General features: G+C 72.5%; 58 protein-coding genes and 2 tRNA genes (2 of these 60 cut by a window edge). 20 read left to right on the forward strand and 40 right to left on the reverse strand.

Annotated elements, in window-relative coordinates; translation table 11 throughout:
• Positions 1–636 carry the 5' portion of a carbon-nitrogen hydrolase family protein gene (locus tag CLT75_RS17690; protein WP_135241626.1) on the reverse strand. It extends 162 nt beyond the left edge of the window, so only the first 636 of its 798 coding nucleotides appear in the window; its start codon is at positions 634–636; the stop codon falls past the left edge of the window.
• Positions 637–675: 39 nt separating this feature from the next.
• Positions 676–1509, reverse strand: coding sequence for an EamA family transporter (locus tag CLT75_RS17695; RefSeq protein WP_135241627.1), 834 nt, complete (start codon positions 1507–1509; stop codon positions 676–678).
• A 41-nt stretch (positions 1510–1550) separates the two neighbouring features.
• On the opposite strand from CLT75_RS17695, the gene CLT75_RS17700 reads away from it, so the two are divergent.
• On the forward strand, positions 1551–2174 hold the full coding sequence (locus CLT75_RS17700; protein WP_135241628.1) for a helix-turn-helix domain-containing protein: 624 nt from the start codon (positions 1551–1553) through the stop codon (positions 2172–2174).
• A gap of 24 nt (positions 2175–2198) precedes the next feature.
• Here the strand turns inward: CLT75_RS17700 and clpX are convergent, their stop codons facing one another.
• From clpX to CLT75_RS17725, 5 genes are all read right to left on the reverse strand, one after another.
• Positions 2199–3491, reverse strand: coding sequence for an ATP-dependent Clp protease ATP-binding subunit ClpX (gene clpX, locus CLT75_RS17705; RefSeq protein WP_091423211.1), 1293 nt, complete (start codon positions 3489–3491; stop codon positions 2199–2201).
• Between the two features lie 227 nt (positions 3492–3718).
• Positions 3719–4381: an ATP-dependent Clp protease proteolytic subunit gene (locus CLT75_RS17710; RefSeq protein WP_013288034.1), complete on the reverse strand. Its 663-nt coding sequence runs from the start codon at positions 4379–4381 to the stop codon at positions 3719–3721.
• A gap of 14 nt (positions 4382–4395) precedes the next feature.
• On the reverse strand, positions 4396–5037 hold the full coding sequence (locus CLT75_RS17715) for an ATP-dependent Clp protease proteolytic subunit (RefSeq protein WP_013288035.1): 642 nt from the start codon (positions 5035–5037) through the stop codon (positions 4396–4398).
• 175 nt (positions 5038–5212) lie between these two features.
• On the reverse strand, positions 5213–6559 hold the full coding sequence (tig, locus tag CLT75_RS17720; RefSeq protein ID WP_167796927.1) for a trigger factor: 1347 nt from the start codon (positions 6557–6559) through the stop codon (positions 5213–5215).
• 149 nt (positions 6560–6708) lie between these two features.
• Positions 6709–6782 (reverse strand) — tRNA-Pro (locus CLT75_RS17725).
• A 268-nt stretch (positions 6783–7050) separates the two neighbouring features.
• On the opposite strand from CLT75_RS17725, the gene CLT75_RS17730 reads away from it, so the two are divergent.
• Positions 7051–7124: transfer RNA gene (locus CLT75_RS17730), tRNA-Gly, on the forward strand.
• Between the two features lie 203 nt (positions 7125–7327).
• Here CLT75_RS17730 and CLT75_RS17735 read toward each other — a convergent pair.
• The gene (locus CLT75_RS17735) at positions 7328–7939 is read right to left on the reverse strand and encodes a hypothetical protein (protein WP_135241630.1); all 612 of its coding nucleotides are present in this window, start codon (positions 7937–7939) and stop codon (positions 7328–7330) included.
• 152 nt (positions 7940–8091) lie between these two features.
• On the opposite strand from CLT75_RS17735, the gene CLT75_RS17740 reads away from it, so the two are divergent.
• Positions 8092–8751, forward strand: a complete 660-nt coding sequence (locus CLT75_RS17740) for a Type 1 glutamine amidotransferase-like domain-containing protein (protein ID WP_135241631.1) — start codon at positions 8092–8094, stop codon at positions 8749–8751.
• 19 nt (positions 8752–8770) lie between these two features.
• On the opposite strand, the gene CLT75_RS17745 is transcribed toward CLT75_RS17740, so the two are convergent.
• Both CLT75_RS17745 and CLT75_RS17750 read right to left on the reverse strand, forming a co-directional pair.
• Positions 8771–9745, reverse strand: a complete 975-nt coding sequence (locus CLT75_RS17745) for an alpha/beta fold hydrolase (RefSeq protein WP_167796928.1) — start codon at positions 9743–9745, stop codon at positions 8771–8773.
• A 101-nt stretch (positions 9746–9846) separates the two neighbouring features.
• Complete coding sequence (locus CLT75_RS17750) at positions 9847–10293, reverse strand: SRPBCC family protein (RefSeq protein WP_135241633.1); 447 nt, start codon at positions 10291–10293, stop codon at positions 9847–9849.
• Between the two features lie 65 nt (positions 10294–10358).
• On the opposite strand from CLT75_RS17750, the gene CLT75_RS17755 reads away from it, so the two are divergent.
• Complete coding sequence (locus CLT75_RS17755) at positions 10359–10796, forward strand: hypothetical protein (RefSeq protein WP_135241634.1); 438 nt, start codon at positions 10359–10361, stop codon at positions 10794–10796.
• 35 nt (positions 10797–10831) lie between these two features.
• On the opposite strand, the gene CLT75_RS17760 is transcribed toward CLT75_RS17755, so the two are convergent.
• Positions 10832–11278, reverse strand: a complete 447-nt coding sequence (locus CLT75_RS17760; RefSeq protein WP_135241635.1) for a contact-dependent growth inhibition system immunity protein — start codon at positions 11276–11278, stop codon at positions 10832–10834.
• Positions 11279–11458: 180 nt separating this feature from the next.
• On the opposite strand from CLT75_RS17760, the gene CLT75_RS17765 reads away from it, so the two are divergent.
• The gene (locus CLT75_RS17765) at positions 11459–12004 is read left to right on the forward strand and encodes a hypothetical protein (RefSeq protein WP_135241636.1); all 546 of its coding nucleotides are present in this window, start codon (positions 11459–11461) and stop codon (positions 12002–12004) included.
• Positions 12005–12096: 92 nt separating this feature from the next.
• Here CLT75_RS17765 and CLT75_RS17770 read toward each other — a convergent pair whose 3' ends face one another.
• From CLT75_RS17770 to CLT75_RS17785, 4 genes are read right to left on the reverse strand one after another with little or no spacing between them, the layout of a single operon-like run.
• Complete coding sequence (locus tag CLT75_RS17770) at positions 12097–12327, reverse strand: YrhB domain-containing protein (protein WP_135241637.1); 231 nt, start codon at positions 12325–12327, stop codon at positions 12097–12099.
• A 12-nt stretch (positions 12328–12339) separates the two neighbouring features.
• On the reverse strand, positions 12340–12765 hold the full coding sequence (locus CLT75_RS17775; RefSeq protein WP_135241638.1) for a nucleoside deaminase: 426 nt from the start codon (positions 12763–12765) through the stop codon (positions 12340–12342).
• Positions 12766–12780: 15 nt separating this feature from the next.
• Complete coding sequence (locus CLT75_RS17780) at positions 12781–13812, reverse strand: questin oxidase family protein (RefSeq protein ID WP_135241639.1); 1032 nt, start codon at positions 13810–13812, stop codon at positions 12781–12783.
• A 28-nt stretch (positions 13813–13840) separates the two neighbouring features.
• Complete coding sequence (locus CLT75_RS17785; RefSeq protein ID WP_013288040.1) at positions 13841–14488, reverse strand: MOSC domain-containing protein; 648 nt, start codon at positions 14486–14488, stop codon at positions 13841–13843.
• Between the two features lie 130 nt (positions 14489–14618).
• Here CLT75_RS17785 and CLT75_RS17790 point away from each other — a divergent pair, with 130 nt between their 5' ends.
• Positions 14619–17552, forward strand: coding sequence for an Hsp70 family protein (locus tag CLT75_RS17790; RefSeq protein ID WP_135241640.1), 2934 nt, complete (start codon positions 14619–14621; stop codon positions 17550–17552).
• 77 nt (positions 17553–17629) lie between these two features.
• On the forward strand, positions 17630–19750 hold the full coding sequence (locus tag CLT75_RS17795) for a M14 family zinc carboxypeptidase (protein WP_135241641.1): 2121 nt from the start codon (positions 17630–17632) through the stop codon (positions 19748–19750).
• A gap of 58 nt (positions 19751–19808) precedes the next feature.
• Here the strand turns inward: CLT75_RS17795 and CLT75_RS17800 are convergent, their stop codons facing one another.
• A complete protein-coding gene (locus CLT75_RS17800) occupies positions 19809–21689 on the reverse strand; it encodes a propionyl-CoA synthetase (RefSeq protein ID WP_135241642.1) in 1881 nt (626 codons plus the stop codon).
• A gap of 270 nt (positions 21690–21959) precedes the next feature.
• Between CLT75_RS17800 and CLT75_RS17805 the strand changes: the two genes are divergently transcribed.
• On the forward strand, positions 21960–22565 hold the full coding sequence (locus tag CLT75_RS17805) for a hypothetical protein (protein ID WP_486485210.1): 606 nt from the start codon (positions 21960–21962) through the stop codon (positions 22563–22565).
• Positions 22566–22619: 54 nt separating this feature from the next.
• Here CLT75_RS17805 and CLT75_RS17810 read toward each other — a convergent pair whose 3' ends face one another.
• Positions 22620–23159, reverse strand: a complete 540-nt coding sequence (locus CLT75_RS17810; RefSeq protein ID WP_135241643.1) for a hypothetical protein — start codon at positions 23157–23159, stop codon at positions 22620–22622.
• Positions 23160–23257: 98 nt separating this feature from the next.
• Between CLT75_RS17810 and CLT75_RS17815 the strand changes: the two genes are divergently transcribed.
• Both CLT75_RS17815 and CLT75_RS17820 read left to right on the forward strand, forming a co-directional pair.
• The gene (locus CLT75_RS17815; RefSeq protein ID WP_486485211.1) at positions 23258–24478 is read left to right on the forward strand and encodes a GNAT family N-acetyltransferase; all 1221 of its coding nucleotides are present in this window, start codon (positions 23258–23260) and stop codon (positions 24476–24478) included.
• A 335-nt stretch (positions 24479–24813) separates the two neighbouring features.
• A complete protein-coding gene (locus CLT75_RS17820; RefSeq protein WP_135241645.1) occupies positions 24814–25215 on the forward strand; it encodes a hypothetical protein in 402 nt (133 codons plus the stop codon).
• A 16-nt stretch (positions 25216–25231) separates the two neighbouring features.
• On the opposite strand, the gene CLT75_RS17825 is transcribed toward CLT75_RS17820, so the two are convergent.
• The 4 genes from CLT75_RS17825 to CLT75_RS17840 all read right to left on the reverse strand — a co-directional run bounded on the left by CLT75_RS17825 (position 25232) and on the right by CLT75_RS17840 (position 28224).
• Positions 25232–25702, reverse strand: coding sequence for a ribose-5-phosphate isomerase (locus tag CLT75_RS17825; protein ID WP_013288048.1), 471 nt, complete (start codon positions 25700–25702; stop codon positions 25232–25234).
• 72 nt (positions 25703–25774) lie between these two features.
• A complete protein-coding gene (locus CLT75_RS17830; RefSeq protein WP_135241646.1) occupies positions 25775–26974 on the reverse strand; it encodes a DUF1015 family protein in 1200 nt (399 codons plus the stop codon).
• Positions 26975–27107: 133 nt separating this feature from the next.
• On the reverse strand, positions 27108–27452 hold the full coding sequence (locus CLT75_RS17835) for a hypothetical protein (RefSeq protein WP_135241647.1): 345 nt from the start codon (positions 27450–27452) through the stop codon (positions 27108–27110).
• A gap of 148 nt (positions 27453–27600) precedes the next feature.
• Positions 27601–28224 carry a mycothiol-dependent nitroreductase Rv2466c family protein gene (locus CLT75_RS17840; RefSeq protein ID WP_135241648.1) on the reverse strand — a complete coding sequence of 208 codons (624 nt, stop codon included), beginning with the start codon at positions 28222–28224 and terminating at the stop codon, positions 27601–27603.
• A 227-nt stretch (positions 28225–28451) separates the two neighbouring features.
• Here CLT75_RS17840 and pepN point away from each other — a divergent pair, with 227 nt between their 5' ends.
• The gene (pepN, locus tag CLT75_RS17845; protein ID WP_167796930.1) at positions 28452–30998 is read left to right on the forward strand and encodes an aminopeptidase N; all 2547 of its coding nucleotides are present in this window, start codon (positions 28452–28454) and stop codon (positions 30996–30998) included.
• Positions 30999–31116: 118 nt separating this feature from the next.
• On the opposite strand, the gene CLT75_RS17850 is transcribed toward pepN, so the two are convergent.
• The 14 genes from CLT75_RS17850 to CLT75_RS17915 form a co-directional block, all read right to left on the reverse strand.
• Complete coding sequence (locus tag CLT75_RS17850) at positions 31117–31530, reverse strand: DUF5130 family protein (protein WP_091423148.1); 414 nt, start codon at positions 31528–31530, stop codon at positions 31117–31119.
• Positions 31517–31825 carry an aa3-type cytochrome oxidase subunit CtaJ gene (ctaJ, locus tag CLT75_RS17855; RefSeq protein ID WP_013288054.1) on the reverse strand — a complete coding sequence of 103 codons (309 nt, stop codon included), beginning with the start codon at positions 31823–31825 and terminating at the stop codon, positions 31517–31519. Before ctaJ ends, CLT75_RS17850 begins: the two co-directional genes overlap by 14 nt.
• A gap of 46 nt (positions 31826–31871) precedes the next feature.
• The gene (locus tag CLT75_RS17860) at positions 31872–33344 is read right to left on the reverse strand and encodes an amidase (protein WP_135241650.1); all 1473 of its coding nucleotides are present in this window, start codon (positions 33342–33344) and stop codon (positions 31872–31874) included.
• 139 nt (positions 33345–33483) lie between these two features.
• The gene (locus tag CLT75_RS17865) at positions 33484–34479 is read right to left on the reverse strand and encodes an amidohydrolase family protein (RefSeq protein WP_135241651.1); all 996 of its coding nucleotides are present in this window, start codon (positions 34477–34479) and stop codon (positions 33484–33486) included.
• 3 nt (positions 34480–34482) lie between these two features.
• On the reverse strand, positions 34483–35007 hold the full coding sequence (locus CLT75_RS17870; RefSeq protein ID WP_013288058.1) for a 3-hydroxyanthranilate 3,4-dioxygenase: 525 nt from the start codon (positions 35005–35007) through the stop codon (positions 34483–34485).
• Positions 35000–35425 carry a RidA family protein gene (locus CLT75_RS17875; protein ID WP_135241652.1) on the reverse strand — a complete coding sequence of 142 codons (426 nt, stop codon included), beginning with the start codon at positions 35423–35425 and terminating at the stop codon, positions 35000–35002. The genes CLT75_RS17870 and CLT75_RS17875 overlap by 8 nt, the downstream gene beginning before the upstream one ends.
• On the reverse strand, positions 35422–36195 hold the full coding sequence (locus CLT75_RS17880; RefSeq protein ID WP_091423125.1) for a 2-keto-4-pentenoate hydratase: 774 nt from the start codon (positions 36193–36195) through the stop codon (positions 35422–35424). The genes CLT75_RS17875 and CLT75_RS17880 overlap by 4 nt, the downstream gene beginning before the upstream one ends.
• Positions 36192–37247 (reverse strand): 4-hydroxy-2-oxovalerate aldolase, encoded by a 1056-nt coding sequence (gene dmpG / locus CLT75_RS17885; RefSeq protein WP_135241653.1) that lies wholly within the window; start codon positions 37245–37247, stop codon positions 36192–36194. The genes CLT75_RS17880 and dmpG overlap by 4 nt, the downstream gene beginning before the upstream one ends.
• On the reverse strand, positions 37244–38179 hold the full coding sequence (locus CLT75_RS17890; RefSeq protein WP_135241654.1) for an acetaldehyde dehydrogenase (acetylating): 936 nt from the start codon (positions 38177–38179) through the stop codon (positions 37244–37246). The genes dmpG and CLT75_RS17890 overlap by 4 nt, the downstream gene beginning before the upstream one ends.
• Entirely contained in the window at positions 38176–38973 is a 798-nt protein-coding gene (locus CLT75_RS17895; protein ID WP_135241655.1) for a fumarylacetoacetate hydrolase family protein, read from the reverse strand. Before CLT75_RS17895 ends, CLT75_RS17890 begins: the two co-directional genes overlap by 4 nt.
• Before the next feature lie 74 nt (positions 38974–39047).
• Complete coding sequence (locus CLT75_RS17900) at positions 39048–40529, reverse strand: 2-hydroxymuconic semialdehyde dehydrogenase (RefSeq protein ID WP_135244050.1); 1482 nt, start codon at positions 40527–40529, stop codon at positions 39048–39050.
• A 20-nt stretch (positions 40530–40549) separates the two neighbouring features.
• Positions 40550–41878 carry an FAD-dependent oxidoreductase gene (locus tag CLT75_RS17905; protein ID WP_135241656.1) on the reverse strand — a complete coding sequence of 443 codons (1329 nt, stop codon included), beginning with the start codon at positions 41876–41878 and terminating at the stop codon, positions 40550–40552.
• The gene (kynU, locus tag CLT75_RS17910; RefSeq protein ID WP_135241657.1) at positions 41875–43155 is read right to left on the reverse strand and encodes a kynureninase; all 1281 of its coding nucleotides are present in this window, start codon (positions 43153–43155) and stop codon (positions 41875–41877) included. Before kynU ends, CLT75_RS17905 begins: the two co-directional genes overlap by 4 nt.
• 14 nt (positions 43156–43169) lie before the next feature.
• A complete protein-coding gene (locus CLT75_RS17915; protein WP_135241658.1) occupies positions 43170–44054 on the reverse strand; it encodes a tryptophan 2,3-dioxygenase in 885 nt (294 codons plus the stop codon).
• Between the two features lie 142 nt (positions 44055–44196).
• On the opposite strand from CLT75_RS17915, the gene CLT75_RS17920 reads away from it, so the two are divergent.
• From CLT75_RS17920 to CLT75_RS17930, 3 genes are all read left to right on the forward strand, one after another.
• A complete protein-coding gene (locus CLT75_RS17920; RefSeq protein WP_013288068.1) occupies positions 44197–44637 on the forward strand; it encodes an Lrp/AsnC family transcriptional regulator in 441 nt (146 codons plus the stop codon).
• A 78-nt stretch (positions 44638–44715) separates the two neighbouring features.
• Positions 44716–45225 carry a hypothetical protein gene (locus CLT75_RS17925; protein WP_135241659.1) on the forward strand — a complete coding sequence of 170 codons (510 nt, stop codon included), beginning with the start codon at positions 44716–44718 and terminating at the stop codon, positions 45223–45225.
• A 14-nt stretch (positions 45226–45239) separates the two neighbouring features.
• Positions 45240–46109, forward strand: coding sequence for a class F sortase (locus CLT75_RS17930; RefSeq protein ID WP_135241660.1), 870 nt, complete (start codon positions 45240–45242; stop codon positions 46107–46109).
• Between the two features lie 9 nt (positions 46110–46118).
• On the opposite strand, the gene CLT75_RS17935 is transcribed toward CLT75_RS17930, so the two are convergent.
• Positions 46119–46658: an HNH endonuclease gene (locus tag CLT75_RS17935; RefSeq protein WP_091423083.1), complete on the reverse strand. Its 540-nt coding sequence runs from the start codon at positions 46656–46658 to the stop codon at positions 46119–46121.
• 255 nt (positions 46659–46913) lie between these two features.
• On the opposite strand from CLT75_RS17935, the gene CLT75_RS17940 reads away from it, so the two are divergent.
• The 3 genes from CLT75_RS17940 to CLT75_RS17950 all read left to right on the forward strand — a co-directional run bounded on the left by CLT75_RS17940 (position 46914) and on the right by CLT75_RS17950 (position 50014).
• Complete coding sequence (locus tag CLT75_RS17940) at positions 46914–47942, forward strand: mechanosensitive ion channel family protein (protein WP_256486828.1); 1029 nt, start codon at positions 46914–46916, stop codon at positions 47940–47942.
• Positions 47943–48175: 233 nt separating this feature from the next.
• Positions 48176–49549, forward strand: coding sequence for an MFS transporter (locus CLT75_RS17945; protein ID WP_209310342.1), 1374 nt, complete (start codon positions 48176–48178; stop codon positions 49547–49549).
• Positions 49550–49627: 78 nt separating this feature from the next.
• Entirely contained in the window at positions 49628–50014 is a 387-nt protein-coding gene (locus CLT75_RS17950) for a globin (RefSeq protein ID WP_209310467.1), read from the forward strand.
• Positions 50015–50021: 7 nt separating this feature from the next.
• Here the strand turns inward: CLT75_RS17950 and CLT75_RS17955 are convergent, their stop codons facing one another.
• From CLT75_RS17955 to ettA, 4 genes are all read right to left on the reverse strand, one after another.
• Positions 50022–50606, reverse strand: coding sequence for a type III secretion system chaperone family protein (locus CLT75_RS17955; RefSeq protein ID WP_120573571.1), 585 nt, complete (start codon positions 50604–50606; stop codon positions 50022–50024).
• 131 nt (positions 50607–50737) lie between these two features.
• The gene (locus CLT75_RS17960; protein WP_135241664.1) at positions 50738–51400 is read right to left on the reverse strand and encodes a DUF8185 domain-containing protein; all 663 of its coding nucleotides are present in this window, start codon (positions 51398–51400) and stop codon (positions 50738–50740) included.
• On the reverse strand, positions 51397–51840 hold the full coding sequence (locus CLT75_RS17965) for an acyl-CoA thioesterase (protein ID WP_135241665.1): 444 nt from the start codon (positions 51838–51840) through the stop codon (positions 51397–51399). Before CLT75_RS17965 ends, CLT75_RS17960 begins: the two co-directional genes overlap by 4 nt.
• Positions 51833–53509 carry an energy-dependent translational throttle protein EttA gene (gene ettA, locus CLT75_RS17970; protein ID WP_135241666.1) on the reverse strand — a complete coding sequence of 559 codons (1677 nt, stop codon included), beginning with the start codon at positions 53507–53509 and terminating at the stop codon, positions 51833–51835. The genes CLT75_RS17965 and ettA overlap by 8 nt, the downstream gene beginning before the upstream one ends.
• 213 nt (positions 53510–53722) lie before the next feature.
• Between ettA and CLT75_RS17975 the strand changes: the two genes are divergently transcribed.
• The 3 genes from CLT75_RS17975 to CLT75_RS17985 form a co-directional block, all read left to right on the forward strand.
• Positions 53723–54007, forward strand: coding sequence for a hypothetical protein (locus CLT75_RS17975; RefSeq protein ID WP_135241667.1), 285 nt, complete (start codon positions 53723–53725; stop codon positions 54005–54007).
• Entirely contained in the window at positions 54004–54396 is a 393-nt protein-coding gene (locus CLT75_RS17980) for a hypothetical protein (RefSeq protein ID WP_135241668.1), read from the forward strand. Before CLT75_RS17975 ends, CLT75_RS17980 begins: the two co-directional genes overlap by 4 nt.
• Positions 54397–54537: 141 nt before the next feature.
• Positions 54538–55501: the 5' portion of an alpha,alpha-trehalose-phosphate synthase (UDP-forming) gene (locus tag CLT75_RS17985; RefSeq protein ID WP_013288079.1), read on the forward strand. Its footprint extends 437 nt past the window's final position; 964 of the gene's 1401 nt are visible here — the first part of the coding sequence; it begins with the start codon at positions 54538–54540; the stop codon falls past the right edge of the window.

The raw sequence follows: 55501 nt of genomic DNA on the forward strand, positions 1-55501 counted from the left end.
GTCGTGGTCGCCTGTCTGTCCGGCCGCCGCCACGAAGCACTGGTTCTCGATCGCCCGGGCCCGCAGCAGCACCTCCCAGTGGTCCCGCCCGGTGTGCATCATGAACGCCGCCGGCACCACGAGCAGTTCGGCGCCACCGTCGGTCGCGAGCTGCCGGTACAACTCCGGGAACCGCAGGTCGTAGCAGATGGACAGACCGACCCGCAGACCCTCGACGTCGACCACCACGGGTTTCTCGCCCGGCGCGACGGTTGCCGACTCGAGGTAGGAGACGCGGCCGGGGATCTCCACGTCGTACAGATGGATCTTGCGGTAGGTGGCGGCGAGCGCGCCCTCGCGGTCGAAGACCAGCGAGGTGTTCCAGGTGTGCGCCGGGTCCGGACCGGCCTCGTGGAACGAGCCGGCGATCACCCACATGCCCAGCCGCCGGGCGGTCTCCGCGAAGAACCGCCCCACAGTCCCGTCGACCGGCTCGGCCGGCGGCATCCCGTCAGCGTGACCGAGGTAGTCGACGTACTCCGGAAGGAGGGCGAGATCCGCGCCGGCCGCCGCGGCCCTGACCAGCAGGGCCTCGGCGGCGGCGAGGTTCGCCGCCCGGTCGTCGCGGGCGTTGAGCTGGCAGACGGCGACGCGCATGACCCGAGGGTACGGGCGGAAGCGGGCGCGCGACAGGGCTCAGACGCTGGACAGGACGAGCGCCGCCGCGGCGAAGCCGAGCCCGGCCACCTGTGCCGGCCGGAGCCGTTCCCGGTCGACGGCGAGCGCGAGCAGGACGGTGCTCGCCGGGTAGAGCGAGGCGATGGCGGCCACCACGCTCAGGTGCCCCCGGCCCGCCGCGGCGAGGAACAGAGCGTTCGCGGCGGAGTCGAGCAGACCGGCGGTCGCGGCCCAGCCGAGGACGCGCCGCCCCAGTCGCAGGCGTGCACCGGTACGGACGGCGAGCGCGAGGCCGAACGCGATCGAGCTGACCCGTACCGCGAGAACCGGCCACATGCCGGCGGCCTCGTCGGCCTGGCCGAGCAGCGCGAAGAAGACGCCGAAGAGCAGCCCGGCGGCCAGTGCCATACCGATCACGCGGCCGGAGACGCGGCGTGCCGCACCGCGCTCCCCCAGGCTGACCAGGCCGATGGCGACCACGGCGAGCCCGGCGCCGCCGAGCGCTACGGCACCCGGCGAGTGCGCGAGGACCAGGCCGGCGACGATCGGCACGATCGCGGCGGTGATCGCGGTGACCGGCGCGACGACGGCCATCACGCCGGTGGCGAGCGCGCGGTAGAGCAGCATGACGCCGCCCGCGCCTGCCACCCCGGCGAGCAGTCCCCAGCCCAGGTCGAGCGGGCTCGGCGTGCCGGGCACCACGAGGACGAGGGCGAGCAGCAGCGGAACGCTGAGGATCTGTGACACCACGGTCACGGCGATCGGGTCGGCGCGCCGGGACGCCTTGCCGCCGGCGAAGTCGGCGGTGCCGAAGGCGAGCGCGGACACGGCGGCGAGGACAATGGGGAGCACCCCGCAGTCGTACCACAATAGTGACCGTGAAGGACAGTGTGATGACCGATACCGGTGGACGGGTCGGCGCGGTGACCTCAGCCGTCGCCCGCCAGGTACGTGAGCTGCGAGCGGCACGTGGCTGGTCGTTCGAGGAACTGGCCGGCCGGTCCGGGGTCAGCAAGGGCATGCTGGTGCAGATCGAGGGGGCGCGCACCAACCCGAGCATCGGCACGCTCTGCCGGGTCGCCGACGCGTTCGGCGTCAGCATCGCCCGGCTGCTGGAGCCGGCCGAACAGAGCACGGTGCGGGTCAGTGCGGCGGACGAGGCGCCGGTGCTGTGGCGCGGCCCGCACGGCGGTCTGGCGCGTCTGCTCAGCGGACTCGGCGAACCCGACCTGGTCGAGCTGTGGGACTGGCGGATGGAACCCGGAGAGGCGTTGCGGTCCCCCGACCACGCCCTCGGCACCCGGGAGATCCTGCACGTCCTCGACGGCGCCGCGACGGTCACCGTCGACGGTGTCGACCACGAGGTACGCGCCGGCGAGACGGTCGAGTTCCACGCCGACCGGGAGCACGGCTACCGCACGGCCGGTGACGGGCCGGTGCGCCTGATGATGGTGGTGGTCACCCCGTCGGGCGAGTGGGACCGGCGGACCCGCTCACGCGGACCGCGCCCGAGCTGACCCGGGCGCGGTCGCGAACGGCGGTCAGGCCGACTTCTCCTCGCGGTCCCGCCGGCGCCGGCCGGTGAACTCGCGGGGCACGATCGTCGGGTTGACGTTCTCCAGGACGACCTCGCGGGTGATCAGCACCCGGGCGGCGTCGGGGTTGCTCGGCACCTCGTACATCACGGAGAGGAGCACCTCTTCCATGATCGCCCTCAGGCCGCGGGCGCCGGTGCCGCGGAGCATGGCCTGGTCGGCGATGGCCTCCAGCGCGGGCGGCTCGAACTCCAGCTCGACGCCGTCCAGCTCGAACAGGCGCTGGTACTGGCGGACCAGCGCGTTACGCGGCTCGGTGAGGATCCGCACCAGCGCGGAACGGTCGAGGCTGCGCACGTTGGTGATCACCGGAAGCCGGCCGATGAACTCGGGGATGAGCCCGAACTTCAGCATGTCCTCCGGCATGACCTGGCTGAAGATGTCGTCGGTCGACCGCTCGGACACCGACCGGAGCCGGGCGCCGAAGCCGGTGCCGCCGGAGCCGGTGCGGGCCTCGATGATCTGGTCGAGCCCGGCGAACGCGCCACCGCAGATGAACAGCACGTTCGTGGTGTCGATCTGGATGAACTCCTGGTGCGGGTGCTTACGCCCGCCCTGCGGCGGCACGTTGGCGACGGTGCCTTCGAGCATCTTCAGCAGCGCCTGCTGCACGCCCTCGCCGGAGACGTCACGGGTGATCGACGGGTTCTCCGACTTGCGGGCGATCTTGTCGACCTCGTCGATGTAGATGATGCCGGTCTCGGCGCGCTTGATGTCGTAGTCGGCGGCCTGGATCAGCTTCAGCAGGATGTTCTCGACGTCCTCACCGACGTAGCCCGCCTCGGTGAGCGCGGTGGCGTCGGCGATCGCGAACGGGACGTTGAGCATCCGGGCGAGCGTCTGCGCCAGGTGCGTCTTGCCGCAACCCGTCGGGCCGAGCAGCAGGATGTTCGACTTGGCCAGCTCGACGCCGTCGGTGCCGGAGCCCGGCGCGCCCGCGGCCTCGGCCTGGATCCGCTTGTAGTGGTTGTAGACCGCGACGGCGAGCGCCTTCTTGGCCTGCTCCTGACCGACGACGTAGTTGTCGAGGAACTGGCAGATCTCCATCGGCTTGGGAAGCTCTTCCCACTTCACCTCGCCGGACTCGGCCAGCTCCTCTTCGATGATCTCGTTGCAGAGGTCGATGCACTCGTCGCAGATGTAGACACCAGGGCCCGCGATGAGCTTCTTGACCTGCTTCTGCGACTTGCCGCAGAACGAGCATTTCAGTAGGTCGCCGCCGTCACCGATCCGTGCCACCTACGTTCTCCCTGCACTCGTCGGCCGGAACGCCGGCCCTGACCTGCGAGCGCCGGGGCGCCCGTCCGTCCTGTCGTCCCACCATGCTGTCGGCTCCACCTGATCCGACCGGCGGAGCGGTACAGACCCGACGTTACCCGGTGGCCGGGTTTTCTCCGACCCCCAAAACGGGTGTGTCAGAGGTCGACCGGGAACGATACCCCGACCGACCTCCGACCACACGTTGCTCAGCCCGCAGCGTGCGACGCCAGCAGACCCTTCTTGCGGCTGGTCAGGATCGTGTCGACCAGCCCGTACTCCTTGGACTCCTCGGCCGTCATGATCTTGTCACGGTCGATGTCCTTGCGGACCTGCTCGATCGGGCGGTTGCAGTGCCGGGAGAGCATGTCCTCCAGCTGCGTCCGCATCCGCAGGATCTCCCGCGCCTGGATCTCGATGTCCGAGCCCTGACCGTAACCGCCCTCGGTGGCCGGCTGGTGGATGATGATCCGGGAGTTGGGCAGCGCCATCCGCTTACCCGGGGTGCCCGCGGAGAGCAGCACCGCCGCCGCGCTCGCCGCCTGCCCGAGGCAGACGGTCTGGATGTCCGGGCGGACGTACTGCATGGTGTCGTAGATCGCCGTCATGGCGGTGAAGGAGCCACCGGGCGAGTTGATGTACATGATGATGTCGCGGTCCGGGTCGGTGCCCTCCAGCGTCAGCAGCTGGGCCATCACGTCGTTCGCCGACGCGTCGTCCACCTGGACGCCGAGGAAGATGATCCGGTCCTCGAAGAGCTTGTTGTACGGGTTGGACTCCTTCATCCCGTACGACGTGCGCTCGACGAACGACGGCAGGACATAACGGTTGTGCACAGCCGCGAACTGGGGCGGCAGGCTCAGGTCGGTCATCGTCAGCTCCTCGGTCAGCTCAGGGTCCCGGCGCCATCCGGAACCTGCGCGGCCCCGATGATCACCTTGTCGATGAAGCCGTAGTCCATGGCCTCCTGGGCGGTGAACCAGCGGTCACGGTCCGAGTCCGCCTCGATCTGCGCCTGGGACTGGCCGGTGTGGAACGCGACCCGCTCCTGGAACATCCGCTTGGTGTAGAGCATCTGCTCGGCCTGGATCGCGATGTCCGACGCGGTGCCGCCGAGGCCACCCGAGGGCTGGTGCATCATGATCCGTGCGTGCGGCAGGGCGTAGCGCTTGCCCTTGGTGCCCGCGCAGAGCAGAAGCTGGCCCATGGAGGCCGCCATGCCCATCGCCACGGTCGAGACGTCGTTGTCGATGTACTGCATGGTGTCGTAGATCGCCATGCCGGAGTAGACCGAGCCACCCGGCGAGTTGATCCAGAGGAAGATGTCGCGGTCCGGGTCCTCCGCGGCGAGCAGCAGGAGCTGCGCGCAGATGCGGTTGGCCACCTGGTCGTTCACCTCGCTGCCGAGGAAGATGATCCGTTCCTTGAGCAACCGGTTGTAGACCGAGTCGTCGAGGTTGCCAATGGAGTCGCCACCGCGGGCCTCGTTCACCCGGAGCGACTTCTTGGGGATGTGCATGTCGGTCATGGCAGCCCTTCGCTCTCCGTACCGTCCTACCCGACACTAACCGCTCAGCCGGGAGGCGTACTCCCGGTCGGGGCACTGTTCGCTCTCAGCGCAGTCACCCGCACGGCGTACCCCGGAAAGGGTTTCGGCCGCCTCCCGGCGCGCAGCGCGGGACGGCGGCCGACACCCCCGATGATCAGTGCTGGTGGTCGTGCTCGGCCTCGTTCTGGGCCCGCAGCGCGTCGAGGGAGACCTCGTTGCCCGCCGAGTCCTTGATCTTGATCTTCTCCATCACCGCGGCGAGCGCCTTGCCCCGGCGGACGTCGCCGAAGACGGCCGCGGCGGCACCGGAGCGGACCAGCTGGTCGTAGTACTGCTGCGGGGCCATGCCGGCGCGCTGCGCCCGGTGCACGATCTCGTGACCGAACTCGTCGTCGGAGACCTGCACGTCCTCGGCGTCGGCCAGCGTGTCGAGCAGGAGCTGGATCTTGACGCCGTCGGTCGCCGCCTCGGTCAGCTCGGTGTCGATCTGCTCCTCGGTCTTCTCCTCCGCCGCGAGGTATTCCTCCAGGGAGGCGCCGATGCGCTCGAGCTGGTCGACCATCGCGGCCTTGCGGCTCTCGACCTCCTCCTTGACGACGCCCTCGGGCGCCGGCACCTCGGCGGCGGCCACCATCTGCTCCAGGGCCTTGTCACGGGCGGCGTAGATCTGCTCGACCTGCTTGCCCCGGGTGACTCGCTCCCGCAGGTCGCCGCGCAGCTCGTCGATGGTGTCGAACTCGCTGGCCATCTGCGCGAAATCGTCGTTGAGCTCGGGGAGCTCCTTCTCCTTGACCGTGCGGACGGTCACCGCCACGTCGGCGTCGCGGCCGGCGTAGTCGCCGCCGACGAGCTGCGTGGTGAAGGTGGTGCTGTCGCCGGCGGCCAGGCCGACCAGCGCCTCGTCCAGACCCGGCAGGAGCTGCTTGCTGCCCACCTCGTGCGAGATGTTGCTCGCCGAGCCGCCCGGGACCTCCTCGCCGTCGACAGTGGCGTTCAGGTCGATCTGCACGAAGTCGCCCTCCTGGGCGGCCCGCTCGACGGTCTTCAGCGTGGCGAAGCGCTCGCGCAGGCTGTTGATCTGCTCGTCGATCTCGCTGTCGGCGATCTGGATCTCGTCGACGGTCACCTCGATGGTGGCCGGGTCCGGCAGGGTGATCTCCGGCCGGACGTCCACCTCGGCGGTGAAGTTGAGGGTGTCACCGTCGTTGAACTCCGTGATGTCGACCTCGGGACGGCCCAGCGTCTTCAGGTCGTGCTCCCGGACCGCGGCGAGGATGTTCTGCGGGATGGCCTCCTGGATCGCCTCGTTGAGGACGGTCCCCCGGCCCACCCGCTGGTCGATCACCGCGCTGGGAACCTTGCCCCGGCGGAAGCCGGGAACCTGGACCTGCTGGCCGATCTCCCGGTACGCCTTCTTGAGGCTCGGCTCGAGCTCGACGAACGGCACCTCGATGGCGAGCCGCACGCGCGTCGGGCTCAGAGTCTCGACGGTGCTCTTCACAGGCGTACTCCTTGACGGATCTGGGTGTTGATTCTGGGGCGTGATTGCGCGCATCGAGTGTAGGCGAGCCGGCCGACGGCATCGGCAGGGCCCGGGCACCGCGCGGAAAAAACCGGCGGTTCCCGGGACGATCCGGTCGCGAACGACAGTCGGGGTGGCGGGATTTGAACCCACGGCCCCTCGCTCCCAAAGCGAGTGCGCTACCAAGCTGCGCCACACCCCGGTGGCGACGAAGAGTGTATGCCGTCCGGCCCCCCACGCGGGTGACCGGGGCACGGTACGGCGGCCGCCGGGCGCGGCCGGGCGCCGCCGGGCGGGCGGCCGCCAGGCACCAGTTCGGGGAAGTGGCTGGGTCCGAGGGCCCGGGAAGGCGCCACCTCGCCGAAGTGGCGTGGATCTTGAAGGTCGGCGGAAACCTCCGGGTACGCGCTGCGCGGTGGCCGTGGTTCATTGGGTACGCTGTTGGCGCGCCCTGCTGTGGTGGGGCGCTCGCGGGCGTAGCTCAATGGCAGAGCTTCAGTCTTCCAAACTGACGGTGCGGGTTCGATTCCCGTCGCCCGCTCCACCCACGAAGGCCCAGGCAGACCGCATGATCGCGGCACCTGGGCCATCGCATTCCTCCCCCATTTTCAGATCTTGCGCCGTTCACCGGCGGTGTCAGCCTGCCCCGGCGATCCGGTGATGCAGCGCCGAAGCGATCTCATGGTCGCGCTCGCCGATGGCGTGCTGATGGAGCAGGGCCGCCCGCATGGTGCTGTGACCCCTGCGCTAGCCGCCGCGTCTCCCCGAGTAACCGAGGTACGCGCACGGCATCTCCGCCTCCCGCTCCCAGGCGCTTCCTTTCACGGCGATGGGGTAGCTGACCTCTCTGACCTGCCGGTCGGCGGTCTCGACCGAGAACCGTATCGACAACGGCTCGCTCTCGAACGCGGTGGAACCAGAGCACTCGACGCGCACCTCGACATCGATCCAGCCGGTACCGCCAGGTCGTAGCAGCTTCGACTGGCCGGTGTCACGGACCTGGATGCCCGGTCGTTGACCGACAGCCGCACCGACAGTGATCGGCGCGGGACCGGCGTTGATCACTGCCAACTGCCCGTCCATCTGGATGACGCCCAGGACTTCGGTACCCGAACCCCCGCTGACGCGGTCTTGAGGCAAGGCCACGAGCGCGACCGAGGCATTCCGCTCCCGCTCGTACCGCGAGACGAGCAGCTCGCTCACACCGACACCGCCGAGCACAGCGCCGATCACGAAGGCAGCAACGAGCCGTACGTTCATCGTTCGTCGGGACACGCGGCGACCAGGAACAGCGCCGTCCGAATCCGCCGGCCGGTGATCGCGTTCGTCCAGGTCGATCAGTTCGTGGTCCGCCGACATGGCGTCAGCCTAGGGCTCTCCCCGGCCACGCATCGACCGGCCGTACAGCCGAGATCGCGATGAGTTTCGTTACCGCGTCCGGTCAGCATTCCTGTGCACCGATCTCCGGACACCGGGCAGAGCGTCATGACCGCTACGCGCAGGAGGCAAGCGTGAAACTTCTCCTCACATCCGCAGGCGTCCAGAACCCGAGCATCAACGATGCGCTGGTCGACCTGCTGGGCAAGCCGATCGCCGAATCGAGCGCCCTCTGCATCCCCACCGCGGCGTACCCGATGGGCGGACCGGCCTCGGCCTGGCGCTTCATCACCGGTCAGACGCCGCTGCCCATGAGCGGTCTCGGCTGGAAGTCGCTGGGCGTACTCGAACTGACAGCGCTACCCAGCATCGGCCAGGAGCACTGGGTCCCCTGGGTCCGGGAGGCCGACGTCCTGCTCGTGCACGGTGGCGACGCGACGTACCTGTGCCACTGGATGCGGCAGTCGGGGCTGGCGGACCTCCTGCCGTCGCTGCGGGACACCGTCTGGGTGGGGCTGAGCGCCGGCAGCATGGTGCTCACCCCCCGGATCGGCACGGAATTCGTCGAGTGGCAGTCCGCACCCGACGACCGCACGCTCGGGCTCGTCGACTTCTCGATCTTCCCGCACCTGGGCCTCGAACCGGACAACACCATGGCGGCCGCCGAGAAGTGGGCGGCCGAGATCGCCGGTCCGGCGTACGCGATCGACGACCAGACGGCCGTCAAGGTGACCGACGGCAGCGTCGAGGTCATCTCCGAGGGGCACTGGAAGCGGTTCCCCGCACAGGCGTGAGCACCGGCCCACGCCGCGATCAGCGCGCCGCGTACCGCGGGCCGGTCGCCGGCAGGCGGCGCCGCAGCCAGGTGACGACGAGTTCGTTGAAGCCCGGCGCTCTCTCGGCAGGGGTGTAGCGACCCTCCCTGACCTGCGCGGGCCCCTCCCCTGTGTAGACGCGGATGCTGTGGTCGGCACCGGGGAAGACCACAGTCGTGTGATCGGCGTGGCCCGCGTCGTCGAGGGTGCTGCTGATGGCGCGCACGCTCGCCTCCACCGGCACCAGCAGGTCGTCCGCGCCGAAGATCGCCAGCAGCGGGCAGCGCAGAGCCGCCAGCGCCGGGGCGGGGTCGTAGTCCGCGATGCCCGCGATGAACGCGATGGACTCGGGTGTCGTCCCGGCGAGCACCGGATACCACGGGGCGCCGTGCCACTGCGCCTGCGCGGTGTGCACGCGCGCCGGGTCGTCGCCCGACTGGACCCGCCGGATCTGGTCGCGTAGCAGGAGAAGCGCCTGCTGGATGTCCGCGTCGCTGAAGCCCTCCGCCGCGAGTTGGTGGCGGAGCCGGTACTCCTCCTGGACCCGTACGCTCACGCCCGGACCCGACACCGTCACCACCGCCGCGATCCCGTCGTCAGCGGCCGCCGCGAGGTGAGCCACCCAGCCGCCCTGGCTGCCGCCGATCAGCGCGACCGCGCCGGACAGCACGTCCTCGCGGCTCCGCACGGCCCGGACCGCGGCCACGGTCTCGGCGGCGCGGTCGGTCATGGTCTGGCCGGTCCAGTCACCCGTTGACGCTCCGGAACCGGGCTTGTCATAGGCGAGGCTCGCGAAGCCGGCTGCGGCCAGCCTCGTCTGCCACGACCGCTGGTCGCGACCGCCCGGACCAGAACCCTCGACGAAGACCACCGCCGGGTACGGCCCCGGCCAGGGCGGCCGGACGAGGTCGCCGACCAGCTCGTTGCCGTCACCCTCGAACGAGAACTCCGCAGTCACCGGTTCGAACAACACCCCGTCGACCGTACGAGGCTCCTGCCACCCCTCGCCTCCTTGATCGCCGTGCCGACACGTGCCGGTAGCAGCAGGCGGGCCGAGGACGCAAGCGGCCGTGCTCAGGCATTGGCCCCGCATGCTCGCTCGATGTCGAGCAGGTCCTGGACGTTGTTCTCCCTGACGCAGGTGAGGAACCGTCGACGGGCGATGACCCGGCTGATCCGATGGATCGGTGAGCCACCGGTCAAGGTGTAGGTGAGCTGGAGGTCGGTGGTGCCACCCGCGGCACCGGGAACCAGCCGGTACTCGGTCACACTGTGCCCACCCGCGAAGCACTCGACGACGTAGCGGAACGGGGGCCGGCAGTCGGTCACGCGGAGTTCCACGGTGACGGGCCAGCCGTACGGCCTGCGGGTCTCCCGCCAGCTCGTGCCCGTTCCGAACGCCTGGCTGTGGAGCAGCTCGGTCGCGTCGACCTTGGTCAGCAGCGCCGGATACCGCGCGACGTCGGTGAGGCACCGCCACACCTTCTCCGGCGGTGCGGAGATCGTGTGGCTGAATGTCATCGGCTGCAATGTCCGTCCTCTGCTGGGCGTACGGTCTCGGTTCGGTGTCGTGTTGAATCCGGGCCATGTCGCCGGCCCTCGGACCCGCCTTCACGATCCCCGGCTATACCACCATGTCCCCGCCCGGCTACGACGTCGAGTGCGACGCGATGTGTGACGTCCTCAACGACCCGGAACGCTGGCCGGCGGTTTCGGTGCGGCTCGACGGAGAGGTGTGGCTTCGGATCGTCTACCGCAACCTCGAGGACGAGGCGGGACTCGACTTCGTGGAGGATCGGCCGGGGCGGCCGGCGAAGGTTCTCGCCTCGGTCGAGGGCCACGGGTTCACGTCCGCGATGACCTGGGCGCAGCGGCTCATCCTGATGCTGCCGATGCTCGGTCCGCAGGAACTGCCCGAGGACGCCGGGAACGTCATGCACCGGGCGCTGGACGAGATCGGCGCGGCGAATCGGTCGGCCCTGGTAGAGGTCCTGCTCGACGCCATGGACTGGCGTACCCACTAGCTGGAACCCAGACCTCGGGCGCGGGCCCGCACCTCTCAGCCGACCACAACCAGGCCCGGCCCTCCGCTCTCATCGCCGAGAAACCGCCTGATGGCGCCGCGAAGACGCTGGTCCGGGTCACCAGGGTCCGGACCAGCGTCGGAGGACGGGCGGCAGGCGACCAGCTCCGCCAGAACCCACCGCAGCCGCTCCCGTTCCGTTCGCAGTCCCGACCACGCCGAGTCGGGTAGCCGCAGCACGTTGGCGAGCAGGTCACCCGGGTAGTAGTCGCCCTCGGCCAACGGATCGCGGAGCAGGACCTGTACCGCGAGAGGCAGCAGAGCCGGCACGCCGATCCCCTGCCCGAGCATGATGCGCAGGTCTTCGACGGTGAACTCGGCCAGCGGCTTGCGTCGTAGCTCCGAGCAGCGCCTCACGAGAGACGTGGCCTCCGGGCCGGGGTCCGGCCAGACGTCCCGTTCCAACTGCTCGATCGTCGTCACGGCGGTCAGGCTAGCCCGCGTCCCGCGGCTGTCTTCCATTTCCCGAACCGCTTGCGGTTGTCGGCGGAACGCAGCCGTCCGGAGAATGGACGAAGACCGAAGACCAATCGGCTCCCGGTGGCGGCGAGCCAGGCCGAGCACGAACTCCTCAGCACCGAACGAGTTGAAGGCGCCTGACTCATGACGAGCCCCTGGCATGTCCTCACCGAGGCCGAGCGGGAACAGTGGACGTACACGCCGTCAGTCGGCGTGGGACCGCTGCGGTTCGGGATGAGCCACGACGAGGCTGCCGAGGCGCTGCCCGCGTTCGCCGCATCGGTCTCCGTCGCACACCGCGACTTCGACCGGCCGGCGAAGGCGGAGTTCCGCAACGCGTGCGGCCCTGCCCACGCCACAGCGGTCACGACTTATTTCGGCAGCTCAGAGGGCCTGTTCTGCGTGGTCGTAGACGCCCGGTACGGCCCACAGGTGACGCTGCACGGGATCAGGCTGGTCGGACGCGTGCCGTCCCGGCTGGAGGAGCAGCTCATGAGCTACATGCTGGCGCGGGGCATCGCGCCGCAGTACGCCCCGACAGGCGATCCGGCCTCCGACGACCTGGGGATCGTCATGCGCGTTCAGCGGGCGGGCGACGTCGTGCTGTCCCGGCCGGTGCTCGCGGTCGTCCGCGAGCGTGCGAACACCCTGTGGGACTGCGTGCCGTACGACGAGTCGTGCGTCCACTGATCAGCCAGAACGGCACCAGCACGGGAGCGAACCCCCGCCGGATGGGCCACACCGGCTCGGCTCGGCGCCCCACGTGTAGGCGATCTCGGCGCTCAGGCGGAGAAACGGGCCTCGCCGGTTCGCTTGTCCACCACCACGGGAGTGTTGCCGGCCATCGCCTGGCGCCAGTCGCCGGATTCGACGTACGCCTTCCCGTCGTAGGGGAACACGTACACGTCGTCGCGTTCCGTCACGGCGTCGTCCACGATGACGACCGGGTAACTGAACCGGTATCGAATCTCGGTGTCCAGGAACTCCTCGGCGATCTGCCGCGCCGATTCCATCCGCCGGTGTGCCTAGTAGTGGTCCTCGATCGGCCGGCGTGCCTCGTCGAACAGCGCCGGCCCGTCGTACCGCACCGGACGCGGCGCGGGCGTCGAGGGCTTGACCTGCTCGAACTGCTCGGTGGACAACGCGTACACGACCCGGCCGAGGCCTGATGCGTTGATCGCGACGGTGCACATCGGGCACGGCTGGCAACTGGTGAACATGGTGGTCGCGACCGCCGCCTCGGGGGCGAGCTCCCGGGCGGCCCAGCGGGCCAGCTTCAGCTCCGGGTGGGCGGTGACGTCCTTGTCGGAGACCACTGTGTTGTGGTCCTCGATCAGGACGGTGCCGTCCGCGCCGACGAGCAGCGACGCGAACGGCCGCTCGCCGGACGCGCCGGCCCGGTCGGCGAGTTCCACGGCGCGGCGCAGGAACGCCTCGTCGTCGGGTGTCATCAGCCCTCCACGTGTTCAGTCTGCGGCGATCTGCTCGACGGATCGGGCGGCCACGGCGAGCAGGGCCGGGTCGCCGCTGCGGGCGTACGCGTCGCTCAGGGTGTCGATGAATTTGATCGCGTGCGCGTCCCCGGTGTCCAGCGCCCGCGCCATGACCTCGTCGAGTTCCGGCCCGGCGGCCGGTGGGACGGCACGGGCCCCGGCCGGGGCGTAGGCGGCGGTGACGGCGGCGGTCGCGGCCCACGCGGCGGCCAGGCTCGGCTGCCACAGCGCCGGCGGCAGCGCCGGCAGCGTACGCAGGACGGCGTTCGGCGCGGTGGCGGCGTGCACGAGCATCACGGGCCCGGCGTACCCGTGCGTGCCGTGCCGGACCACCGCGGCGTCGACGACGGCGGCGAGCCGGGTGGGTACGCCGTCGGCGGCGTCGCCGGGCACTGCGGCCGCGGCGGCCGGCCACCGGTCCAGGTCGGCCAGCTGCGCCAGGCGGGACCGGATGCCGAACCGCTGATCGGGTACGCGGGGCACCGCGTCGAGCGCGGACCGGGCGTCGGTTCCGGGGTACGGCCCGGCGCCGGGCAGGGCGAGCGGCTGCCAGCGGGCGGCCCAGTAGGCGAGCCCCTGGCCGAGTTCGGTCACCCGCGGTGCGGTCTCGGCGTCGAGCAGCGCGCGCACGGCGTGACCGACCCGGATGACGCCGTGGGTGGCCCCGGCGGCGATGCCCGGCAGCAGGCGCGGCCACCAGCGGGCGAGCACGTCGCGCCACGGGTCGCCGGCCAGCTCGCGGTCGAAGAGGTCGAGCCAGTCGCCGGTACGCACCGGGTCGCCGAGCGGGTCACGCCACTCGTCGGCGGCGATGCGCCGGATGCCGCGCGGGCGTTCCTCCAGCCGGCCGGCGTACGCGTCGATCCAGCGGTGCACCGCCTGCCCGTGGCCGTGGCGCGCCAGGGCCTCCGCCGCCATCGGCACGTGGTTGGACAGCCACCCGTCGCGCTCGGGACCGGTGTGGCGTACGCGCTCGTACGCCTCGTCGAGTACGGAGTTCAGCACACCGGAAGCGTCCGACCTGAAGTGTGGTTCAGGTCAAGCGGCGGCGGATCCGCGCCATGTCCTCCTCGGGGAGCGCGTCGGCGACCAGCAGCCGGGGCAGCAGTTCCGTCTCGAGCGTCGTGGCCCGGAACACCAGCGCCACCGTCACGTCGTGGTCCGGCCGGTGCACGACCTCGACCGGGTCTCCGGCGCCGACGCTGCCCGGCGTGACCACCCGCAGGTACGCCCCGGGCCGTACCTCCTCGGTGAACCGCTTGATCCAGCCGCGTTCGCCCAGCCACCCCTGGAACGTGCCGCAGGGGATGCGCGGGCAGGAGACCTCCAGCACCAGGTCCGGCCCGATCCGCCACCGCTCGCCGATCAGCGCGCCGTTGACGTCCAGCCCGGTGGTGGTCAGGTTCTCGCCGAAGCTGCCGTCGGCGAGCGGGCGGCCCAGCTCGGCCTCCCAGTGGTCGAGGTCCTCCCGGGCGTACGCGTAGACCGCCTGGTCGGTGCCCCCGTGGTGGGCCACGTCGTAGACCCGGTCACCGGCGAGCCCGACGTCGCCGTTGCCCTTGGGGCCGGGCGCGGTGACGGCGACCCGGCCGTCCACGGGCCGCTTGTCGATGCCGGTGGCGCCGATCCCCTTCCACGGGTTCGGTTGCGGTCGGCCCACGTTGACGGAGATCACCCTCATGACGGCGACGGTATGCGGCCGAGGGCCGGACGGGCCAGTCCATTCCCCCGGGCCGGGTGAACGGCGAGGCGGCGCGGCCTGCGTACGATGCGGGCCGGACATCCTCGTCGGGTGGTGGAGGTAGCCGCGGATGGCAGGCCAGCAGGACGGTTTCGCCCTCGGCGTGGACCTCGGCACCTCGAACACGGTGGCGGTGCTGCGCTGGCCGGACGGGCGGACCCGGCCGGTCCTCGTCGACGGCCACCCGATCCTGCCGTCCGGCGTCTACGCCGACGCGGACGGTCACCTGCACGTCGGGCGGGACGCGCAGCGCCTGGCCCAGGCCGACCCGGCCGGCTACGAGCCGAACCCGAAGCGCCGGGTCGACGAGGAGACGGTGGAGCTGGGCGGGCGGGCGTACCGGCCGGCGGAGCTGCTGGCCGCGACGCTGCGCGCGGTCGCGGACGCGGCGGTGGCGGCGGTCGGGATGCTGCCCCCGGCGGTGGTCACCCATCCGGCGGCCTGGACGCCGGCCCGCCGTCAGGTGCTGCACGACGCGCTGGAACTCGCCGGCTGGCCGGCGGCGGCCGAGCACACGCTCGCCGGGCCGATCGCGCCCGGCACCCGCCTGCTGCGCGAGCCGGTGGCCGCGGCGCGCTACTTCACGCAGGTGCTGCGCCGGCCGGTGCCGGTGGGCGGTGCGGTGGCGGTGTTCGACTTCGGCGGCGGCACGCTCGACGTGGCGGTGCTGCGCAACGAGGGCGCCGACCCGTGGGGCGACTCCGGCTTCCAGCTGGTCGCCACCGGCGGGATCCCCGACCTCGGCGGCCTCGACCTGGACGCGGCCCTGCTCGGACGACTCGGCGAGCTGGTCGGCCCGGTCCACCCGCGCGAGTGGGCCCGGCTGACCGACCCGGCGACCACCGCCGAGCGGCGGGACCGCCAGCAGTTGTGGGACAACGTGCGCGGCGCGAAGGAGATGCTGTCCCGGGCGATGGTGGCGCCGGTGGCCGTACCGGGGGTGGAGGCGGCGGTGCCGCTGTCCCGGGAGGACTTCGAACGCCTGGCCGCGCCGCTGCTGGCCCGGGCGGTGACGGAGACCCGCGAGGTGACCGCCGCCGCCGGGCTGCGTCCGGAGCAGCTCTCCGGCCTGTTCCTGGTCGGCGGGTCGACCCGGGTGCCGCTGGTGGCCCGGCTGCTGCACGCCGAGCTGGGCATCGCGCCGACGGTGCTGGAGCAGCCGGAGATGCCTGTCGCCGAGGGCGCGCTCACCGACCTGCCGCTGCCCCGGCGGTCCGGCCGTCCCGGCGTGCCGGTCCAGGCCGCGCCGGCACCACCCGCGCCGGCGCAGCCCGACTCGACACGGCCCGCGCCGGCCGCGGGCGAGACCGGCGCCGCCACGGCGAACGCCGCCACGGTCCCCGCCGGTGCGACGAGGCCGAACCCGACCGCGCCGCTCGCCGGTCCGGACGCGGCGCCCGCCGGTCCGCACGGCACGCTGGTCGCCGACGGGCCCTTCCCGCCGACAGCCGCCACGAGGTACGACGGCACGCCGGGCCCGGTTCCGCCACAGCCCACGAGGTACGACCACATGCCGGCCGCCCACGGGCCGGTTCCGCCCCACCCCGCCGGCTACGGCGTACCCGGACCGTCCGCTCCCCCGCCCGGCGGCTGGCAGCCCGGCGTACCCGGGGCGCCGTTCTCCCCCGCTCCGGGCGGTGTCCGGCCCGGCGGCGGCCGGCCCCGGCGCGGCCGGTGGATCGCGCTCGGCGCGGGTCTCGTGGTCGTCGCCGTGGCGGCGTCGGTGCTGCTCTGGGTGTTCCGGGACCGGCATCCGGCGCTGGACTTCCACACCGCGGAGCTGGTGAAGACGGTGGCCGCCGGTGACACGCGGCCGGACCAGATGTTCACCGCGACGCTCGGGGAACGCGCCTACCTGGCCCGTTCGCTGCCCGACGACCACCTGCACGTGACAGCCGTCGAGGCGGCCACCGGCAAGGCGGTCTGGGAGAAGCGGACCGACGCGACAGCGCAGCGGTGGGCGGGGATCCGGGCGCTGCCCGACGGGCTGCTCGTCCTCGGCGACGCCACCGGAAGCGACACCCCCCGCGTACTCGCGGTGCTCGACGAGGACTCCGGGGACCAGCGCTGGCGGACCGACGTCGGCCGCGACGACACCCTGTACCTCGGGCCGGACACGATCGTCCGGCTGGACCGCACCGGCGAACGCCTGGTCGGGCTGCGGCTGAGCGACGGCCGCCAGCGGTGGGAACGGCCCAACCCGCGCACCGAGTACGGCGACGCGCGCACGAAGGTGGTCCCGGTCGGCACCGGCGCGGCACTGGACGGGCCCGGCAACGCCGAGGGCTCGCCGCTCGCCCCGTGGGCGGGGAAGGCGGACCGGCTCGTCCAGGTCGGCGCGGACCGGTCGGTCCGGGTCGTCGACATGCGCAGCGGGAAGATCCTCAGGGACCGGGGCAACGTCGCCGGGCTCGACGATCCGGTGGCCGCTCGCGACGACCGGCTGTACGTGGCGGAGAACGAGCGCGGCCTGCGGCTGCTCGCCTACGACCTGGGCGGTCTCGGCACGCCGAGCGTGCTGTACGAGGCGCCGGAACAGGGCGGCCGGGTGAAGGATCTCGTCACCTGCGGTGAGCGTCGCGTGTGCCTGCTGGAGACGCCCGGCAGCGGCGCCGACGACACCCGGGTGGTGGCGGCGACCGAGGGTGAGGGCACCCGGCAGTGGCCGGCGCCGCGCGCCGAGTCGCTGGTGCCGGTCGGTGAGCACGTGCTGGCCGGGCGGGACTCGCCGGACGCGGTGACGCTGTTCGCGCCGGACGGCACGGCGGTGCTGCGCGACCGGGACGGGACGGCGGTCCGGTTGGACGCCGGCAACCTGCTGATCTTCTCCGAGGCGCCGAGCGCGTACGAGGACGACCGCGTCCTCGCCGGGACGGCGGTGGACGGCAAGCCGGTCGAGATGGGGCAGCTCAAGCAGATCCGCAGCGAGTCCTGCTCGTGGAACACCGAGATGCTGGTGTGCGGCGCGGCGAAGGAGTTCCGGTTGTACCGGTTCGCCGGCTGACCGGAAGTGAGCTTGACAGCGATCGATGCCTCGGCTGGTGTGAACGGCAGAGAGATCGACGTTCGTCAGGAGGCCCCGTGTTCGTCCGACGACGGTGGACCGCACTCGCCACCACCAGCATCCTGATCGCCGCGGCGCTGGCCCATCCCGGGCCGGGCGCCGCCGCACCGCCCTCCCCCGCGATCACGCTCGCCCCCACCGAGACCGCGCTGGTCCGCGTGCGGCTCGCCGACCGGGCGCAGCTCGACCGCCTGGTCGCCGGCGGCGCCGACCTGGCCAACCGCCCCCGCTCCCGCGACGGCGAGTGGACCGCCGACCTGGTCCTCACCGGACGGCAGCTCGCCGACCTCACCCGGCAGGGCGCCACCGCCGTGCAGGTGGTGCAGCGCGCCGACGACGGGGCCCGGCACCTGGCCGAGAGCCGCCGCGCCGCGCAGGAGCGCACCCGCGCCGGGCTGCGTACGAGCGGCGCCGCCGCTGTCGACACGCTCCAGTTCCTCCAGGCGTACTGGTGGACCACCGGCGGCCGGACGTTCCTCCAGGCCCAGGTCGCCACCACCGCCACCGACGACCCGGACGTCGAGATCACTGTGACCTGGCGAACGGCCGACGGCGCCACCGGCTCGTTCCCGCTGTACCGCTTCGAGGACTCGGGCGAGTACCAGTACCACTACGCGCTGCCGCAGCCGGTGCCGAGCCGGCCGGTGCAGCTCACCGCCACCTCCACGCTGGGCGGCACGAGCCGGCCGGTGACGCCGTCGCTCTGGCCGAACGCGACCCCGCCGCCGCAGCCGGCCGGCTACCAGAAGGACTTCATCGACGCGTACCTGACGCCGGTGGACATCAAGGCGCGCATCGCCCGGCTCGGCCGCCAGTACCGCGACCTGGTCGACGTGATCGACCTGCCGAACAAGACCCAGGGATACCGGCGGAACGCCGCCGCCTACCTGGGCGACCCGGCGGCCGCCGCCGTGGTGGTGGAGTCGGTCCGCTTCGGCGACCAGGGCATGAACGGCGTGCAGGTACGCACTGTCGACCCGGGCCGGCCGAACCGGCCGCTGAGCATGCGCTACCGGGACCGGGTGCTCACCGTCTCGCTTGCCACCGACCGCGCGGGCAAGGTGACGAGCACCACCGACGACGTGGCCGCCCTGATCAACGCCCCGCGAGGTGCCCGCTTCCGGGCCACTGTGGAGGACGGCTCCGCCGGGCTGCCGATGCCGGTGGCCGGGCCGGTACGCCTCGACGACGGGTTGCAGGGCACCGAGGTGCCGGCCCGGCCGTGGACGGTGCAGGCGCTGCGCATCGGCAAGCACCGCGACGGCTCCCGGATCGGTGTGCTGGCCTACTCGCAGGAGCACGCCCGCGAGTGGGCCACCCCGCTCGTCACGCTGGAGTTCGCCGAGCGGCTGCTGGCGAACGCGCGTACCGACGCGGCGACCCGCAAGCTGCTGGAGCAGGTGGACGTGTTCGTCATCCCGACGGTGAACCCGGACGGCGCGAACTACTCCTTCAACGACTACAACTTCCAGCGCAAGAACCTGGTCAACCACTGCACCGGCGCCTCCCGCGACCCGAAGTACCGCACCATGTGGGGCGTCGACGTCAACCGCAACTACACGGTCGGATCCCTGTTCGACGGGTACGTGGGCGCGAGCGCGAACTGCCTGTCCGGCAACTACGCGGGCACGGCGGAGCTGTCCGAGCCGGAGAGCCGCAACGTGATCGACCTGGCCAAGGCCCACCCGAACATCAAGTTCGCGATGAACGTGCACTCGTACGGCGGCTACTTCATGTGGCCGCCCGGGGCGTACAAGGCCGACGGGCGGGTGACGCTGCCGCGCCCGTCGATCGACGAGTCGACGCTGTTCCTGGGCAGCGCGCGGCGCATCGTCGGCGCGATCGCGGCCGAGCGCGGCACCGTCACCTGGCCGTCGCAGACCGGCCCGGTCGCCGATGTGCTCTACTCGGCGGCCGGCAACTCGGCCGACCAGCTCTACTACGAGCTGGGCATCTTCGCCTGGGACTTCGAGGTCGGAAACGACAGGTGGAACGAGGCCACCGGCCAGTGGGAGGGCGTCGGCTTCCAGCCGCCGTTCGACGAGGCGCACGCCGAGGCGCAGGAGTACGCCGGCGGCCTGGTGGAACTGGTCCGCGTCGCCCGCGACTACGCCGCCCACAACCCGGTCCGGCGCTGACCGCAAGCGGTCCCCGGTCGGCCGAGTCCGGCCGGGGACCGCGTCAGCTCTGCCCGGCTCAGTCAGCGGTGCCGAGGTCGCGGAAGACGGTGAGCGCGCCCGGGTCGTCGATCGTCGCCGGGACCGGCTCGTCGCGCCCCTCCACCAGGCCCCGCATGGTGCGCCGCAGGATCTTCCCGGAGCGCGTCTTGGGCAACGCCGGCACCACTGTCACCCGGCGGAACGCCGCCACCGGGCCGATCCGCTGCCGGACCAGCGCGACCAGCTCGGCGGCGAGCGCGTCCGGGTCCACCTCGGCGCCGGCCTTGAGCACCACGTATCCGCTGGGCACCTGCCCCTTCAGCGCGTCGGCCACGCCGATCACCGCGCACTCGGCCACCGCCGGGTGCGTCGCCAGGACCTCCTCCATCGCGCCGGTGGACAGGCGGTGCCCGGCCACGTTGATGACGTCGTCGGTGCGGCCCATCACGTACAGGTAGCCGTCCTCGTCGAACCGGCCGCCGTCGCCGGTCAGGTAGTGACCCGGGAACGTGGACAGGTAGGAGCGGACGAACCGCTCGTCGTCACCCCAGAGCGTGGGCAGGCAGCCGGGCGGCAGCGGCAGCCGGATCACGATCGAGCCGTCAGTGCCGGGCGGCGCGTCCCGGCCCGCGCCGTCGACCACGCGCACGTCGTAGCCGGGCACCGGCACCGTCGGCGACCCCGGCTTGATCGGCAGCGGCTCCAGGCCGCGCGGGTTGGCCGCCACCGGCCAGCCGGTCTCCGTCTGCCACCAGTTGTCGACCACCGGTACGCCGAGCCGCTGCCCCGCCCAGGCCCACGTGTCCGGGTCCAGGCGCTCGCCGGCGAGGAAGAGGGTACGCAGCGCGCCCAGGTCGTACCGGGAGATGTGGCTGCCGTCGGGGTCCTGGCGGCGGATCGCCCGGATCGCGGTGGGCGCGGTGAACAGGGCGGCCACCCGGTGCTCGGCGGCGACCCGCCAGAACGCCCCGGCGTCGGGGGTGCCGACCGGCTTGCCCTCGTAGAGCACCGTCGTCGCGCCGGTGAGCAGCGGCGCGTACACGATGTAGGAGTGGCCGACCACCCAGCCCACGTCGGAGGCGGCCCAGAAGACCTCGCCCGGCTCGATGCCGTAGACGTTGCGCATCGACCAGCGCAGCGCCACCGCGTGCCCGCCGTTGTCCCGCACCACGCCCTTGGGACGGCCCGTGGTGCCGGAGGTGTAGAGGACGTAGAGCGGGTCGGTGGCGGCCACCGGCTCGCACGGCGCCGGTTCCGCGTCCGCCATCACCTCGGCCCAGGTCAGGTCGCGGCCCGGCACCAGCGGGGCGGGTTCCTGCGGGCGCTGCACCACCACGCAGCGCTCCGGCGCGTGCGTGGCCTCGTCCAGCGCGGCGGCCAGGATCGGGTGGTACGGCACCACCCGGTCGGCCTCGATGCCGCAGGAGGTCGCCACCACCACCTTCGGCCGCGCGTCGTCGATCCGGACGGCCAGCTCGTGCGCGGCGAAGCCGCCGAAGACCACCGAGTGCACCGCGCCGATCCGGGCGCAGGCCAGCATGGCGATCACCGCCTCCGGGACCATCGCCAGGTAGAGCAGCACCCGGTCACCCCGGCCGACGCCGAGCCGGCGCAGCGCACCGGCGAACCGGGCCGTCTCGGCGAGCAGTTCGGCGTACGTGAGCGTGCGGGCCGTGCCGGTCACCGGGCTGTCGTGGATCAACGCGGGCTGGTCGCCACGCCCGGCGGCGACGTGCCGGTCCAGCGCGTTGTGACAGGTGTTCAGCACCCCGTCGGGGAACCAGCGGTACAGCGGCGCCGCCGAGTCGTCGAGGATGCGCTCCGGCGGGATGACCCAGTCGATGTCGGCCGCCGCGTCCCGCCAGAAACCAGCCGGGTCGGCGATGCTCCGCTCGTACGCTGATCGATACGCGCCCATGCCGCCATGCTGCGCCGCGGCACCACGCCGGCACGACGGCCGGACGGGTCCGGTGCGCCGGAAGCGCGCCCCGGCTCGCTGAACGGCCGGTCACGGCGGTGGGCGGTACCCGTCGCCTGTCGTTTCCGGCGGCCCGGGCGTCGAGGACCCGGCCGCCCGGGTCCGCCTCGCCGAAGGCCGACGAGCAGCGGTGACCGCTCAGCCCAACGGGCGACGGATGAAGCCCGTGGGGCGGGGTAAGGCAACACGGTCCTGGTGGAGAGACGACCGGTGTCGCGGCGTACCGCGGCCGGGCACGCGGGCGGGCGGCGCGAATGCCGCCCGCCCGCGCATCCCGGGGCCGGCCCGGGCAAACCGAGTTTGATCGATCACGGCTGTCGACTAGCGTGCGCAGGCGTGAAAACCAATCGGATCTTGCCGATCCTCCTGACCTGTGCCGTGCTGGGGCTCGCCGCGTGCGGCGACGAGAAGCCCTCGACCACGGCCGGGCCGGCGGCCACCTCGGCCTCCGCCGCCCCCTCCTCGGCTGCCCCCTCGCCGTCGGCGGCCGCGATGAGCGACAAGGAACTCTGCACCGCCGCAGAGAAGATCAACAAGGACATGCGGGCGAAGCTCATGACTGCCGTGCAGTCGGGCGGCGACCTGACGAAGCAGACCGGCGCGATCCTGACCGAACTCGGTGACCGGGTGACAGAGCTCGCCGGAACCGCCGGCGACGGCAAGGCGGCCACCGCCCTGAAGGAGTTCGGCGCGGAGGCCGGCAAGGCGGGCTCGGCCGCCGACCCGGGCACCGCCGCCGACAACCCCGCCATGGAGAAGGCCAGCAAGGACATCAACGCCGCCTGCAAGACGGCCGGCGCGCCGACCACCTTCTGACGCCGACGCCCCGGGTCGTCCGTCCGGCGCGTACCGGACGGACGACCCGTCGGCTCAGTTGCCGGTCACCCAGTTCCAGGCGGAGACCACCCACTCGGTCTGCTGGAGGTACGCCACACCGACGCCGGCCAGGAACAACGCGGTGATCAGGTGGGCGCCCCGGGCGCTGCGGCGCACCCGGCCGAGCTGCCGTTCCAGGATCAGCCGGCCGATCAGCCGGGCCAGCGCGAACAGGCCGACCGCGGTGAGCAGGCTGAGCACGAACGTGAGCAGCGGGGCGACCAGGTTGCCCCGGCCGGAGATCGCCCAGATGCCCCAGCACACGAACGCGAACAGGGCACCGGCGGCGCTCAGCTCCCCACCCTTGCGCGCCTGGGCGAGATGCCAGCTCATCGGCCGGCGGGGCGCCGGCTCGGCCGCCCAGTCGCCGTGCTCGACGGTGGGGAACTGCTCGGTACGGGGCGTACGCGAGGCGCGCGGCCGGCCGACCGCCGCCACCCCGCGCTGGAACGCGTCCCGCTGCGGGGGCACCACCCCCGGCTGGGGCGGCACCTCCACGGTGCGCTCGGCCCACGGCTGTGTCTGGTCCGCCATCTTCGTCCTCCCCCTCGACCGATTCCGGCCTCGGTTCCGAGGGTAGCCAGCCCGCAAATAGGGTGCCGACCCCCATCGCGGTGCGATACACACGTGCCGTGACTGACGTGCTGGTATCCCGGGCCGAGGACTTCGACGACATCGCGGCGCTGCTCGCGCTGGCCTTCCACGGCGATCTCGACCCCGACGTGCAGGCGCTCGAACGCCCGATCTTCGAGCCGGACCGGTCGTTACTGGTCCGCGACGGCGGGACGGCAGTCGCGCACGCCGCCGCGTTCAGCCGCGGTCTCGCGGTCCCCGGCGCGGACGTGCCGGCCGCGCACGTGACGATGGTCGCGGTGGCGCCGACGCACCGGCGGCGCGGCCTGCTCACCACGCTGATGCGCCGCCAGCTGCGGGAGGTCCGCGACGCCGGCCGGGAACCGATCGCGGTGCTCTGGGCCAGCGAGGGCCGCATCTACCCCCGGTTCGGCTACGGGTCGGCGGCCCCGCGCTACATGCTGTCCGTCGACACCACCGGCCTGCGCCTGCCCGCCCCGGCGCCCGCCGAGGGCAGGCTTCGACTGGACCGTCCGGACTCGCACCGGGACGAGCTGGCCCGGCTGTACGAGCAGGTCCGCGCCGGGCGGCCCGGCTGGTCCCGGCGGGACGAGCGCTGGTGGTCGTACGTGCTGGCGGACCTCAAGGCGCACCGGGGCGGCGCCACCGAGCGCCGGGTGCTGCTGCACGAGGGCGCCGACGGCCTCGACGGGTACGCGCTGTACCGGACGAAGGACAGCTCGACGGCCGTCGGGCCGCAGGCCGAGGTGCAGGTCGGCGAGGTGGTGGCGGCGACGCCGGAGGCGTACACGGCGCTGTGGCGGTTGCTGCTCTCGGTCGACCTGACCCGCCGGCTGTCGTTCCCGATCGCGGCCCTGGACGAGCCCTTGCTGCGGCTGGTGGACGAGCCCCGCCAGCTCTCCCCGCATCTCGCCGACGCGCTCTGGGTGCGGGTGGTGGACGTGCCGGCCGCGCTGGCCGCCCGGCGCTACGCCACCGACGTGGACGTGGTGATCGAGGTCACCGACGAGCTGCTGAAGGAGAACACCGGCCGCTGGCGGCTGGTCGGCGGCCCGGACGGCGCGGAGTGCACGCCCACCACCGCACCGGCCGGGCTGGCGTGTGACGTACGCGCTCTCGGTGAGATGTACCTCGGCGGCGCGAACCCGTACGCGCTGGCCGCCGCCGGCCGCGTCTGGGAGCTGGTCCCGGACACGCTGACCGCGCTGACGCCCGCGTTCACCTGGTACCGCGCCCCCTCCCCCATGGAGGTCTTCTGACCGCCCGCCCGCCCCCGGCCCTCGATCATGAAGTTAGCGGCGCAACCGTCCGGTTCGTCCCGGCTAACTTCATGATCGTGCGGCGGGTGGGAGCAGGGAGCGCTGGCAGCAGCGGGGCTTCGCACACCCGTCGGGGAGACGATTTGTGATCGTCGGCGCGCGCCTCGTCGACCCTGGAGTTGTGGCACCTCGCATACCTCGCTCACGGGGCACTCCGGGCACCACAACTCCATGATCGGCGGAGGCTGGCTGGATCGGGTACGCCGGGAGCGTGTGCGGGGAAGCGCGGGGTGCGAGCGGCGCGCGGGTGGCCGTGGGGACGGTACGGTCGGGGGATGGGCGAGGCGGAGCGACGGCGACGGCGGCTGCGGCATCACGGCGAGGCCGCCCCGCCGACGGAGACCGCCGGAACCGGTGCCGACGGCACGGCCACCGGCGGCACCACTGCCAGTACGACACCGGTACACGACGACGTGGCGCCCCGGTCACCGCGCGCCGGCCGGCCGGGCGAGCCGGAGCCCCGCGGACGCCGCGCCGCCCCGCCCGCCGAGGAGGGCGAACGAGGGCTGCGCGGGCTGGTCGGCTCCGGCTCGTCGCAGGTGAGCGTGACGGCCGCGCTGCGGGCACGCGACGCCGCCCGCCCCACCGAGGACGACCTCGCCGAGGCCGAACAGCGGGTGGTACTCATCCGCCGCAACTGGGTGCCGCGCGAGGACCTGCCCCGCAACGGGCGCTGAGCCCGGAGGTGTCCGCTCAGGCGGGCAGCTCGGGCAGGCGGCGGCTCTGCTCGTAGGCGGCCACCTGCTCGATGCGCCGGCTGTGCCGGGGGTTGCCGGAGAACGGCGTGGTCAGGAACGCCTCGACGAGCGCTGTCGCCTCGTCCAGCGTGTGCTGCCGGGCGCCGATCGCGACGACGTTCGCGTCGTTGTGCTCGCGGGCCAGCTGGGCGGTGTCCACGTTCCAGGCGAGCGCCGCCCGGACGCCCGCGACCTTGTTCGAGGCGATCTGCTCGCCGTTGCCGGAACCGCCGATCACCACGCCGAGGCTGCCCGGGTCACCGACCACCCGGTCACCGGTGTGCAGGCAGAACGCCGGGTAGTCGTCGTCCGGGTCGAAGACGTGCGGTCCCACGTCCACCACCTCGTAGCCCTGCTTGGCCAGGTGGTTGGCGAGGTGCACCTTCAACTCGAAACCGGCGTGGTCGGATCCCAGGTAGACGCGCATACCGCGCAGTCTGACAGGCCCGCCTCCGAGCCGGCGCGCGGGCGGCGACCCGGAGGCGGATTCGTCACACGGTCAGTGCGGCAGCTCGGCCACGACCAGGCCGGCCCGCGCCTTCGGGGTGAACCAGGTGCTCTTGCGGGGCATCTTCTCCCGGGCCAGGTTCACCGCGACGAAGTCGTCGACGGTCACCGGCGCGACGAGCACCGCCAGCTCGGCCCGGCCGCCGTCGACCTCTCCGACGAGCCAGCTCGCCGGGTAGTCGCCGCCCACGTACGTGATCCGCTTGTCACCCGGGTCGAGGCCCAGCGCGTCGCGCAGCAGCAGACGCTCGACGAGCGCGTGGTCGAGATTCTCCAGCCGGCCCGCGCCGACGTGCGGCAGCGTCACCGCGTACCCCCGGCCGCCGAGATAGAGGTGCACGACGCCGCCGGTCGCCGGCACGCCGACCGGGCCGTCCACCGGGGTGATCTCCGCGCCCGCCGCGCGCAGCCGGTCGAGCAGCTCGTCCGGCGTGGTGGTCAGCTCGCTGACCAGCCGGTTGTAGGGCTGGATCGCGACCGACGCGGGCGTGGTGACCACCGCGAGGAAACGCGGGAACCCGCCGGTCTGCGCGGCCAGGCTGCGGTGGTTGCCGTCCGCCACCACCAGATCCCCGCCGCCGGCGAGCGCGGTCAGCTCGTCCTGCGCCGGGCCCGGGCCGAGCAGCCAGATCGCGTGCGTCCGGCCGGACTGGTCGACGTCCGTCGCGGCGGGCGCGCCGGCCGCGTCGGTCGCCGCCGCGAGCGCGGCGTGCAGCTCGTCGCCCCTACCGGTCTGGAGCAGGAGTACGGGCGAGAGCAGGTGACCGAGCGCCTCGGCCAGGGCGACGCGCTCCCGCACCTTGGCGATGAACACGTCCTCGTTGCGGATCACCAGACCCGGCTCGTCGGCGCGGGTGGAGATCTGGTCGGTGTCGACCATGGCCCACAGCCCGTACGCGCTCTCCTCGCCCGGCGCGCTGATCCGGTAGAGCACCACCACCTGCTCGGCCGGCGTGTAGCTGCCGTCCGCCTTCGCCTCGGCCAGGCGCGCCACCGCGTCCGGCAGCGCGTCGAGGAAGGACTTCCCGAGGCTGCCGGGCGCCCGGTGGGGCATCTCGATGCCCAGGGCGCTGTGCGGATTCGCCTCGACGATGGAGGTGATCTCCGCGTCGTCGGCGAACTCGTCGTAGTTCTGCGCGCCGGTGCCGCCAGTGGTGATCCAGGCCCGGGTGATCGGGTGCACGACCGTCATGTCCGCTGACGCTACCCGGGCCCCGATCACCCCCGCCGCCGGACTCACCCGCTTACCACCAGGTGAAAGGAAGGGCCCCGTCCTAACGCCTCCGGTAGAGGAAGGGCCCCTTCTCGACGCCGCGAAGGGCAGCTCAGGCGGTGGGGTTGCGGTGCCGGCCCGGGGCGGGGCGGCGCACCGGCGGGGCCGGGCGGGAGCCGGCGTTGAGACGTACCGTCGTCGCACCCGCGGCGGCCGGGTGGGCGACGGCGCCGGACCGCGACGGCGCGCGGGCGGGCCGGACGGGCTCCTCCGGCGGTGTCATCCGCGAGGTGGCCACCACCCGGGCCACGCCGACCACGATCGGCGGGGCCAGCAGGTCGGCCACCTCGGCCGGGCCGGCCGGCCAGTCGCTCTCGGTCACCGACCAGTACGTCGCACCGGAGTCCTCGGTCGCCTGCTGCGGCGCGTCGTCGGACATGTGGCGGTGCTTGGCCATGGGAACGCCTCCAGGAGCTGCCGTGTTGCGGCCCCGCGGGCCGTCGGCTGGGACACCCGGTGAAACGAGCCCCGCACCGGCCCGGTGACGGGCGGGTGCGGGGCTCGGGGCGCGCTGCAGGTGTTGAGAAGGGGCCCTTCCTTTCACCTCAGTCGAAGATGGGGCCCTGCTCGCGGGTGCGCTTCAGCTCGTAGAACCCGGGGGTGGCGGAGACCAGCAGGACGCCGTCCCAGAGGCGGCCGGCCGCCTCGCCCTTCGGCGCCGGCGTGATCACCGGGCCGAAGAAGGCGACCTGCTTGCCGTCCGGGCCGGGCGCGTGGATCACCGGGGTGCCCACGTCGGTGCCGACCGGCCGCATGCCCGCCTCGTGGCTGGCCCGCAGCGCCTCGTCGTACTGGGTGGACTCGGCCGCGTCGGCGAGCGCCGGGTCCAGGCCGACGTCGGTGAGCGCGCCCGCGAGCATGTCGCGGCCCAGTTCCTCCTTCTTGAGGTGGATCCGGTTGCCCATCGCGGTGTAGAGCTTCGCCAGCGCCTCGGCGCCGTGCGCCTGCTCGACGGCGATGCACACCCGCACCGGGCCCCAGCCCTTGACCATCAGGTCCTGGTACTCCGCCGGCAGTTCCCGGCCCTCGTTGAGCACGGACAGGCTCATCACGTGGAACCGGATGTCCACGTCCCGGACCTGCTCGACCTCCAGCAGCCAACGGGAGGTGATCCACGCCCACGGGCACAGCGGGTCGAACCACATGTCCGCGGTGACACGTTCGGTCACGGTGTCTTCCCTTCACGACATCGTCGCGCCGGGGCTCCGGCGCGGTCACCTCCGATCCTCACCCCGTACCGCATCGACCGGTACCGGAATGAGAGCGTGACCTCGACCACCGAGAGCGGTCCGTGCATGGAAGACTCGGTTCTCGACGGGCCGTCACGAGCGGCCGGGCAGTACCGGCGCCGCGGGGCGCGGCGAGACGAGTGGGATGGAGACGAACAGTGCCGGGAGTGCGCAACCTGACCCAGGTCGAGGCTACCGAGCGGGCCCGCCTGCTCGAGGTGACCGGGTACGACATCAGCCTTGACCTGTCGACCGCGGTGCAGCCCACCGGTCGCACGTTCCGCTCGGTGACCGAGGTCCGGTTCCGCTGCGCCGAACCGGGGGCGACGACATTCATCGAGACAGCCGCCGAATCGGTGCGGTCGGCCACGCTCAACGGCGAGCCGGTGGACCTGTCCGGCTGGTCCGCCGAGAAGGGACTCACGCTCAGCGGCCTGGCCGCCGAGAACGTGCTGGTGGTCGACGCCGACTTCGGCTACTCCAACAGCGGGCAGGGCCTGCACCGGACGGTCGACCCGGTGGACGGCGAGACCTACCTCTACAGCCAGTTCGAGACCGCTGACGCGCAGAAGGTCTACGCCTGCTTCGACCAGCCCGACCTGAAGAGCGTCTACACCTGGCACGCCACCGTCCCGGACCACTGGCGGGTCGTGTCGAACATGCCGGTGGCCCGTGAGGAGGCCGCCGGTGAGGGCCTGAAGACGGTGCACTTCACCGTCTCGGAGCGGATGAGCACCTACATCACCGCGCTGTGCGCGGGGCCGTACCACGAGGTGCGCCGCAGCCACGACGGCATCGACATGGGCTACTTCTGCCGGGCCAGCATGGCCCCGCACATGGACGCCGACGACCTGCACCTGATCACCACGCAGGGCTTCGACTTCTTCCAGGAGAAGTTCGGCGTCCGCTACCCGCTGCCCAAGTACGACCAGCTCTGGGTGCCGGACTTCAACGCCGGCGCGATGGAGAACTTCGGCTGCGTCACGCACGCCGAGTCGCACTACATCTTCCGGTCGCAGGTCACCGACTTCGAGTACGAGCAGCGCGCCAACACGATCCTGCACGAGCTGGCGCACATGTGGTTCGGTGACCTGGTCACCATGCGCTGGTGGAACGACCTGTGGCTGAACGAGTCGTTCGCCGAGTGGGCCAGCCACTGGTGCAACACGCACGCCACCCGCTTCACCGACGCGTGGACCACGTTCCTGTCGATCCGCAAGAACTGGGGTTACCGGCAGGACCAGCTCTCCTCCACCCACCCGGTCTACTGCGAGATGCCGGACCTGGAGGCCGTCGAGGTCAACTTCGACGGCATCACGTACGCCAAGGGCGCGAGCGTGCTCAAGCAGCTCGTCGCGTACGTGGGTGAGGAGCCGTTCCTGGCCGGCCTGCGCGCCTACTTCGGCAAGTACGCCTGGGGCAACGCCACGTTCGACGACCTGCTGTCCGAGCTGGAGGCGGCCTCCGGCCGGGAGCTGCGCAAGTTCGCCGCCCAGTGGCTGGAGACCGCGCAGGTCAACACGTTGCGTCCGGAGGTGACCATCGGCGCCGACGGCACGTACGAGCGGGTGGTGGTCCGGCAGGAGGCGCCGTCGGGCTACCCGACGCTGCGTACCCACCGCATCGGCGTGGGCCTGTACGACCTGACCGACGGCCGCCTGGTACGCCGGGAGCTGATCGAGACGGACGTGACCGGCGAGCTGACCGAGCTGTCCGAGCTGCACGGCAGGCCGGCCGCCGACGTGCTGCTGCTCAACGACGAGGACCTCACGTACGCCAAGCTGCGGCTGGACGAGCGGTCGATGGCCACTGTGGTGCAGCACATCGCCGGCTTCGACTCGTCGCTGGCGCGGGCGCTGTGCTGGACCGCCGCGTGGGACATGACGCGTGACGCCGAGCTGTCGGCCCGCGACTACGTGGCGCTGGTGCTGGCCGGGCTGACCGCCGAGACCGACATCAACCTGGTGACGGCCACGCTCCGGCAGGCGACCACGGCGCTCACCTTCTACGCCGACCCGGCGTGGGCGCCGACCGGCTGGGCCGACCTGTCCCGTACCGCGCGGACCGCGCTCGCGGCGGCCGAGCCGGGCAGCGGCTTCCAGCTCGCCTGGGCCCGGGCGTACGCCTCGTCGGCCCGCTCCGGCGAGGACCTGGCGACGCTGCGCGGCTGGCTGGACGGCAACGGGGTGCCGGAGGGCCTGACCGTGGACACCGAGCTGCGCTGGACGGTGCTCCAGTCGCTCGTCGCCAACGGCGCGGCCGGTGCGGCCGACGTGGACGCGGAGCTGGCCGCCGACCGTACCGCCAGCGGCGAGCGGGAGGCCGCGTACGCGCACGCGCTGGTGCCGACCGTCGAGAACAAGGCGGCGGTGTGGGCGCTGCTCACCGGCCCGGACGCGCTGCCCAACTGGCGTAACCGGGCGCTGTTGCAGGGCTTCACCCACCCGGCGCAGGTCGAGCTGACCGCGCCCTACCGGGAGCGGTACTTCGCCACCGTGGACCAGGTGTGGGCGCAGCGCGACAGCGAGCCGGCGCAGGAGTTCGTGCAGCTCGCGTACCCGGCGTACCTGGTCGAGGAGGACACGGTCGCGGCGACCGACGCGTGGCTGGCCCAGGACGGGCGGCCGGCGTCGCTGCGGCGGCTGGTGGCCGAGGGCCGCGACGGCGTGGTCCGCGCGCTGAAGGCCCGGGAGCGGGACGCGCGCACCGCCTGAGTGAGGCACGCCGGCCGGGGCCGGCGCGGGTGGCAGCCCGCGCCGGCCCGGCTGCGGACGCGAGAAAGCCCGGCCCACGCGTACGCGGGCCGGGCTTCGTCGTGTGTGCGGGCGGGGGTCAGCCCTTGCCGGCGTGGCTGGCGAGCTGGTCGAGGCCCTGGATGATGCCGCCGGCCAGGTCGCCGCCGCCGAAGGAGGCCACCATGGAGAGCGCGGCCAGCTTGGCGTACGTGTCCGGGATGCGCTTGCGCGCGTACTTGCCGGTGACGATCTCCAGCTGCCGCTGGTTGGGCGACACCGCGATCAGCACCGAGCGGTCCGGGTCGGCGAGCTGGCGGTGCAGCCGCTCGGCGTGCTCCCGGATCGGCTCGTCGAGGCCGCCGACGTAGACCGAGAAGACCAGGCCGGTGCCCTGGTCGGCGAGGCGCAGCGCCTCGTCGATGCGGAGCAGCTGACGGGTCGAGAACGGTCCGTCCAGCACGTCGGGCGGGGTGCCCGTCCCCGTCGTGGGCCGCGCTTCACCAACGGTCACTTGCGCCTCCGGTTCCACCGGCCGGCGCCTCCCGGCCGGCCTGCTCCTGCTTGCGGCTGGTCAACGCCGGCGCCTGCGCCCCGGCGGCCAGCGCCGTGCCGGCCGAGTCGGCCAGCTGCTCCGGACGGCCCAGGAACCAGACCGGAGTGAAGTCGAAGGGCCGGCCCGGCCGGTAGCGCTTGGCGCCGCCACCGTTGCCGCGGCTGCCGACGGCCGCCAGGGCGGCGATCAGCAGCACCGCGGCGGCCGGGATGCCGACGAAGACCACCAACGTCTCGGTAACAGACAATCCCAACGCCCCCAGGCGGAAAGAGAGACCAGGAATGGTGCGGGTCGGCCGGTCAGGACCGGTCGCGCCCCACGTCACTTGTGATGTTCACGTTAGCGGAGTCGGCGGCCCGCCAAATTGCGGGGTGCTGATCCCATCCGTCACTCCGGTGCTCCAGTTGCGCGGCAGTGGCGAGCAGTGTCGCGTCGTCGCCGTACCGGCCGGTGAGGAGCACCCCGACCGGAAGCCCGTCGGTGGTCCGTCCGAGAGGTAACGAAACGGACGGATCGCCCGTGACGTTGAAGACCGCACAGTACGGCGAGAAGCGCCGCTGCCGGTCGAAGTCCTCTGCCGGTTCGAGGGCGGCGAACGCGCCCACCGGCGCCTGCGGGGCCGCGAGCGTCGGGCAGAGCAGCAGGTCACAACCGGCGGTACGGCGTACGCCACGGCGTACCTGCGCCTGGAGTTCGCCGAGCGCGGCCATCAGCCGGGCCGCGCCGAGCGCCTCGCCGCGCTCGCGCAGGTACCGGGTCAGCGGCAGCAGGTCGCCCTCCCGCCCGGCCGGGACGGGGGTGACCGCCAGCGCGTACCAGACGGTCTCGAACAGCGGCCACGCCTCGGGGCCGAGCGGCGCGGGGACGTCGACCACCTCGTGGCCGGCGTCGGTGAGCAGCGCGGCGGCCCGGTCGACGACGGCCACGCAGTCCGGGTGGACCGGTTCGTCGGCGAGCATCGGCGTGGTGAAGCGGCCGACGCGCAGCCGGCCGGGGCCGGTGACGCGGGCGGCGCGGGTGACGCCGAGGTAGCCGCCGGCGGGCGCGGCCGGCGGGAGGTACGGCTCGCCGGGCACCGGGCGGGCGAGCACGTCGAGCAGCGCGGCCACGTCGGCGACGGTACGGCCGATCGGCCCGTTCACCGGCAGCCCGAAGCCGCCGAAGCCGAGCGGCCCGCCGGAGACCATGCCGCGGCTGGGTTTGTAGCCGACCAGGCCGCAGAGCGCGGCCGGGATGCGCAGCGAGCCGCCGCCGTCGGAGCCCTGCGCCACCGGCACCAGCCCGGCGGCGACCGCGGCGGCCGCGCCGCCGCTGGACCCGCCCGCGGTGTACGCGAGGTCCCACGGGTTGCGGGCCGGCGGCGCCACCAGTCCCTCCGAGTAGAGCGAGCAGCCGAGTTCGGAGGTGGTGGTCTTGCCGAGGCTGACCAGGCCGGCGTCGGCCAGGAGGCGGACCACGTCGGCGTCGACGGGCGGGACGAAGTCGGCGAAGGCGGCCGAGCCGAAGGTGGTGCGGACGCCGGCGGTGAGCGTGAGGTCCTTGATCGCGGTCGGCACGCCGTGCAGCGGGCCGCGTTCCTCGGCCGCGAGCGCGTCGGCGGCGCGGGCGGCGGTGCGGGCCTGTTCGGCGGTGACGGTGACGAACGCGCCGACGGTGTCGCCGAGCGCCTCGACCCGGCGCAGGTGGTGCTCGACCAGTTCCAGGCTGGACAGCTCGCCCCGGCGGATCGCGGCGGCCTGTTCCAGCGCGGTCAGATCGTGCGGCTCGGCCATGCCGTCCATCCTGCCGGTCCGGCGGCCGGGAGGCCGGACGACACGTCCGGCCGGCGGCCGTCGGGTCCATGTCCGGCTGACATCAGCGGTTCGGAATGCGTCCGCCGGCTCGGCACGACGGACGCATTCGCGGCGGCCGTCAACGCCCGAGGAACCGCAGCGCGTTGCCGCCGAGCAGCGCGTCCCGCTGCACGTCGGTGAGGAAGTCCGCCCGGTGCACCACGTCGCCGACCGGTCGCTCCCCCAGCGGGTACGGGTAGTCGCTGCCGAGCAGGACCCGCTCGGCGCCCATGGTGTCCACCAGCAGCCGCAGCGCGGCCGGCTCGAAGACCACCGAGTCGACGTGGAACCTGTCGACGTACGAGCTGGGCGGTGCGCTCGACGCGCCGCGTACCAGGTCGCCGCGACGATGCCAGGCGTTGTCGGCGCGGCCCAGCCAGAACGGGAAGCTGCCGCCACCGTGCGCGAAGCAGATCCGCAGCGTGTCCGGCACCCGGTCGAACACGCCGCCGAGGATCAGCGCGAGCACCGACAGGTGCGTCTCGGCCGGCATCCCGGTCAGCCAGCGCGCCATCCACCGGTCCAGCCGGGGGCCGCCGGGCATGTCCCACGGGTGCACGAACACCGGCGCGCCGACCTCGGCGCAGTGGGTCAGGAACTGCACGATGCCCTCGTCGTCCAGGTCCCGGTCACCGACGTGGTTGCCGATCTCCACCCCGGCGTGCCCGGCCGACAGGCAGCGGTCCAGCTCGGCGCAGGCCGCGTCCGGGTCCTGCAACGGCACCTGGCAGAACGGCACCAGCCGGCCGTCACCGCCGGCGGTGACCTCCAGCGTGAGGTCGTTGAAGATCCGGGCCACCTTGACCGCCTGGTCTGCCGGGCGGTCGTAGCTGAAGAACACCGGGGTGGGCGACACGACCTGCACGTCCACGCCGTCGGCGTCCATGTCGGCCAGCCGGGTCGGCGCGTCCCAGCACTGCGCGCCGATCGGGCGGAACTCCGTCTCCCCCACCATGATCATGGCGGCGCGCTCGGAGTCCACCCGCAGCCAGGGCCAGCCGGACCCGCCGCACGCCGCGGCGAGGTCCGGCCACCCCTTCGGTACGACGTGCGTGTGCACGTCCACGACCGGCACGCGTCAGCCCTTGCCCGGGTGCAGCGCGCCGCAGTTGTCGCAGGTGCGGGCCTTCTCGTCGGCGTAGAACGCGGCGAAGACCGGGGGCAGGTCGGCGGCGATGTCGCGGACCTGCAACTCGACCTCGTGCACCTTGTGGTGGCACTCGCCGCAGTACCACTGGAACTTCTCCAGCGTGCCCTCCTCGCGGACCCGCTCAATCACCATGCCGATCGAGCCGGCCTCGGGACGCTGCGGCGAGTGCGGGGTGTTGCGCGGCAGCATCCACATCTGCCCCTCGCGCACGTGCACCGTACGCGGGCCCTCGGGCAGCATCAGGTTGATGTGCATGTTGCCCTTGACCTGGTAGAAGAACTCCTCGTACGGGTCGACGTGGAAGTCCGTGCGCTGGTTCGGGCCGCCCACCACCATGACGATGAAGTCGTCGCTGCCGGGCAGCATCTCCTTGTTGCCCACCGGGGGCTTGAGCAGGTGCTGGTTCTCACCGATCCAGCCGGAGAAGCTGAACGGCTCGGCGATCTCACTCATGGGAACCTCCCGACGGCAGTAGGGCGACGGCCTGCATCTCGATCAGCAGATGCGGGTGCGGAAGCTGGTGCACGGCGACTGTGGTCCGGGTCGGCCCGGTGGCGTCGAAGAACTCCGCCCACACCTCGTTGTAGCCGCCGAAGTCGTTCATGTTGACCAGGTAGCTGGTGACCTGCACCAGGTCGCTCAGGTCGGCGCCGACCGAGCGGAGCAGGTCGCGGATGTTCTCCACCACGGCCCGGGTCTGCTCGCGGATGTCCAGGTCGGTGGTACCGAACTCGTCCACCGACACGCCGGCGAACGTGTTGTCCGGCCGGCGCGACGACGTACCGGAGACGTAGACGAACCCGCCGGCCACCTTGACGTGCGGGAACGAGCCCCGCGGCACGGCCTTCCCGGCCACCACCCGGGCCGTCATGGCAGGGCCTTCAGGGAGGCGGACCCGAGCTTCTCCACAGTGGCGCGGACGTGCGCGCCGGGGCGCAGCGGCACCGCGGCGGTGGCCGCGCCGGCCAGGAACACCCAGCCCTTGCGCAGCCGTACGCCGTGCCGGCCGGCCAGCCGCAGCCCCTCGTCCAGCGCGCGGCGCGGGTCGCCGAGGATGGCGGCGGTCGAGCCGACCTGCGCCACCCGCCCGTCGATCTCCAGCAGCACGCCGAGGTTGTCCAGCCCGTCCGGCACCGGCGACCACGGCCCCACCACGAACGCGGCGGCCGAGGTGTTGTCGGCGATCACGTCCGGCAGCGAGAAGGTGAAGTTCGCGTACCGGGAGTCGATCAGCTCGATCGCCGGGGCGACCGCGCGTACCGCACGGGTGAACGAGCCGACCGGTTCGCCCGGGTCGGGCAGCCGGTCCAGCAGGAACGCCACCTCCGGCTCGACCCGGGGATGGATGAAGTCGCCGACGTCGACGCCGCCGCCGTCGGGCACCCGCATCACGTCGGTGAGCCGGCCCCAGATCACCTCGTCCACGCCTACCTGCGCCATCTTGGCCTTGCTGGTGAGCCCCATCTTGAGGCCGACCAGCCGCTCACCCCGGTCGAGGCGGCGCTGCACCAGCGCGGTCTGCACCGCGTACGCGGCGTCGACGTCGAGGCCGGTCTCGGCGGCGAGCTGCGGGATCGCGGTGGCGTCGTCGGCCGCCGCGCCCAGCTTCTCCGCGATGCCGGCGATGTCCGGCCCGATCATGAGTTCTCCTTACCGGCCAGGTCCAGTGCCACGTCCACGATCATGTCCTCCTGGCCGCCGACCATCCGGCGGCGGCCCAGCTCGACCAGGATCGAGCGGACGTCCACGCCGTACTTGGCCGAGGCCCGCTCGGCGTGGCGCAGGAAGCTGGAGTAGACACCCGCGTACCCCAGGGAGAGCGTCTCCCGGTCCACCTGGACCGGCCGGTCCTGCAACGGGCGGACCAGGTCGTCGGCGGCGTCCATCAGCGCGAACACGTCGCAGCCGTGCTTCCAGCCGTGCAGCTCGGCGACCGCGACGAAGACCTCCAGCGGCGCGTTGCCCGCGCCGGCACCCATGCCGGCGAGCGACGCGTCCACCCGGACGGTCCGCCCGGACGGCGAGCCGAGCGGGCCGTCGCCGAGGATCCGGCCGTGCTCGACCGCGAGCACGCTGTTCGCCACACCCAGCGACAGGTTGTGGTGCGCGTGGATGCCGATCTGCGTCTCCGGTTCCAGCACCTGCCGGTACGCGTCGACGCGCTGCGCCACGTCCGACATCAGCAGCCGGCCACCCGAGTCGGTGACGTAGACGCAGTGCGCGCCGTACGACTCCATCAGCTTGGCCTGCGCGGCCAGCCCGGCCGGGTCGTTGAGGTGCGACATCATCAGGAACCCGGAGACGTCCATGTCGTTCTCCCGGGCCCAGGCGATGTGCTGGGCCGAGATGTCCGCCTCGGTGCAGTGGGTGGCGATCCGGACGCTGGTCACGCCGAGCGCCTTCGCCGCCTTCAGGTCGGCGATGGTGCCGATGCCCGGCAGCAGCAGCGTGGTGAGCCGCGCGGTGGTGAGCACCTCGGCGGCGGCGGCGATCCAGTCCGCGTCGGCTGCGGCGCCGTGCCCGTAGTTGACGCTGGATCCGGCCAGGCCGTCGCCGTGCGCCACCTCGACCGCCGCCACGCCGGCCGCGTCGAGCGCGGCCGCGATGGTACGCACCTGGTCGACCGTGTAGCGGTGGGCGACGGCGTGCATGCCGTCGCGCAGCGTCACGTCCTGGATGTAGAGGTCGGTCATCGGGTTGCCCCCTCCGGGGAACGCAGCGCCACCAGCCGCTCCGCGGTACGCAGCGCGGCCGACGTCATGATGTCCAGGTTCCCGGCGTACGCGGGCAGGTAGTGCCCGGCGCCGGAGACCTCCAGGAACACCGACACCTGCAGGCCGGTGAAGTGCCGGCCGAGCACCGGCGCGTACGTGTCCACGGCGTCGAACTGCACGTCCTGCTTGAGCCGGTAGCCGGGCACGTACTCCTGCACGGCCTTGACCATGTCGGCCACCGAGGCGGCGATCGCGCCCCGGTCGGCGTCGGCGTCCGGGCACAGGCAGTAGACCGTGTCGCGCATCAGCAGCGGCGGGTCGGCCGGGTTCAGCACGATGATGGCCTTGCCGCGCTCGGCGCCGCCGACCACCTCGATGGCGCGGGCGGTCGTCTCGGTGAACTCGTCGATGTTGGCCCGGGTGCCCGGACCGGCGGACTTCGACGCGATCGAGGCGACGATCTCGCCGTACGCGACGGGGGTGACCCGGCCGACCGCGTGCACGATCGGCACTGTGGCCTGCCCGCCGCAGGTCACCATGTTGACGTTCGGTTCGCCCAGGTGCTCGTCGAGGTTCACCGGCGGCACCACGTACGGGCCGATCGCGGCGGGCGTCAGGTCGACGACGGTGCGGCCGTGTGCCCGCAGCACCTCGTCGTGACGCTTGTGCGCGCCGGCCGAGGTGGCGTCGAAGACGAGCTGGACGTCCGCGAACTCGGGCAGTGCCACGAGGCCGTCGACGCCCTCGGCGGTGGTGGTCACGCCGAGCCGGCGGGCCCGGGCCAGACCGTCCGAGGCCGGGTCGATGCCGGCCATCGCCACCATGCGCAGGCTCTCACTGAGCCGCAGCACCTTGATCATCAGGTCGGTGCCGATGTTGCCCGACCCGAGCACCGCCACTCCGACGCTCATGATCTGGTCTCCTTCGAGAAACAGGTACGCACCGAGCCGAGCCCGGAGATGCGCGCCTCGTACGCGGCGCCGGGCGTGACCGGCACCATCGGCCCGAGCGCGCCGGAGAGCACCACGTCACCGGCCTTGAGCGGGTCGCCCGCCCGGGCCATGGTCGCGGCCAGCCACTGCAACGCGTGCAGCGGATTGCCGAGGCAGGCCGCGCCCGCGCCGACCGAGACCGGCTCACCGGCGTGCTCCAGCACCATGCCGCACAGCCGCAGGTCGACGTCGGCGAGCCGCCGGGGCGCGGTGCCGAGCACGAACAGCCCGCTGGAGGCGTTGTCCGCCACCGTGTCCACGATGGAGATGTCCCAGTCCGCGATCCGCGAGTCGACGATCTCGATGGCCGGCAGCACGTGGTCCACCGTCCGGATCAGGTCGACAGTGGTGACCCGCTCGTCCGGCAGGTCCGCGCCGAGCACGAAGGCGATCTCCGCCTCCACCCGCGGCTGGAGCAGCCGGTCGATCGGCACCTCGACGCCGTCACCGACGGCCATGTCGTCGAAGAGCACCCCGAAGTCGGGCTGGAAGACGCCGAAGCTCTCCTGCACGGTCCGCGACGTCAGGCCGATCTTCGCGCCGACGCGGCGGTGCCCCTTGCCCAGCCGTTGCCGGGTGTAGACCTGCTGCACCTGGTACGCGGCCTCGATGTCGCCCTCGGGCAGCAGCCGGCCGCGCAGCGGCGGGCAGGGCTTCCCGTCCTGCCGGGCCACTGCCAGTTCCCGGTTGGCGGCCTCGATGTCCACGGTCATGGCGGCTCCTCGCTTGCGTCGCTGGGGATTCCGGCCATTCTGCCCACCGCGCGCGCCCGCGCCAGTCCGCGCGCTCATGTGAGGTCCACGCAGACGTTGGTGAGCTCGGAGTAGAAGTCGAGCGAGTGCACGCCGCCCTCGCGGCCCACGCCGGACGCCTTCACCCCGCCGAACGGGGTGCGCAGGTCGCGCAGGAACCAGGTGTTCACCCAGACGATGCCGGCGTCGAGCCGGGCGCCGGCCCGGTGCGCCCGGCCCACGTCCCGCGTCCACACCGTCGCCGCCAGGCCGTAGGCGGTGCCGTTTGCGAGCGCGAACGCCTCGTCCTCGTCGTCGAACGGCGCGACGTGCACCACCGGGCCGAAGATCTCCTCCTGGTTGGTGCGGGCGTCCGCCCCCAGGCCGGTGAGCACCGTCGGCTGCACGTACGCCCCGCCGTCGCGGGCGTCGCCGAAGCGCGGCGTGCCGCCGCCGGCGCGCACCTCGGCGCCCTCGGTACGGGCCAGCGCGTAGTGGCCGAGCACCTTGTCCCGGTGGCCGTGCGAGATGAGCGGCATGTTCGCCGTCGCCTCGTCGTCCGGCCAGCCGTACGCCAGCTCGTCGGCGCGCTCGGCCAGCCGCGCGGTGAACTCCTCGAACACCGGCCGCTGCACGTAGATACGTTCGGTGCACAGGCACACCTGGCCGCCGTTGGTGAAGCTGGATCGCACCGAGCCGGCGACCGCCGCGTCCAGGTCGGCGTCGGCGAACACCAGGCCGGCGTTCTTGCCGCCCAGCTCGAAGCTGACCGCCTTCACGCCGTCGGCGGCGGCGCGCATGATCGCGCTACCGGTCGCCGACTCGCCGGTGAAGGTGATCGCGTCCACGCCCGGGTGGCGGGTCAGGTGCTCGCCGGCCGAGCCGGGGCCGAAGCCGTGCACCAGGTTGAACACGCCGTCGGGCACGCCCGCCGCGGCCATCACCTCGGCCAGCAGCGTGGCCGAGGCGGGGGTCTCCTCGCTGGGCTTGACCACCACGGCGTTGCCGCAGGCCAGGGCCGGGGCGACCTTCCAGGTGAGCAGCAGCAGCGGCAGGTTCCACGGCACGATCACCGCGACCACGCCGACCGGCTTGCGGACCGCGTAGTTCAGCGCCCGGCCCCCGGCCGGGGTGACTGTGGTGAACGACTCGGTGGGCGCGGTCGCCACGATCTCGGCGAACGCCCGGAAGTTGGCAGCACCGCGCGGGATGTCGAGCGTGCGGGCCTGCGAGATGGCCTTGCCGGTGTCCGCGACCTCGGCGGAGACCAGGTCGTCGAAGCGCCGTTCCAGCTCGTCGGCGACCCGGCGCAGCACCTCGGCGCGTTCCCGCTCCCCCATCCGGCCCCACGGGCCGCGCAGCGCCGCCCGGGCCGCGGCGACCGCGTCGTCCACAGTCGACTGCGACGCCTCGACCACCTCGAACACCGGCTCGCCGGTGACCGGGCTGCGCTTGGTGAACCGGGAACCGGCGTCGACGAACTCGCCGCCGACGAAGTTGCGCAGCAGGCCGGGGCCGTGCGGCGCGTGGCCGGTCATCAGGCGGGGATCCCAGAGCGTCATCGCCGCCTCCCCAGCGCCGCGCGGACCCCACCGGCCAGCAGCGCGACCGCGCCGGCCGCCACCGCGCCGACCACCGCGTACTGCGCGCGCACCCGGCGGCGCACCTGCGCGTACGGGGTGGTGGAGAACGAGACCAGCTCGTACTGGGAGACGTAGCGGCCCGGCAGCGCCCGCTCCAGCGCGTGCTCGACCTGCTTGCGGGTGCGGAACACCGGCGAGGCGACCTTGTCCCGCATCTCCACGAAGTTCGCCAGCGCCATCCGGGCGATCGCCTCGGCGTTGTCCTGGCGGCGGTGCTGGAACAGCGGCAGCGCGGCGGCCCACTCGTCGTCGCACTCGTCCAGGCAGCGGTCCAGCTCGACCACGTCCTCGAACGCGCAGTTCGCGCCCTGGCCGTAGAACGGCACGATGGCGTGCGCGGCGTCGCCGATCAGGCCGACCTTGCCGGCTACCTGCCACGGCGTGCAGCGCACCGTGCCGAGCACACCGACCGGGTTGTGCTGGTAGTCGTCGACCAGGTTCGGCGCGAGCGGGACCAGGTCCGGGTAGTGGGTGGCGAAGAACCGCTCGATCGCCGCCGGGCTACTGAGCGACGCGAAGCTGCGGGTGCCGTGGGTGGGCCAGAACAGCGTGCAGGTGAAGGAGCGGTCCGGGTTCGGCAGCGCGATCATCATCGAGGTGCCGCGCGGCCAGATGTGCAGCGCGCCCGGGTCGAGCGCGAACTCCCCGCCCAGCGGCGGGATGGTCAGCTCCTTGTAGCCGTAGTCGAGGAAGTCCAGGCTCTCGGTCAGGCCCCCGTACGCGAGCAGTTGCCCGCGCACCGCGGAGCCGGCGCCGTCGGCGCCGAGGATGACCGAGGCGGTGGCGGTGACCTTGCCCTGCCGCGTCTCGAACGTCATCTCGCCGCCGAGCGGGTCGAGCCCGACCAGCCGGTGGTCGAACGCGACGCGCACGTTCGGCAGCGCGGCGGCGGCGTCGAGCAGCGCGTTGTTCAGCGCGCCCCGGCTGATCGAGTTGATCGCCCGGTCCCCGGAGCCGCTGTAGGACTGGAACTCCGGCTCGCCCTCGACGGGGTGGATCATGCGGCCGCGCATCGGCAGCGCGTCCGCCATGACCTCGTCCTCCAGGCCGATGCGGCGCAGCGCGTCCAGGCCGCGCTCGGACAGCGCCAGGTTGATCGACCGGCCCCGCTCGACGGTGCCGGTACGCGGGTCGGGCCGCCGCTCGTAGAGGGCCACCGGGTAGCCGCGCCGGGCCAGATAGCAGGCCAGCAGACAGCCGGCCAGCCCGGCGCCGACCACAGCGATCTCGTCGCGCTCCGTCACGAGCCCTCCTTCTCAACGGTTGCCGCCAGCGCCTCGGCGACCCGCCAGCAGTCGTGGTACGAGGAGTACAGCGGCACCGGCGCGAACCGGACGATGTCCGGCTCCCGGGCGTCGGCGACCACGCCGTGCTCGTGCCGCAGCCGCTTGGTCAGCTCGTTCGCGCTGCCCACCCCGATCCGCACGGAGAGCTGGCAGCCACGGCGGGCCGGGTCGCGCGGGGTGACAACGGTGAGCGGGCGGCCGGGCGTCACCTCGTCGAGCAGCTGCTCCAGCCAGGCGGTGAGCCGCAGGCTGCGCTCGCGCAGCGCCGGCATGCCGACGGAGTCGAACAGCTCCAGCGACGTGCGCACCGGGCCCATCGCGAAGATCGGCGGGTTGGAGATCTGCCACGCCTCGACGGTGGCCGGCGGCCGGGACACCGGGGTCATCTCGAACCGGGTGGCCGCCTCGGTGCTCCACCAGCCCTCGAACCGCGGGATCGACGGGTCGCCGAGGTGCCGCTCGTGGACGAAGACGCCGCCCAGCGCGCCGGGGCCGGAGTTGAGGTACTTGTACGAGCACCAGGCGGCGAAGTCCACGTCCCAGTCGTGCAGGGCCAGCGGCACGTTGCCGGCGGCGTGCGCCAGGTCCCAGCCGACGACGGCGCCCGCGGCGCGGCCGGCGGCGGTGATGGCCGGGATGTCCATCAGCTCGCCGGTCAGGTAGTTCACGCCGCCGAGCATCAGCAGCGCCACCGTGTGGCCCTCGCGGTCCAGGAAGTCCAGCACGTCCTCGGTGCCGAGCGTGTCCGAGCCGGGGCGCGGCTTGAGGCGTACCACTGTGGTGTCCGGGTCCAGGCCGTGGAAGCGGGCCTGGCTGCGCACGGCGTAGCTGTCCGAGGGGAACGCGCTGTCCTCGATGACGATGCGGGTGCGCTCGCCGGCCGGCCGGTAGAAGCTGACCATCAGCAGGTGCAGGTTCACCGTGAGGGAGTTCATCACCACGGTCTCCGCGGGCAGCGCGCCGACCAGGCGGGCGGCCGGTGCGGTCAGCAGCTCGTGGTACGGCAGCCAGGGCCGCTCCGACTCCAGGTGCCCCTCGACGCCCAGGCGCCGCCAGGCGTCCAGGTCGGCGAGGAGTTCGTCACGGGTGGCCCGCGGCTGGAGCCCGAGCGAGTTGCCCGCCAGGTACGCGGTGTCGGGGTAGCGACCGCCGTCGGCGGGTGGGATGTGGAACAGGTGCCGGTGGCCGGGGTCCGCGGCGTCGCGGCGGAGGGCTTCGTTCTCGGGGGTGTGCATGCTGTTCTCTCTCGTCACATCGCGGTGCGGGCCGACCACAGCTCCGGGAAGACCACCCGGGCCATGCTGCGCTGCAACCATGCCAGTCCGGCGGAACCACCGCTGCCGACCTTGGCGCCCATCGTGCGCTGGACGGCCTTGACGTGGTTCCAGCGCCAGTCGCCGAACTCCTCGGCGATCTCGGTCAGCGCGTCGCCGAGCAGGCGCAGGTGGTTGTCCGGGCCGTTGTCGCCGTAGATCCGGACCCAGGCCGCCTCGATCGCCGGGTGTCCCTCGTGCTCGGCGTTCACGTCCCGGGACAGCAGCTCGTCGGGCACGTCGAAGCCCTTGCGGGCCAGCAGCGCCACCACCTCGTCCCAGAGGCTCGGCGTGGCCAGCGCGGCGGTCAGCTCGTCGTACACCTCGGTCTGCCGGCGGAACGGGCGGATCAGCGCCCGGTCGCGCAGGCCGAGGAGGAACTCCAGCTGCCGGTACATGGCGGACTGGAAACCGGAGCCCTCGCCGAGCCGGTCGCGGAAGCGGTTGAAGTCGGCCGGGCTCATCCAGCGCAGGCCGTGCCAGGCGGCGTTGAGGCCTTCCAGGTGCAGGGCGGCGCGGCGCAGCGGGGGCAGGGCCTCCCAGATCCGGTCCTCGCGCAGCTCGCGCTTGGCGTGCCGCAGTTCGTGGCAGGTGAGGCCGAAGTACAGCTCCATGATCTGGCTGACCATCAGGAAGGACATCTCGCCCGGGTCGTCGCTGAGCGGCTCCTGGAGCCGGTGCAGCGTGCTGGCCCGTACGTACGCGTCGTACGGCACGCGGTCGGCGAACTCCAGCGTCGGCTCGCCGCCGTTGCGCGCCGCCCGAGCCGCCCGTTCCTGGGGGGTTACCGGGCGCACCGCCGTCGTCTGTTCCACAGTCATTCTCCGTCCGTGCGCGGGGTAGACGTCATGATCCCGCTGGTGGGCGGCCGAATGGAATGCCTGTTCAACGGCGGTATGGTGGTCTCACTTCGCGAACCGAAACCATCTCGCGTCGCTGTCTTTACGGAAGGAAGGTCCGCGCGTGGACGACATGGACTGGGCGCTGCTGCGCGAGCTCCAGGCCGACGCCCGGCTGTCGTACAGCGAGTTGTCCCGCCGGGTCCACCTGTCGCCGCCCGCTGTGGCCGAGCGGGTCCGGCGGCTGGAGGAAGCCGGTGTGATCACCGGCTACCACGCCCACGTCGACCTCACCCGGGCCGGGCGGACGGTGCTCGCGCTGATCCGGATGTCCTGCTACGGCGCGCGCTGCATCCTCAACGACCCCGACGTCGCGGGCTGGCCGGAGATCATGGAGATCCACCGGATCACCGGTGACGCGTGCAGCATGCTCAAGGTCGCCGCCACCAACATGGGCGAGTTCGAGGAGGTCATCGACCGCCTCGCGCCGTACGGGCAGCCGTCCAGCACGATGGTGCTCTCCACCCCGCTGGCCTGGCACCCCGTGGTCAAGGCACCCCGTTAGCTTCCCCCGCCCTCCGGGAAAGCAGGCGCCGCTGCCCGTCAGTGGTCCGGCGCACCGTCGCGCCGGGAGGGGGGAACCATGCGAGGGCTCCTGTCACATCGTGCGTTGTCGTCCCTGCTGGGCCTGTTCGGCCTGGTGGCGGCGTTCGTCCTGACCACCGCGCCGCCGGCCCGGGCCGGGGAGAGCGTGTTCATCGAGGTGACGCCGAACAGCGTCCAGGCCGGTTCCCGGGTCAACCTGCGGGCCGGCTGCGACAACAGCAACAACCGCCAGGCGCAGGTCACCTCGGACGCCTTCGGGCGGGTGACGCTGCGGCCGGACAACGGCTTCCTCACCGGCTCGGTCACCGTGCCCGGCAACAAGGCGCCCGGCGACTACCCGGTGAACCTGGACTGCTCCAACGGCAACACCGCCTCGACCATGCTCACCGTGCTCAACATGGCGCAGCCGAGCAAGGGACCGGCGACCGGCGGCGGTGGCACCGCGGGTAGCCGTGGCACCGGTTCGCTGCTGCTCGTCGGCGGTCTGGTCGCGGTGGCAGTGGTGGCCGGTGTGAGTGCCCGCCGCAAGACCGGCGGCCGTGCCTGACGAGAGGTGCCGCAATGGCCCGCTCATCGCGCCGCCGGGACCGTACCGGCCCGGCGGCGGACCGCAGACGCCGCGCCGCCGCCCGCCCCGGCCGCCGGTCGCGACAGCGCGCGACACGGCTCCGGGCCGCGCTGCGGCTGACGTCCCGGGCCGCGCGCCGGTTCGCCCACGTCGCCGGGCACGCGTTCTCGGCCAGCGTCGCCACCGCCGACCCGCAGTCCCGGCCGGTCGAGGCCCGCGCCGCCGCGACCACCACCCGGCGGTACGCCCCGAGCCGCAGCCCCGGTGTCCCGGTGCTCGTGGTGGCGAGCGTGATGGCCCTGATCGTGGCCATGCTCGGCGTGGAACGGGTGACCGGGGTCAGCGTGCTGCCGGACCGGATCGTGGCCGGCCTGCGCCCGCCGCCGAAGAAGTTCCCGGTCCTGCCGGCCAGCCCGCCGACGGACCTGAGCATCGGCAAGCTGAACCTGCGCGCGCCGGTGCACCGGGTCGGCATCGCGCCGGACGGCAGCATCGCGGTGCCGGACGTGGAGCGCGCCGGCGAGGTCGGCTGGTACGACAAGGGCCCCACGCCCGGCCAGTACGGTCCGGCGGTGCTCGTCGGGCACGTCGACACCACCACCGGACCGGCCGTGTTCCACGGGCTGAAGGACCTGGACGACGGCGACCGGATCGAGGTGACCCGCGAGGACCGCTCGGTGGCGGTGTTCGAGGTGACGTCGATCGAGCGGTACGGCAAGGAGAAGCTGCCGGTGGAGGACGTCTACGGCGACTTCAGCCGGCCCAACCTGCGGCTGATCACCTGCGGCGGGCGCTGGGTGGGCGGCGAGACCGGGTACGCGGACAACCTGGTCGTCTACGCCGCGCTGGTCAAGGCGCGCTGAGCGGGCGGGTCAGGCCGCCTCGGGCTCGGGCTCGCGCAGGTCGAGCCAGTCCGCCCAGCGCGGGTCGGGGGCGCGGTGCCCGAGCACCCGCCAGGCGGCTCCTTTGGGCGCGGCCGGCAGGTGGTGCAGCCGCCAGCCCAGCTCGGCGGGCGTCTTGTCGCCTTTGGTGTGGTTGCACCGCGCGCACGCGGCGACCACGTTCTCCCAGGCGTGCCGGCCGCCCCGGCTGCGCGGGAAGACGTGGTCGATGGTCTCGGCCGGCCCCCGGCAGTACGCGCACCGCCACCCGTCGCGGGCGAACACCGCCCGCCGGGACAACCCGATGTGGGTGCGGTACGGCACCCGGACGTAGCGGGTCAGGCGCACCACCGAGGGCACCGGTAACGCGTTGCGCGCGCTGTGCAGGATGCCCTCGCCGTCGGCGACGCAGACCGCCTTGGCGGAGAGGACGAGGATCGCGGCACGACGCACCGACACGACGCACAGGGGCTCGTAGGTGGCGTTGAGAACGAGTGCACCGGAGCCCGCCGTGGGTCGTATGTCAGGCATCGCGCTCACCCTCCCGGTCCAGTCGCTCCCGCCTCGTCCGCGCCGGAACCGCCCCGCGGACAGCGCGGAACGGCTCCGACGCCGGCCGGATCACCGACGTCCGTTGCGCCAATAGTCCCTGATCGCGCCCCGGATTGCACGTACTAATCCGGGCTACCCCCTCCGGTAGCGACACTTCGCCGAGGTGGCGGTGTCCGCCGCCGGTCACCGGTGCGGTACGAAAGCAGGGTGAACGTCTCCGACCTGATCTCCGCCCTGCTGTCGGCCTTCTCCGACCGGCGCCCGGACTGCCAGGGCAGCAGTTCCTGCGAGTTCCTGTACCGGCTCACCGGCTCCGCCTGGTTCGCCGAGAGCAGCTACTGGATCCTGCTGAAGCCGCTACGGGTCGCGTTGATCCTGTTGATCGCGGTGGCCGCCCGGTGGGCGCTGCACCGGACCATCAACCGGCTGGTCCGGACCACCACCCAGGGCGCGGTGCCGACCATGCTCCGCCCGCTGCGGGAACGCATCCCCAGCGCCACGCTCGAACCGGACCAGTTCGTGCCGGAGCGGCGGCGGCAGCGCGCCGAGGCGATCGGGTCGGTGCTGCGCAGCATGGTCACCGCGTTCGTCTTCGGCATCGCGCTGCTGATGGTGCTCAAGGAGTTCAGCTTCGACCTGGCCCCGCTGCTGGCCAGCGCGGGCATCGCCGGCGTGGCGCTCGGCTTCGGCGCGCAGAGCCTGGTGAAGGACCTGATCGCCGGCCTGTTCATGTTGATAGAGGACCAGTACGGCGTCGGCGACACCGTCGACCTGGGAGAGGCCACAGGCGTGGTCGAGGCGGTGGGGCTGCGGGTCACCACGGTCCGGGACGGCCGCGGCGTGCTCTGGTACATCCGCAACGGCGAGATCGTCCGGGTCGGGAACAAGAGCCAGGGCTGGGCGCTGGTCGTGGTCGACCTGCCGATCGGTTTCGCCGGCACCGAGGAGGCCACCGCCGTGCTGCGTACCGCGGCGGCGTCGGTGGCGCTGGACCCGGAGCTGGCGCCGAGCATCGTGGAGCAGCCGGAGGTCCTGGGCGTCGAGCAGATGACAGTCGACGGAGCGGTGATCCGTACCGTCGTCAAGACCACAGCGGACGGGCAGTTCGCGGTCGGCCGCGAGCTGCGCCGCCGCCTCGCGGAGGCGCTGGAGAACTCGGGGATCGTCGCGCAGATCGCGGCCGCCCGGCTGTTCCCCGGCCTGCCGGTCCAGCCGCCGGCGCCGCCCGCCGCCGAGGGTACGGGCACCGGCGGACCCACCTGAGTCGCCGGACGAGCCGGACGATTTCCGGGGTTCCGCACCGCGCGGCCCCTCGGGTATCGTCCGTTCGTTCAGTCGGAGATGCGACGATCAATCCGTTCGCCCTAGCCAGTTGTCAGACGATCGGGCAGAATCCGGTGCACACGCTCCACCGGGGGGCGTGCTCGTGTCCTCGCTGATCGATCGATCTGACGACGGTTCCCGGTCGGGCCATCACAAGTGGTCGACCAGGAACGATGGAGGCGACGGTGTCCGACGCGCGACCCGCCCGGGAGGCCCCGGCCACCTTCCGGGACGTCTTCGGTCAGTCGGAGTTCCGCGCCATCTTCGCCGCCAACACCCTCTCCTGGGTGGGCGACTATCTGGCCCGCGCCGCGGTCACCGTGCTCGTGCTGCGCGAGACCGATTCGGTCGCGCTCTCCGCCGCCGCGTTCGCCGCCAGCTACCTCCCCTGGCTGGTCGGCGGTCCGCTGCTCTCGGCGCTCGCCGAGCGGCACAACTACCGCCGGGTCATGGTCGTCTGCGACCTGCTGCGGATGGCGCTGATGGCGCTGGTCGCGATGCCCTGGATGCCGACCTGGTCGATCTTCGCGCTGATCTTCCTGGCCACGCTCGCGAACCCGCCCAGCCAGGCGGCGCGGTCGGCGCTGATGCCGCACATCCTGACCGGGGACCGGCTGGTCGTGGGCCTTGCCGCGTTCACCAGCGCCGGGCAGGCCGCCCAGGTCGTCGGCTACCTGATCGGCGCCACGGTGGCGGCGCTCAACCCGAACACCGCGCTGCTCGTCAACGCCGTGACCTTCGCCGTGTCGGCCGCGATCGTCCGCTTCGGCGTCCGCGAGCGGCCACCGGCGATGACCGAGGTGCACCGCAGCCACCTGCTGCGGGAGACCGTCCAGGGCTTCCGGATCGTCTTCGAGCGGCCGGTGCTGCGCGCCATCGCGGTGCTGGTGTTCAGCGCGATGCTCTTCTCGATCGTCCCCGAGGGACTGGCAGCGGGCTGGGCCGCCGACCGGACCGACGGCCGGATGGACGCCGGCACCGCCCAAGGGCTGATCATGGCCGCCGTCCCGGTCGGCTACATCCTCGGCGGGCTGACCATCAGCCGGCTCGTCGGCCCGGAGCGGCGGCTGACGCTGATGCGACCGTTGATGATCATCGCGCCGGCGACGCTCGTACCCGCGCTGTTCAACCCGCCGCCGGCGGTGGTGGCGCTGCTGGCCGCCGGGTGCGGCTTCGCCGTCGCCGGGCTCGTCCCGGTCGCCAACGGCCTGTTCGTGCAGGCGCTGCCGGACGGCTTCCGGGCCCGGGCGTTCGGCGTCATGGCCAGCGGCACACAGATCATCCAGGGCGCCGCGGTGCTGGCCACGGGCGCGCTCGCGGAGCGCTTCTCGGTCCCGTCGGTGGTCGGCGTCTGGAGCGCCGCCGGGGTGCTGATCATGTCGGTGGCGGCGCTCGCCTGGCCCCGGCCGCAGGTGATCCACGAGGCCGTCGCGGCCGCCCGCGCGGAGTCGGCGTCCGGTGGCGGACCGGCGCACGCGCACGCGCCCGGCCCGGCGTCCGGTGACCGGAACCGCGAGCACGGCCGACGCCGGCACGCGGTGACGTGATCCGCGCCGCCCGGCGGGCGGGCGCGGGTGCCGGGCCGCACCTGGCAGGATGGAAGCGTGACTTCCCCAGGCGAGTCGATGACCCTCTTCGAGGCGATCGGCGGTGAACCGGCCTTCCGCAAGCTGGTGGACGAGTTCTACGCCGGTGTGGCCGACGACCCGCTGCTGCGGCCGATGTATCCGGAGGAGGACCTGGGCCCGGCGGCGGACCGGCTGACCCTGTTCCTCATCCAGTACTGGGGTGGCCCGCACACCTACTCGGAGCAGCGCGGCCACCCGCGGCTGCGGATGCGGCACGCCCCGTTCCGGATCGGCGCGGCCGAGCGGGACGCCTGGCTGCACCACATGCGCCGGGCGGTGGACGCGCTGGACCTGCCGCCGCAGCTCGCCGCCGCGCTCTGGGACTACCTGGAGCGGGCCGCCTACTTCATGGTGAACGTGATGGAGGACCCGGCCGCGGGCTGAGCCCGGCTCAGAGCAGAGCGCCCTCGTCGTGCAGCCAGTCGACGAACGTCACCGCGACCGCGGCACCGCAGTCGAGCATCTCGACCAGCAGCGCGTCGTGGGCGCCGGCGCCGAGCGGGACCTGCAGCTCGGCGTAGATCGGGAGCTGACCGCGCTCGGTCGGGTCCCCGATGTACGCCTTGCAGAAGCGCCGGGTGTGGTTCCACTCGTTCACGACGCGGTAGGCCCGGTCGGCCCAGTCCGGCGGGACCGTCGCGTGCGGGCGGGCCCGCATCACGAGGATCTCGTCCTCGGGGCCCTCCAGCGCGACGAGCACGGCGTGCCGCTCCCACATGGCCAGCAGGTTGCCGTCGCCGTCGGCCAGATAGCGCACGTCGAGCAGGTCGAGCGCGTCGCAGACCCGGCTCAGCGTGACCGGCGCGACGGTGGCCGGCATGTCCGCGAGGACCGGCCGCTCGGGCGGCGCCACGTCGTCCCCCGGCTGGCGAGGGGTCGGTGGTCCGACCCGGATGGTGTCATCCACTGTGGTCCCGCTTCGAGTCTCCGGCTCCCCGCCAGCGGCGGGACCAGGGCGCCATGACCACCACGGCATCGCTCGCGCACCTCACTCCCCAGCGGATCCGGACGCCTACGGTGCGTTGGATCCGAGGATGGACGGTACCCGGACAGGCGGCCTGAGGCATCCCCCCAACGACCGCCCCAAACCGGAAGGACGACACGGGGTCATCCGTTCGGGTGACCCACCGTCGGCCTGAGTGCAAGATCGGCGACGGTCCGCGACCAGGCCGCCCCGAACGGTCCGACGAGCCCGACCCATCGACCAGCCGTCCGCACCTGAACGTCGTCCGCGCCGGTGCCGAGGAAACCCATCCGGACCAGCGCCTGCACCAGCCGCTGCGACACCTCCACCGGGGTTCGCGGCGCCTCGTCCGGGGTCACCACCACGGCGACGTGGTCCAGCAGCGCGTCCCGCAGCACCCGCTGCCCGACCGCGCGGCCCGCCACGCCGTGCGTGGCCGCCTCGCGCAGCGTCCCGGCCGCCGCCTCCGCGATCCGGCGCAGCTCGGCGCCGGGCAGCGCCTCCACCGCCCGGCTCGCGGCCGGCGGGAGCTGCCACCGCCAGCCGTCGTCCCGGCGTACCGGAAGCGCCTCGCCCCCGGCGGAGAGTTCGGCCAGCAGCTCCCCCGCGGCCACCGTGACGTCACCGGGGGCGGTGCCCGGCACGGTACGGACCACGAGCACACCCCACGGCAGCCGCGCCCAGAGGGCGGTACGGCCCGCGCCCGGCACCGGCCGCAGCCGGACCAGGGTGGCCGGGTCGAACCGGACCAGCCGGGCCAGGAAGGCCCCGGCGTCGGCCGTCCCGGTCAACCCGTGCCCGGTCATCCGCTCAGCCCCGGCGCGTAGCGGAGCAGGAACGCCCGCTCCTCCGGCGAGATCCGGCGCGGGCGCTGCGCCGTCAGGTCGAACGGCACCAGCAGCGACCGGGCGGTGCCGGCCAGCGTGTCGCCGTCGTACAGCTCGTACGCGACCGAGAAGGAGGCGGCCCTGATCTGGTCCACCCACAGCTCGATCCGTACCGTCGGGGCGGCCTCCGCGCTGGCCCGGCCGAGCGCGTAGTCGACCGGGCGCAGGTAGTCGACCTCGTGCCGGCGGATGACCACCCCGTCGGCGAACGAGCCCACTCCCCACGCCCGGCCGCCGGCGAACATCATCGCCACCCGGGCCTCCTCGTAGAGCGTGAGGAAGCGGGCGTTGTTGACGTGGCCGTACGCGTCCAGGTCGGACCAGCGCAGCGCGCAGTGGTAGACGAAGCGGTCAGTCACGGGTGAGCTTGCGGTAGGTCACCCGGTGCGGACGGGCCGCCTCGGCGCCGAGCCGGTCGACCTTGTTCTTCTCGTACGCCTCGAAGTTGCCCTCGAACCAGAACCACTTCGCCGGGTTCTGGTCGTCGCCCTCCCAGGCCAGGATGTGCGTGGCGACCCGGTCCAGGAACATCCGGTCGTGGGAGATGACCACGGCGCAGCCGGGGAACTCCAGCAGCGCGTTCTCCAGGCTGGACAGCGTCTCCACGTCCAGGTCGTTCGTCGGCTCGTCGAGCAGGATCACGTTGCCGCCGATCTTCAGCGTCAGCGCCAGGTTGAGCCGGTTGCGCTCGCCGCCGGAGAGCACCTTCGTCGGCTTCTGCTGGTCCGGCCCCTTGAAGCCGAACGCGGCGATGTACGCCCGGGACGGCATCTCGACCTTGCCCACCATGAGGTGGTCCAGCCCGTCGGAGACGACCTCCCAGACGGTCTTGTCGCCGTCCAGGCCCTGCCGGTTCTGGTCGACGTACGACAGCGAGACGGTCTCGCCGACCCGGACCGAGCCGCTGGTCGGCTGCTCCAGCCCGACGATGGTCTTGAACAGCGTGGTCTTGCCGACGCCGTTCGGGCCGATGATGCCGACGATGCCGTTGCGGGGCAGCGAGAACGACAGGTCGTCGATCAGCACCCGGTCACCGAACGCCTTGGTGAGGTTCTGCGCCTCGATGACCGTGTTGCCCAGGCGCGGGCCCGGCGGGATCTGGATCTCCTCGAAGTCCAGCTTCCGGGTCTTCTCCGCCTCGGCGGCCATCTCGTCGTACCGGTCCAGACGGGCCTTGGACTTGGTCTGCCGCGCCTTGGCGTTCGAGCGGACCCACTCCAGTTCCTCGGAGAGGCGCTTCTTCATCTTGGCGTCGCGGCGTCCCTCGACGGAGAGCCGGGCGGCCTTCTTCTCCAGGTAGGTGGAGTAGTTGCCCTCGTACGGGTAGGCCCGGCCGCGGTCCAGCTCCAGGATCCAGTTGGCCACGTTGTCCAGGAAGTACCGGTCGTGGGTGATCGCCAGGACGGTGCCGGCGTACTTGGCCAGGTGCTGCTCCAGCCACTGCACGCTCTCCGCGTCCAGGTGGTTGGTGGGCTCGTCGAGCAGCAGCAGGTCCGGCGCCTCCAGCAGCAGCTTGCACAGCGCCACCCGGCGGCGCTCACCACCGGAGAGCTGGGTGACGTCGGCGTCCGGCGGCGGGCAGCGCAGCGCGTCCATCGCGAGTTCGAGCTTGGAGTCGATGTCCCACGCGTCGGCGGCGTCCAGCTCCTCCTGGAGCTTGCCCATCTCCTCCATCAGCTCGTCGGAGTAGTCGGTGGCCATCTGCTCGGCGATGGCGTTGAACCGCTCCAGCTTCGCCTTGGTCTCGGCGACCGCCTCCTCGACGTTGCCGAGGACCGTCTTCTCCTCGTTGAGCGGCGGCTCCTGCGCGAGCATGCCGACGGAGTAGCCGGGCATGAGCCGGGCCTCGCCGTTGCTCGGCCGGTCCAGCCCTGCCATGATCTTGAGGAGGCTGGACTTACCGGCGCCGTTCGGACCGACCACCCCGATCTTGACACCCGGCAGGAAGTTCAGCGTCACGTTGTCGAGCACGACCTTGTCGCCGTGCGCCTTGCGCGCCTTGTCCAGGACGTAGATGAACTGGGCCACGGTGCGGGCTACCTCCGTCGGTTGCGATCGCGGGCTTGTCGGGTGCGGGGCGCGGGCGTCGATCTCCGCCTGCCGCCGCCGGCCGGGAGCCGGCCGCACGCACGCCGCCGTCAATCCTGACAGGTACGGACCGCCACGCCCACATCACCCCACCCCAGGGGTACGGCGGCGCGCCTCGTTGCCGGCGCGGGTATGACTGAATAGCCTTGGCGTATGACCAAGAAGATCGCCGTAAGTCTGCCGGACGACGTTGCCGAACGACTGGCCCGGGAGCCGAACGTGTCCGCCTTCGTGGCACGTGCCGTGCGCCGCCAGATGGCCGGCGAGCAGACGCGGGTGCTGCTCGCCCGCGCCGGTGTCACGATCACGAACGAGGACGTGGACCGGGCCCACGCGGAGATGCAGGAAATCGCCGCGAGCATCACGCCTGAGCTGCGCGAGCAGGCCACCCGGCTCCAGTCGGAGGTCCTTGCGGCAAGGGCGAGGGCTCGCCGGTGACGCAGTTCGGCCTGGCGCTCGACACGGCCGCACTGCTGGCCTACGCCTCGGGCGCCAAGGACGTCGGTGCGAGGATCGCCGAAGCCGCCGACTACGCGCGTGACGTGCTGGTGCCCGCACTCTGCCTAGCGCACGCGCATCAGCAGGCCACGACCGCCCAATGGGAACTTCTCGAATTGCTCGCCGCGCTGCCGCAGGTGCAGATAACCCCCGTGGAACCGGATATGTGCGCCTATCTCGGCGGCTGGTCGCGTCGGATGACCGGGCAGATGGATCTCGCGCAGCTGGCCATGGAGGCCGCCGCCAATCCGCTCGTGCCGATCGTGACGGACCGGCGGGAACTGCTCGGTGAGGTGCTGCCCAAGGAGTGGCCGATCATCGACCTCTGAGCCACCGGTGTCGACAAGATCACGCGGTGGGTTCGGCGGTTCTGGGACGGGTAGGTAACTCCGGCACGGGGGATCAGACGCCGCAGCTACGCTCAGTACGCTCATCGCGGTGGACCCGTCAGTACCCGGAGGTGGCCGATCGTGACCGTCCGTAGCTCCTTTGTCGTAGTGGCCAACCGTCTGCCGGTCGACGAGGTGAGCACACCCGAGGGACGGCAGTGGCGGCGCAGCCCCGGCGGGCTGGTGACCGCGCTGCACCCGGTGCTGGCCGAGCACCAGGGCACCTGGGTGGGGTGGGCCGGCGGCACCGGCGCCGCGCCCGAGCCGTTCGACCTGGAGGGCATCCGGCTGCACCCGGTGCCGTTGAGCGCCGAGGAACTGGAGCGCTACTACGAGGGCCAGTCGAACGCGACGATCTGGCCGCTCTACCACGACGCGGTGGAGACGCCGGCCTACAAGCGGCGCTGGCGCGAGGCGTACCGATTGGTGAACGCCCGGTTCGCGGAGGCCGCGGCGGACGTGGCGGCCGAGGGCGCCACGGTCTGGGTCCAGGACTACCAGCTCCAGCTCGTGCCGGCGATGCTCCGCGAGCTGCGGCCGGACCTGCGGATCGGCTTCTTCCTGCACATCCCGTTCCCGCCGATCGAGCTGTTCATGCAGATGCCGTTCCGCACCGAGATCCTGCGTGGACTGCTCGGCGCGGACCTGGTCGGCTTCCAGCAGCGGCTGGCGGCGCAGAACTTCGTCCGCCTGGCCCGGCACCTGCTCGGCCTGCGCTACGAGGGCCAGATGATCCAGGTCGACGGCCGGCAGGTGAAGGCCGGCGCGTTCCCCATCTCGATCGACACCAAGGAGATGGAACGGCTGGCCGAGGATCCGGCGATCCAGGCCCGGGCCAAGCAGATCCGCGAGGAGCTGGGCAACCCGAAGACGATCATCCTGGGCGTCGACCGGCTCGACTACACCAAGGGCATCGAACTCCGGCTGAAGGCCTTCCGCGAACTCCTCGCTGACGGAAAGTTGACAGTTCCGGACGCGGTTATGGTGCAGGTCGCCACGCCCAGCCGCGAGCGCGTGGAGCACTACCAGGCACTTCGGGTGAAGG

This window comes from Micromonospora sp. CNZ285 (assembly GCF_004637285.1).

Coding starts and splice junctions, on each gene's coding strand:
- CLT75_RS17870 (WP_013288058.1), bottom strand. CDS start 35,007: ATGAGTGAGATCGCCGAGCCGTTCAGCTTCTCCGGCTGGATCGGTGAG.
- CLT75_RS17710 (WP_013288034.1), bottom strand. CDS start 4,381: ATGACCGACCTGAGCCTGCCGCCCCAGTTCGCGGCTGTGCACAACCGT.
- CLT75_RS17890 (WP_135241654.1), bottom strand. CDS start 38,179: ATGAGCGTCGGAGTGGCGGTGCTCGGGTCGGGCAACATCGGCACCGAC.
- CLT75_RS17860 (WP_135241650.1), bottom strand. CDS start 33,344: ATGGCCGAGCCGCACGATCTGACCGCGCTGGAACAGGCCGCCGCGATC.
- CLT75_RS17950 (WP_209310467.1), top strand. CDS start 49,628: ATGACCCTCTTCGAGGCGATCGGCGGTGAACCGGCCTTCCGCAAGCTG.
- CLT75_RS17750 (WP_135241633.1), bottom strand. CDS start 10,293: ATGACATTCAGCCACACGATCTCCGCACCGCCGGAGAAGGTGTGGCGG.
- CLT75_RS17900 (WP_135244050.1), bottom strand. CDS start 40,529: ATGACCGGCCACGCGCCGCACGGCCCCGGCCTGCTGCGCAACTTCGTC.
- CLT75_RS17975 (WP_135241667.1), top strand. CDS start 53,723: ATGACCAAGAAGATCGCCGTAAGTCTGCCGGACGACGTTGCCGAACGA.
- CLT75_RS17765 (WP_135241636.1), top strand. CDS start 11,459: ATGACGAGCCCCTGGCATGTCCTCACCGAGGCCGAGCGGGAACAGTGG.
- CLT75_RS17790 (WP_135241640.1), top strand. CDS start 14,619: ATGGCAGGCCAGCAGGACGGTTTCGCCCTCGGCGTGGACCTCGGCACC.
- CLT75_RS17935 (WP_091423083.1), bottom strand. CDS start 46,658: ATGCCTGACATACGACCCACGGCGGGCTCCGGTGCACTCGTTCTCAAC.
- CLT75_RS17875 (WP_135241652.1), bottom strand. CDS start 35,425: ATGACGGCCCGGGTGGTGGCCGGGAAGGCCGTGCCGCGGGGCTCGTTC.
- CLT75_RS17800 (WP_135241642.1), bottom strand. CDS start 21,689: ATGGGCGCGTATCGATCAGCGTACGAGCGGAGCATCGCCGACCCGGCT.
- CLT75_RS17895 (WP_135241655.1), bottom strand. CDS start 38,973: ATGACCGTGGACATCGAGGCCGCCAACCGGGAACTGGCAGTGGCCCGG.
- CLT75_RS17810 (WP_135241643.1), bottom strand. CDS start 23,159: ATGGCGGACCAGACACAGCCGTGGGCCGAGCGCACCGTGGAGGTGCCG.
- CLT75_RS17825 (WP_013288048.1), bottom strand. CDS start 25,702: ATGCGCGTCTACCTGGGATCCGACCACGCCGGTTTCGAGTTGAAGGTG.
- CLT75_RS17830 (WP_135241646.1), bottom strand. CDS start 26,974: ATGACGGTCGTGCACCCGATCACCCGGGCCTGGATCACCACTGGCGGC.
- CLT75_RS17820 (WP_135241645.1), top strand. CDS start 24,814: ATGGGCGAGGCGGAGCGACGGCGACGGCGGCTGCGGCATCACGGCGAG.
- CLT75_RS17785 (WP_013288040.1), bottom strand. CDS start 14,488: ATGAGGGTGATCTCCGTCAACGTGGGCCGACCGCAACCGAACCCGTGG.
- CLT75_RS17715 (WP_013288035.1), bottom strand. CDS start 5,037: ATGACCGACATGCACATCCCCAAGAAGTCGCTCCGGGTGAACGAGGCC.
- CLT75_RS17955 (WP_120573571.1), bottom strand. CDS start 50,606: ATGCCGTGGTGGTCATGGCGCCCTGGTCCCGCCGCTGGCGGGGAGCCG.
- CLT75_RS17960 (WP_135241664.1), bottom strand. CDS start 51,400: ATGACCGGGCACGGGTTGACCGGGACGGCCGACGCCGGGGCCTTCCTG.
- CLT75_RS17835 (WP_135241647.1), bottom strand. CDS start 27,452: ATGGCCAAGCACCGCCACATGTCCGACGACGCGCCGCAGCAGGCGACC.
- dmpG (WP_135241653.1), bottom strand. CDS start 37,247: ATGACCGACCTCTACATCCAGGACGTGACGCTGCGCGACGGCATGCAC.
- CLT75_RS17880 (WP_091423125.1), bottom strand. CDS start 36,195: ATGATCGGGCCGGACATCGCCGGCATCGCGGAGAAGCTGGGCGCGGCG.
- CLT75_RS17770 (WP_135241637.1), bottom strand. CDS start 12,327: ATGGAATCGGCGCGGCAGATCGCCGAGGAGTTCCTGGACACCGAGATT.
- CLT75_RS17930 (WP_135241660.1), top strand. CDS start 45,240: ATGGCCCGCTCATCGCGCCGCCGGGACCGTACCGGCCCGGCGGCGGAC.
- CLT75_RS17945 (WP_209310342.1), top strand. CDS start 48,176: ATGGAGGCGACGGTGTCCGACGCGCGACCCGCCCGGGAGGCCCCGGCC.
- CLT75_RS17735 (WP_135241630.1), bottom strand. CDS start 7,939: ATGTCGGCGGACCACGAACTGATCGACCTGGACGAACGCGATCACCGG.
- kynU (WP_135241657.1), bottom strand. CDS start 43,155: ATGCACACCCCCGAGAACGAAGCCCTCCGCCGCGACGCCGCGGACCCC.
- CLT75_RS17915 (WP_135241658.1), bottom strand. CDS start 44,054: ATGACTGTGGAACAGACGACGGCGGTGCGCCCGGTAACCCCCCAGGAA.
- CLT75_RS17755 (WP_135241634.1), top strand. CDS start 10,359: ATGTCGCCGGCCCTCGGACCCGCCTTCACGATCCCCGGCTATACCACC.
- CLT75_RS17925 (WP_135241659.1), top strand. CDS start 44,716: ATGCGAGGGCTCCTGTCACATCGTGCGTTGTCGTCCCTGCTGGGCCTG.
- CLT75_RS17700 (WP_135241628.1), top strand. CDS start 1,551: ATGACCGATACCGGTGGACGGGTCGGCGCGGTGACCTCAGCCGTCGCC.
- CLT75_RS17775 (WP_135241638.1), bottom strand. CDS start 12,765: ATGACACCCGACGACGAGGCGTTCCTGCGCCGCGCCGTGGAACTCGCC.